Annotated in this window: 46 protein-coding genes (3 of these 46 cut by a window edge); 26 read left to right on the forward strand and 20 right to left on the reverse strand. The window is 50.3% G+C overall.

Going from position 1 to position 57,671, the window contains the following annotated elements; all coding sequences use genetic code 11:
• On the forward strand, positions 1 to 160 hold the 3' end of the coding sequence (locus tag SH449x_RS24620) for a hypothetical protein (protein ID WP_482378728.1). 1,433 nt of this gene lie to the left of the window's left edge; the window shows 160 of its 1,593 coding nt (coding positions 1,434-1,593); its start codon lies off the left edge, out of view; it ends in the stop codon at positions 158 to 160.
• 77 nt (positions 161 to 237) lie between these two features.
• Positions 238 to 1,236 carry a hypothetical protein gene (locus SH449x_RS24625; protein ID WP_482378729.1) on the forward strand — a complete coding sequence of 333 codons (999 nt, stop codon included), beginning with the start codon at positions 238 to 240 and terminating at the stop codon, positions 1,234 to 1,236.
• A 185-nt stretch (positions 1,237 to 1,421) separates the two neighbouring features.
• Here SH449x_RS24625 and SH449x_RS24630 read toward each other — a convergent pair whose 3' ends face one another.
• Both SH449x_RS24630 and SH449x_RS24635 read right to left on the reverse strand, forming a co-directional pair.
• Positions 1,422 to 2,093 carry a response regulator transcription factor gene (locus tag SH449x_RS24630; RefSeq protein ID WP_482378730.1) on the reverse strand — a complete coding sequence of 224 codons (672 nt, stop codon included), beginning with the start codon at positions 2,091 to 2,093 and terminating at the stop codon, positions 1,422 to 1,424.
• A complete protein-coding gene (locus SH449x_RS24635) occupies positions 2,080 to 3,633 on the reverse strand; it encodes a PAS domain-containing sensor histidine kinase (RefSeq protein WP_482378731.1) in 1,554 nt (517 codons plus the stop codon). The genes SH449x_RS24630 and SH449x_RS24635 overlap by 14 nt, the downstream gene beginning before the upstream one ends.
• A gap of 211 nt (positions 3,634 to 3,844) precedes the next feature.
• Between SH449x_RS24635 and SH449x_RS24640 the strand changes: the two genes are divergently transcribed.
• A complete protein-coding gene (locus SH449x_RS24640) occupies positions 3,845 to 5,341 on the forward strand; it encodes an ISKra4 family transposase (RefSeq protein WP_482376812.1) in 1,497 nt (498 codons plus the stop codon).
• A gap of 16 nt (positions 5,342 to 5,357) precedes the next feature.
• Here the strand turns inward: SH449x_RS24640 and SH449x_RS24645 are convergent, their stop codons facing one another.
• Entirely contained in the window at positions 5,358 to 6,161 is an 804-nt protein-coding gene (locus SH449x_RS24645) for a PAS domain-containing protein (protein ID WP_482378732.1), read from the reverse strand.
• A 25-nt stretch (positions 6,162 to 6,186) separates the two neighbouring features.
• Positions 6,187 to 8,460 carry an ATP-binding protein gene (locus tag SH449x_RS24650; protein WP_482378733.1) on the reverse strand — a complete coding sequence of 758 codons (2,274 nt, stop codon included), beginning with the start codon at positions 8,458 to 8,460 and terminating at the stop codon, positions 6,187 to 6,189.
• A 197-nt stretch (positions 8,461 to 8,657) separates the two neighbouring features.
• On the opposite strand from SH449x_RS24650, the gene SH449x_RS24655 reads away from it, so the two are divergent.
• The 10 genes from SH449x_RS24655 (at position 8,658) to SH449x_RS24700 (ending at position 19,619) form a co-directional block, all read left to right on the forward strand.
• The gene (locus tag SH449x_RS24655; protein WP_482378734.1) at positions 8,658 to 9,824 is read left to right on the forward strand and encodes a response regulator; all 1,167 of its coding nucleotides are present in this window, start codon (positions 8,658 to 8,660) and stop codon (positions 9,822 to 9,824) included.
• Positions 9,825 to 9,888: 64 nt separating this feature from the next.
• A complete protein-coding gene (locus SH449x_RS24660; protein ID WP_482378735.1) occupies positions 9,889 to 12,660 on the forward strand; it encodes a chemotaxis protein CheW in 2,772 nt (923 codons plus the stop codon).
• 28 nt (positions 12,661 to 12,688) lie between these two features.
• Complete coding sequence (locus tag SH449x_RS24665; RefSeq protein WP_482378736.1) at positions 12,689 to 13,129, forward strand: chemotaxis protein CheW; 441 nt, start codon at positions 12,689 to 12,691, stop codon at positions 13,127 to 13,129.
• 129 nt (positions 13,130 to 13,258) lie between these two features.
• Positions 13,259 to 15,055: a methyl-accepting chemotaxis protein gene (locus SH449x_RS24670; protein ID WP_482378737.1), complete on the forward strand. Its 1,797-nt coding sequence runs from the start codon at positions 13,259 to 13,261 to the stop codon at positions 15,053 to 15,055.
• A gap of 82 nt (positions 15,056 to 15,137) precedes the next feature.
• Entirely contained in the window at positions 15,138 to 16,397 is a 1,260-nt protein-coding gene (gene hemA, locus SH449x_RS24675; protein WP_482378738.1) for a glutamyl-tRNA reductase, read from the forward strand.
• A gap of 123 nt (positions 16,398 to 16,520) precedes the next feature.
• The gene (locus SH449x_RS24680) at positions 16,521 to 16,883 is read left to right on the forward strand and encodes a YbaN family protein (RefSeq protein ID WP_482381853.1); all 363 of its coding nucleotides are present in this window, start codon (positions 16,521 to 16,523) and stop codon (positions 16,881 to 16,883) included.
• Positions 16,884 to 17,047: 164 nt separating this feature from the next.
• A complete protein-coding gene (locus SH449x_RS24685; protein ID WP_482378739.1) occupies positions 17,048 to 17,416 on the forward strand; it encodes a response regulator in 369 nt (122 codons plus the stop codon).
• Between the two features lie 2 nt (positions 17,417 to 17,418).
• A complete protein-coding gene (locus SH449x_RS24690; protein WP_482378740.1) occupies positions 17,419 to 18,528 on the forward strand; it encodes a protein-glutamate methylesterase/protein-glutamine glutaminase in 1,110 nt (369 codons plus the stop codon).
• A 2-nt stretch (positions 18,529 to 18,530) separates the two neighbouring features.
• Positions 18,531 to 19,364, forward strand: coding sequence for a CheR family methyltransferase (locus SH449x_RS24695; protein ID WP_482378741.1), 834 nt, complete (start codon positions 18,531 to 18,533; stop codon positions 19,362 to 19,364).
• A 24-nt stretch (positions 19,365 to 19,388) separates the two neighbouring features.
• Positions 19,389 to 19,619 carry a hypothetical protein gene (locus tag SH449x_RS24700; RefSeq protein WP_482378742.1) on the forward strand — a complete coding sequence of 77 codons (231 nt, stop codon included), beginning with the start codon at positions 19,389 to 19,391 and terminating at the stop codon, positions 19,617 to 19,619.
• Positions 19,620 to 19,720: 101 nt separating this feature from the next.
• Here the strand turns inward: SH449x_RS24700 and SH449x_RS24705 are convergent, their stop codons facing one another.
• The 11 genes from SH449x_RS24705 to SH449x_RS24755 form a co-directional block, all read right to left on the reverse strand.
• Complete coding sequence (locus SH449x_RS24705) at positions 19,721 to 20,143, reverse strand: peptidase associated/transthyretin-like domain-containing protein (protein ID WP_482378743.1); 423 nt, start codon at positions 20,141 to 20,143, stop codon at positions 19,721 to 19,723.
• A gap of 101 nt (positions 20,144 to 20,244) precedes the next feature.
• A complete protein-coding gene (locus tag SH449x_RS24710) occupies positions 20,245 to 21,213 on the reverse strand; it encodes a DUF1559 family PulG-like putative transporter (protein WP_482378744.1) in 969 nt (322 codons plus the stop codon).
• A 781-nt stretch (positions 21,214 to 21,994) separates the two neighbouring features.
• Positions 21,995 to 22,738, reverse strand: coding sequence for an isoprenyl transferase (locus SH449x_RS24715; protein WP_482378745.1), 744 nt, complete (start codon positions 22,736 to 22,738; stop codon positions 21,995 to 21,997).
• Between the two features lie 13 nt (positions 22,739 to 22,751).
• The gene (locus tag SH449x_RS24720; RefSeq protein WP_482378746.1) at positions 22,752 to 23,984 is read right to left on the reverse strand and encodes an endonuclease/exonuclease/phosphatase family protein; all 1,233 of its coding nucleotides are present in this window, start codon (positions 23,982 to 23,984) and stop codon (positions 22,752 to 22,754) included.
• A gap of 212 nt (positions 23,985 to 24,196) precedes the next feature.
• Positions 24,197 to 25,306, reverse strand: a complete 1,110-nt coding sequence (locus SH449x_RS24725) for an RluA family pseudouridine synthase (RefSeq protein WP_482378747.1) — start codon at positions 25,304 to 25,306, stop codon at positions 24,197 to 24,199.
• A gap of 12 nt (positions 25,307 to 25,318) precedes the next feature.
• Entirely contained in the window at positions 25,319 to 25,828 is a 510-nt protein-coding gene (locus SH449x_RS24730; protein ID WP_482378748.1) for a hypothetical protein, read from the reverse strand.
• A 137-nt stretch (positions 25,829 to 25,965) separates the two neighbouring features.
• Positions 25,966 to 27,615 carry an FkbM family methyltransferase gene (locus tag SH449x_RS24735; RefSeq protein WP_482378749.1) on the reverse strand — a complete coding sequence of 550 codons (1,650 nt, stop codon included), beginning with the start codon at positions 27,613 to 27,615 and terminating at the stop codon, positions 25,966 to 25,968.
• 134 nt (positions 27,616 to 27,749) lie between these two features.
• On the reverse strand, positions 27,750 to 30,047 hold the full coding sequence (locus SH449x_RS24740; protein WP_482378750.1) for a hypothetical protein: 2,298 nt from the start codon (positions 30,045 to 30,047) through the stop codon (positions 27,750 to 27,752).
• Positions 30,047 to 32,533 (reverse strand): vWA domain-containing protein, encoded by a 2,487-nt coding sequence (locus SH449x_RS24745; RefSeq protein WP_482378751.1) that lies wholly within the window; start codon positions 32,531 to 32,533, stop codon positions 30,047 to 30,049. The genes SH449x_RS24740 and SH449x_RS24745 overlap by 1 nt, the downstream gene beginning before the upstream one ends.
• A gap of 118 nt (positions 32,534 to 32,651) precedes the next feature.
• On the reverse strand, positions 32,652 to 33,254 hold the full coding sequence (locus SH449x_RS24750; protein ID WP_482378752.1) for a Maf family protein: 603 nt from the start codon (positions 33,252 to 33,254) through the stop codon (positions 32,652 to 32,654).
• A 155-nt stretch (positions 33,255 to 33,409) separates the two neighbouring features.
• Entirely contained in the window at positions 33,410 to 34,951 is a 1,542-nt protein-coding gene (locus SH449x_RS24755; RefSeq protein ID WP_482378753.1) for an SHD1 domain-containing protein, read from the reverse strand.
• Between the two features lie 315 nt (positions 34,952 to 35,266).
• Here SH449x_RS24755 and SH449x_RS24760 point away from each other — a divergent pair, with 315 nt between their 5' ends.
• Positions 35,267 to 37,069: a sensor histidine kinase gene (locus SH449x_RS24760; RefSeq protein WP_482378754.1), complete on the forward strand. Its 1,803-nt coding sequence runs from the start codon at positions 35,267 to 35,269 to the stop codon at positions 37,067 to 37,069.
• Positions 37,070 to 37,095: 26 nt separating this feature from the next.
• Here the strand turns inward: SH449x_RS24760 and SH449x_RS24765 are convergent, their stop codons facing one another.
• Positions 37,096 to 37,506, reverse strand: a complete 411-nt coding sequence (locus SH449x_RS24765; protein ID WP_482378755.1) for a hypothetical protein — start codon at positions 37,504 to 37,506, stop codon at positions 37,096 to 37,098.
• Between the two features lie 204 nt (positions 37,507 to 37,710).
• Here SH449x_RS24765 and SH449x_RS24770 point away from each other — a divergent pair, with 204 nt between their 5' ends.
• Together SH449x_RS24770 and queG are read left to right on the forward strand one after the other, a co-directional pair.
• On the forward strand, positions 37,711 to 38,115 hold the full coding sequence (locus SH449x_RS24770) for a thiol-disulfide oxidoreductase DCC family protein (RefSeq protein ID WP_482378756.1): 405 nt from the start codon (positions 37,711 to 37,713) through the stop codon (positions 38,113 to 38,115).
• Between the two features lie 11 nt (positions 38,116 to 38,126).
• A complete protein-coding gene (gene queG / locus SH449x_RS24775) occupies positions 38,127 to 39,206 on the forward strand; it encodes a tRNA epoxyqueuosine(34) reductase QueG (protein ID WP_482378757.1) in 1,080 nt (359 codons plus the stop codon).
• A 172-nt stretch (positions 39,207 to 39,378) separates the two neighbouring features.
• Here the strand turns inward: queG and SH449x_RS24780 are convergent, their stop codons facing one another.
• On the reverse strand, positions 39,379 to 39,525 hold the full coding sequence (locus tag SH449x_RS24780) for a hypothetical protein (RefSeq protein ID WP_482378758.1): 147 nt from the start codon (positions 39,523 to 39,525) through the stop codon (positions 39,379 to 39,381).
• 54 nt (positions 39,526 to 39,579) lie between these two features.
• Here SH449x_RS24780 and SH449x_RS24785 point away from each other — a divergent pair, with 54 nt between their 5' ends.
• Positions 39,580 to 40,743 carry a hypothetical protein gene (locus SH449x_RS24785; RefSeq protein WP_482378759.1) on the forward strand — a complete coding sequence of 388 codons (1,164 nt, stop codon included), beginning with the start codon at positions 39,580 to 39,582 and terminating at the stop codon, positions 40,741 to 40,743.
• Between the two features lie 110 nt (positions 40,744 to 40,853).
• On the opposite strand, the gene SH449x_RS24790 is transcribed toward SH449x_RS24785, so the two are convergent.
• Complete coding sequence (locus SH449x_RS24790) at positions 40,854 to 41,606, reverse strand: DUF4058 family protein (protein ID WP_482378760.1); 753 nt, start codon at positions 41,604 to 41,606, stop codon at positions 40,854 to 40,856.
• A 213-nt stretch (positions 41,607 to 41,819) separates the two neighbouring features.
• Positions 41,820 to 43,991, reverse strand: coding sequence for a TolC family protein (locus tag SH449x_RS24795; RefSeq protein ID WP_482378761.1), 2,172 nt, complete (start codon positions 43,989 to 43,991; stop codon positions 41,820 to 41,822).
• A gap of 274 nt (positions 43,992 to 44,265) precedes the next feature.
• On the opposite strand from SH449x_RS24795, the gene SH449x_RS24800 reads away from it, so the two are divergent.
• Positions 44,266 to 47,994, forward strand: coding sequence for a mechanosensitive ion channel domain-containing protein (locus SH449x_RS24800; RefSeq protein WP_482378762.1), 3,729 nt, complete (start codon positions 44,266 to 44,268; stop codon positions 47,992 to 47,994).
• 32 nt (positions 47,995 to 48,026) lie between these two features.
• Here the strand turns inward: SH449x_RS24800 and SH449x_RS24805 are convergent, their stop codons facing one another.
• Positions 48,027 to 49,448: a bifunctional folylpolyglutamate synthase/dihydrofolate synthase gene (locus SH449x_RS24805; RefSeq protein WP_482378763.1), complete on the reverse strand. Its 1,422-nt coding sequence runs from the start codon at positions 49,446 to 49,448 to the stop codon at positions 48,027 to 48,029.
• A gap of 295 nt (positions 49,449 to 49,743) precedes the next feature.
• On the opposite strand from SH449x_RS24805, the gene SH449x_RS24810 reads away from it, so the two are divergent.
• The gene (locus SH449x_RS24810; protein WP_482378764.1) at positions 49,744 to 50,667 is read left to right on the forward strand and encodes an ABC transporter ATP-binding protein; all 924 of its coding nucleotides are present in this window, start codon (positions 49,744 to 49,746) and stop codon (positions 50,665 to 50,667) included.
• 55 nt (positions 50,668 to 50,722) lie between these two features.
• Positions 50,723 to 52,489 (forward strand): ABC transporter permease, encoded by a 1,767-nt coding sequence (locus SH449x_RS24815; RefSeq protein ID WP_482378765.1) that lies wholly within the window; start codon positions 50,723 to 50,725, stop codon positions 52,487 to 52,489.
• A 5-nt stretch (positions 52,490 to 52,494) separates the two neighbouring features.
• Positions 52,495 to 54,399, forward strand: a complete 1,905-nt coding sequence (locus tag SH449x_RS24820) for a hypothetical protein (protein ID WP_482378766.1) — start codon at positions 52,495 to 52,497, stop codon at positions 54,397 to 54,399.
• A gap of 62 nt (positions 54,400 to 54,461) precedes the next feature.
• Positions 54,462 to 55,331, forward strand: a complete 870-nt coding sequence (locus SH449x_RS24825) for a rhomboid family intramembrane serine protease (RefSeq protein ID WP_482378767.1) — start codon at positions 54,462 to 54,464, stop codon at positions 55,329 to 55,331.
• A 176-nt stretch (positions 55,332 to 55,507) separates the two neighbouring features.
• On the forward strand, positions 55,508 to 56,182 hold the full coding sequence (gene secG, locus SH449x_RS24830) for a preprotein translocase subunit SecG (protein WP_482378768.1): 675 nt from the start codon (positions 55,508 to 55,510) through the stop codon (positions 56,180 to 56,182).
• 20 nt (positions 56,183 to 56,202) lie between these two features.
• Positions 56,203 to 57,081: a YicC/YloC family endoribonuclease gene (locus tag SH449x_RS24835; RefSeq protein ID WP_482378769.1), complete on the forward strand. Its 879-nt coding sequence runs from the start codon at positions 56,203 to 56,205 to the stop codon at positions 57,079 to 57,081.
• Positions 57,082 to 57,083: 2 nt separating this feature from the next.
• On the forward strand, positions 57,084 to 57,671 hold the 5' portion of the coding sequence (gene gmk / locus SH449x_RS24840) for a guanylate kinase (protein WP_482378770.1). Its footprint extends 9 nt past the window's final position; the window shows 588 of its 597 coding nt (coding positions 1-588); its start codon is at positions 57,084 to 57,086; its stop codon lies beyond the right edge, outside the window.
• A protein-coding gene (locus SH449x_RS24845) for a DNA-directed RNA polymerase subunit omega (RefSeq protein WP_482378771.1) crosses the window boundary here: on the forward strand, positions 57,665 to 57,671 show its start. 257 nt of this gene lie beyond the right edge of the window; the window shows 7 of its 264 coding nt (coding positions 1-7); its start codon is at positions 57,665 to 57,667; the stop codon falls past the right edge of the window. Before gmk ends, SH449x_RS24845 begins: the two co-directional genes overlap by 16 nt.

The following is a 57,671-nucleotide window of genomic DNA, read 5'->3' on the forward strand; positions in this document are numbered from 1 at the left end:
TGACATCTGCCAGAACGTTCGGAGAGATTACTACATGGTGTACCGAATCTTTATGCCGCAGCAAATTTCACCAGGAAATTACAAACTGCGGTTGACCATCGAGGATCTCAAGGCACGAAAGTACGGCCAGTCTACTTTGGACTTGCAAATCAAGAAGTAAAGTGTGACAACAGCGGGTTGCTGGTGACCGATCGAATCGGACTGAGCCGGCTGTTTTTACTCACTTGCATAGACTTCATGGCCATTACACAAGATTACGCAGCCGTCGGCTGGCTTCAGGCATTTCTCGGTGCCAACGATCCTCTTCTCCAAAAGACCCGGTTGGACACCAAAAAGCTCGTCGACTGCATCGAGGTGATATGCAGCCTAACGACGATTCGTGAAAAGAGAGACCAAATCGAGTCCTCGCTAGCAAGTTTGTGGGATTATTGCCACAACCATCAGATGACTTGGGCTCTCGAACAAGTGCCCAGTCTTCAGAGCGAATGGATTCTGCCGTCAAACGACGATTTTACTATCAGCCGAACCAGCCCGGTGAAACTGGATTCGCCGCAGGAGCTCGGAGCTGCATTGGGAATCTACGACTGGTCGACTCCTGTCACCATGAGGATCCGAAGCGCTGAGTTTACCACTTGGCAGCGTCGTGTGGCGCGAGTTGGAAGCGGGGCACCGGTAGGCTTCACCATGGCCACCTCAAAGACCGACACCATGGACCTCAACTGCATTGCAAGCTGGAAGGCCAATGATTGGGTCGATGGCAGTTGGACCTTTCAGATCGAAAACCAGCCCAATATGTCTGCTTTGGTTGAAGAGCCGATTTCGGTGACACGCCCCGATCTGAGCGTCGGTTTGAGCCCGATATTAAACGCTATCGATTGGGCCGACAGAACTTTGCGAGTTACCAAAAATGATAAGCCCGCTGCTGTTACGACGATTCCCATTTGGTTACCGCTAGGAGATCGATTGGTTCCCATTCACGAATCGGTCTACGGTGGCAAGAATGATTTGAGCGTTACACAAGTCTTCTCGAACGTTTGGGATTCCGTTTGGCCAGTCATCTACTGTCGTCGCCGCAAACTAGGGCGAGGGCACTGTGAGCTCAAGCATATTAAGGACAAAGTGGATCAATCCCTTTCCACCGAGCCGCGATTGTTTACCTGGATGGTAGTCTTCTCGGAGATGCTTTCGCAGATCTACACATCGGACGGCCTTGGGATTTGTGCCAAGTATGCGTAGTTAGTTTTTTGGCGAAGCACATCGTTTCGAGTAGACGTTTGCAAATCGTTCTAATCGTGACTGCCGTTTGTTCGATGCCCTAGGGCGATCTGTTCCCCCTAACTGCGAAGCAGTACATCACCATAGCCCGGGTCGCGGAGCGCACCCTGGGGTAAACGGGCACCCGTACCCAATGCCTTGTGTGTTCACTGAGATTCTGAGTTTGGCAATACGTTAGAGATCTGATTGCGTAAGTGATGACGTTGGTATAGGTACAGGAAGGAAGACAACTGCGCGATCGACGAGATTTTGAGTTTTTGGAGGATATTTGAACGATGGACGTCCACTGTTCTAGTGCTGATGCCCAGTTGCTTCGCGATCTGTTTTGTTACCATTCCCTGTGAGACACATTCCAGAATTTGCAACTCGCGTGCGGAAAGTGTCTTGATTCGATCTATAATTCTCTTCTCTTCAAGCTGTTCGTGATACAACTCTTGAGCTTTCTCTTTAGCACGATTGACTGCATTTAATAGTGTTTCACGTGTGAACGGCTTTTCGAGAAAATCAATTACACCCATCTTCATCGACTCAACCACAGTCGATACATCACCGTGTGCACTGATCATGATGACCGCACAAGTTTGCTGTTTCTTGAATAGCTCTCTGCAGAACTGCAAACCAGTCAAACCAGGCATCAAAAGATCAACGATTATGCAGCATGGGTCATCGAACTTCATCGATTCGAGACACTCTTTTGCTTGTTCAAAGACCGTAACCTGGTATCCAAAAGACGTAAGTATCCATTCGATCGACTCCCTCATATCAATGTCATCATCGATCACGAAAACAGGTAACTTATCGACATCAATACTGCTCATGGAGTCCCCCCTCTTTAGCAACTGGCAAGGTGATTCGAAATGTTGTTCCACAGTTAGGCTGCAACTGGCAAGTTATGTCGCCACCATGGGCTCGAACGATCGACCGACTCACCTTCAAACCCATCCCCATTCCATTCGATTTCGTGGTAAAGAATGGTTCGTACAACCTATCTAGAACGTCCTTTGAGATCCCCTGACCAAAATCCTGAATCGTGATCTCAATTTCATATCTGTTGTTTAAGGTTGAAGCGACTAGTATGCGTCGAAATTCTAAGTTGCTATCTTGAATTGCCTCAATTGCATTACGAATTAGGTTAAGAAGCACTTGCTGGATTTGTACAGGGTCTCCCATCATTGGAAGCGGATTAGGAGAGACTTGCATATCGCAGCGCACTCTTGCGAATTTAAATTCGTGCTGGGTGAGTGCTAGTACTGCTTGGAAACAATCCCTTACATCAAATCGAATTAAAGTTTTTGTAGTTCTTGTGACAAACGTACGCAATCCAAGAATAATCTGCCCACATCGCTTCGCAAGAGTCATTATCGATTCCAGCTTCTCCTTGAGGATTTCAGGGGGTAGCGAATTCTGATTGTGTTTTTCAAGGCAGCCTCCTGAATAAAGAGCGATCGCTGTTAAAGGTTGATTAAGTTCGTGGGCAATTCCGGCTGCCATTTCCCCCATTGTCGCTACGCGTGAAGCGTGCGCTAATTGGCAACGTAACTCTTCAAGCTGAAGTTCGGCTTGCTCAAGCACCGTTATGTCTGTGTGCACCAAAATAATACGTTCGCTACCTTGATCTCCATAGCCCCGTCCCCGGCATAAAAACCATCTTGTGCTACCGTCTGAGACACACTCGTACTTAACCATAAATTCAGCACACTCTCCGGAGATCACTTGGCGAATTCCCCTAGCAATGTCTCGAGCTTCTGTTGCACTAAGCCCCTCAGCATGTTCGCAGGCTAATAGATAATTCGCCCCTTCCGCGACCTGTCGCCATGTAAGATTTGCCGTGATTGCGAAATCCTTCCAAGCTTGATTTGTTAAATTGATCACTCCGTCTTTATTTAGGACTGCGATTTGAGCAGGAACTGCGTCTAGAGCATGTCTCAATGACCGCTTATTCTGCCAGAGAAGTGTCTCCATGTTCTTACGATCGGTTATATCACTCGCAAACCCAATGACTTCATAAATCTCACCCTTTGCGTTGCGCAATGGTTCGAACGATACATCGATAATGATTAATTCGTCTCCTTTCGCGCGTACGGGTACCTCATATCGAACTTTATCTCCTGCGGCAGCTCGTCGAATCGCAGCGCGGAGTTGATCTTGTACTTCAGTGGAATAGGACCACCAGTGTGTTTCCCAAAATGGTTTTCCAATAACTTGTTCACGCGACAATCCTGCAATTTCAAGTGGAGCTCTATTCGCCTCAAGCAAAATTGCTTCGAGCGATAATACTCCTACGAATCCGTATATGGAATCTAAGATATTCCGAAGTCGGCTATGCGAGGCCTGCAACGCTTGCTCGGAAAGCGTCATTTTGGTGACATCTTGAATTGTACCGAAGGATCGAACCGGATGGGTGTGACCGGCTCATCGTTGCTTAGTCGGTAGTGAGTCGCGATTTGCTAGCACAAGATATTGTGGCATCATTTCCGGCGACAACCAATTGGTTTCGTTTTCAGTATTGAGAGAGATAATAAGGGTAACGGCGAGCTTTTTCGTCGGTTCTCAATCACGGAGTCAAATCATGAACGAATCGTTGGATTTCCAGAATGTAGATTGTATTGTCGCACAGCTTAAAGAGCTGGCTAACACAGCTTTTCGTACGGGGCAAGCGATCGACCAAACGGAGCTTGATTTACACAAGCGACTAATGGCTCTCGGACATGCATTGATTGGAACAATCATCGAGCAAGCAGGCCAGGGAGATGTTGGACCTACCATCGAGAAGAAAGGGCGAGTCTATAATCGAATGCCCAAACGGACTCGGAGGTATCGCTCCATCTTTGGCGATTTCAGAATCGAACGCTACGTCTATGGAACAACACCCGATCAAGCGATCCAAGCCATTCCTTTGGACGAGCATTTAGGGCTCCCGCAGAATGATTATTCCTTGGTCTTCGAGTCGTGGGTCGGAACTCATGCGACCGAATCTTCCTTCCATAAAGCGGTTGGGTTACTGGAACGAATCACGTCACTCCACGTCCCAGTCGACAGCGCCGAACGGATCGGAAGCCGATTGGGAAAATCAGCGGCCTTGGTACTCGATAATCCGCCATCGATCGATCGAGCTACCGAGGCAGAACTCTTGGTCCAAACCAGTGACAACAAAGGCATCCCGATGGTACGCAAGCAAACGGAAAAAACACCTGTGGGTGCTTCTGTCGAACGCATGGGCCCCAAGCCGGGGCAGAAACAAATGGCGTGCATGGCCGGAGTGTATACCGTAGATCGCGATGTTCGAACGGCTACAGAAATCATTGATGCTTTATTCCATGAGCCTGAGTCAGGCGAGACAAGTAGATCAGAAGCTAAGCCGAAGAATCCTCGGTACTTTGGGGCGTTGACCAAGCATGATTCTAACGGAAACGTGATCGGTAAGTCCGCTGAAGAGCAAGCTCAGCAATGGCTAACTGCCAATACGCTCCGACGCCACCGAGAGGGTCAAGAGATTTTGGTTATGCACGACGGGCAACCATCACTTTGGAACTTAGCGCATGAGTACCAGGAGGGATGGAACACGATTGAAATACTGGACCTGATGCATGTACTTCCGCGAATCTGGGCAGCCGCGAAGATCATCCAACCAGATTCGCAAAGCTCGTATGTTCGCGAACAGCTGCTGCTACTGCTTAAGGGAACCGAAGGTCTAATGATCATAGGAATCAAGACTGCGATGAGACGCAAGGGCATAAAAAAAGCACAACGCGAAGAGCTTGGCAAGATCGTGAAGTATTTGGAAAACAACCGCTCACGAATCAAGTACGGTGAGTATTTGGCAAAAGGCTATCCGATATGCACTGGGTATATTGAAGGAGCCTGTCGGCATGTGCCCAAGGATCGAATGGAAAAGAGTGGGATGAGATGGAAGGAAAAAGGAGCCCAGACCATGCTGAACCTTCGCTGCATCGAAGCGAGTGAGCTTTGGGATGTCTTAGCCACAACGCACCGAACGGTAAACCTCTCGATCTACGGTAAGAAACGAGTGAACTATAGCGATCAGTTCTTGGCAATGGCGTCGTAACTAACAGAACAACCGGTCACACCCGAACCGGATTACCGTCGATATTAAATTGTGTGCTACACCTCTCTTCCACCCATTTGATCCGTCCATCTTTCATCAGTAACCGATGGACCAAATGGTAATCTTGGCGAGTTGCCAAGGAATTCCAATAGGTTTCTTCAAGCAAATCACGGTCAGCGGGATGAACAACGGCTAGAAAACTCTCGAATGAGAGATCGATTTCTTTCTCGTCGAGTTCGCAAATGCGAAAAACTTCGTTCGACCAGCTTAATACTTTCGATTCACAATTCAGTTCCCAACTGCCAATTTGAGCAATTTTCTGAGACTCTTCGAATCGCCGCTCGTTGTGACACAGACTCGCGATTGCTTCCTCCAAGTGGCATAGGCAATTAGAATCATTCAAGCTGGAATTCGATTTCCCTGAACTCTTACCGTTCTTCCATTCGACAGGAGTGGACTCAAGGAAGCAAACGGCAACGACCTTGTTGGGATCTCCTGCATCTAGTCCCCCGCGAATCCTAAGGAATTGGACCATTGGTTTTGATTTGTCAAGGGTAACAATTAGGTCGATGGAGGTACCGGCTGTTCGGGTGTCGTTAATCGCGGAGATTAATCTAGACCGCTCGCTGGGCAGGAGGTATTCGATTAATCCACGTGCCCCATGCAGCAGCCCGATCAGAATCGCATCGCAGTATTCTTCCTCAGTGGTAATGTCCAACGACCAAGTACCCATTCCCGCCGCAATGAAAGCAGCGCCTGACAATCTGTTTGTCGTAGCTGTGGTGGTTGAGCTTTGGCGTTTCGGTTGATCGTGTTCCATCTCGGTTAAACTTTAAACCTCAAACTTACAGACTACGAGCTCGTATTGACTCGATTAGAGGTGGGTAGGAAGGGGAACTGAAAGGGGGGACGGGGGATGGTGTTGCCATTGATCCAAGTTTCGTGACAATTTCTCGAACACGTTCGAGTATATCCGTGCTAATTGATGTTTCGCTAGTAGGGGGAATGATTTCGATTGGATTTTTATGATTGAGACGAATGATCGGAATCTCGCTGTGCGTTCTTCGGATAGCTCGCGCGACTGTCTGGCCCTCGCAACTGGGATAATTAAAACCGAGAACAACCAATTCAAGTTTGTTTGCATGAGAACGAAACTTGCCAATCGCATCTTCACTATCCCTCGCGATCATTACGCAGTAACCTTCGGCAGTGAGAAGTTTGGCTAGCTGATGGCTCTCGGATGTTTCATCGATTGCGATCAATATGTTGATTGATTCTTGGGTATTTGAGGTGGTAGAAAGAGTCGGACTCTCGGGGGGGGGGGCGGTCATCTCTCCTTTAGATGGGTTATCTGCAACAGGAAAATACAAGTGAAAGCTTGTTCCTTTCTTTAGCTCACTATCGATTTCGATCGCTCCTGCATGGTCGCTAATGATGCCATGCACTACCGATAGGCCTAAACCGGTCCCTTTGCCAATAGGTTTGGTTGTGAAGAATGGGTCAAATACCTTTGCACAAACTTCAGGAGACATTCCACAACCTGAGTCAGATACTGAGATGCATACCGCTAGTTCACCGGTCACACGTCCCATAACATGCGCTTTGCGTTTGTCGAGCGCAGCCATCTGACTGCGGATAGATATGAATCCAGCCCCATCGATTGCATCGCGGGCATTAAGACAGAGATTTACCAGAACTTGTTGAAGTTGACTTGGGTCCGCGAGGATTGGTTGGTTTTCTTGGCTGCACTCAATGTTCAATTCGATCCTAGCATCCAAGAGGGGACGTAGAAACTTTCCTACCTGATGAACTAGATTGCGAACTTCAAGAATGGATTTTGATGTTTCTTGGTGACGGCTGAACGTGAGAATCTGGCGAGTCAAATCGCGTGCTTGTTCGCCTGCGGTACGAACTGTTTCCAGATCCCCAAAACTAGGATGCTCTGCAGGTATGTCGTCTATGACGCAGCTTGTGTAGCCAAGAATGACTTGCAATAGATTATTGAATTCATGCGCGATTCCACCAGCGAGAGTTCCGATAGCATCAAGTTTTTGCGACTGGCGTAATTGTTCTTCCTTTTCAAGGAATTCTTTGGTGCGCAGATCTCGATTGATAGCGATTCCGGCCAAATGGGCGGCGGTTGCTACAAATTCTAATTCCGCTTCTGTCGGTTGGTGTGGTTTGTCGTGGTAAACAACAAAACTTCCCAGAACGACTCCTCTGGCATCGCGGATCGGTTCTGACCAACAGGCACCGAGATGATGCTGCAGTGCCAGCTCCCTCAATGTGGTCCATTCTGGGGCTGTGTCAATCTCGCAGGTAATCACTCGTTCATTGCTATGAACGGAAAGACTGCGGGGGCCGCATTTTATGTCAGACAATTTATCGATCGTATCGGAGATACATCTTGGGAGTCGCGGTGCCAGCATAGTGTAGAATCTTTGTTGGTTCGAATCCAACCGCATAACCGAACATCGGACACCAGGAGTCCAGTCCTCGATGCTCTTAACCAATTCCATCAGGACTTCAGAAGTCGGTTGCCCTGTCGCGATCTGCTCCAGCAACTGTCTACTCTTCTTGCAAATTGTACTGTAAAAGCGTATTTCGGTCACGTCGCGAATTGCGGCCACAATTAAGGATCTTTGTGCAGACTTGAAGGGGCGTAGACGAATTTCCAGACATATTTCACGACCATCTTTTCTAAGGCCTACGACCTCGCGGCAGTTTCCCATGAGCCGCAATTGAGGGTCAGTTGCATATGCAATTCTGTGTTCGATATGACAATCACGCGATCTATCGGGAATAAGCACTTCAATTGACTTACCAATCAACATCTGCTCGCTATAGTCAAACATCCGGCAAAGCTGATCGTTCGCGAGAACAATACGTCCACCCTCGTCACAGATCACTATAGCGTCAGGAGACGCTAAAAATAGTTCTGCAAGATCGATGTCGTCGTAGAGAGTCGAGGCACTTTTTGATTCAGTCGTGGCGGAGGTTACTAGCTGTTCTTCAATCATGCCTTGCTGCATAGCGAGCCTCACTCTAGTTCGAACCTTTAGGACATGCGCGTTGGGATGAGTGTATCTACATTGCGATTCGTAAACAATCAACGTCATTGAGTTTGAATCTGTTCCATTTCCACACAAAAACGTTGGTGTCGATCGACGTCTAAAGGAACTACCTAGTCTCACTGCGGAAAAGAGATCTTTGACGGAGGCGATATTGAGAGGCATATAGTTGGGCGAATTAATGGCTTCCTTGATGGACTCGACGGCTTGTAGCCTGAGACGAATCTAAGTGAAGGAGTAGACTGATGAGTAAAATTACCAACTTATGCGAAGAGAACGCTCGAAATGCTTGCATTTTGGTGGTCGATGACGAACCGTTTGTAAGACGGTTAGTTAGTAGATGGCTTAACGCTGCAGGACACAGTTGCTTCCTTGCAGCTAGTGTCGAAGAGGCTACAGCAATTCTTGATGCTGAATTCATTGATGTAATCACATCTGATATCAACATGCCAGGAATGTCTGGTGTCGAATGGCTGCCGCGTCTACGAGCGACACATCCAGATATTGCTGTGTTAATGCTGACGGGTTGTGACGACATTCAACATGCTATTTCGACGCTTACAGCAGGAGCTTCCGGATACCTTATCAAACCCGTTGATAGGAGGGAATTGTTATTTCAAGTCGACCGTGCGTTAGAACGACAGCGAATAATTATTGCTGATCGTAACCGATCGATTGAGTTGGAGGAGAAGGTTCGTGAGCAAACCCTTCAGATTCGACAATCACACGAGGAGACCATTGAACGCCTGATTGTAGCATCGAAACTACGTGATGACGAAACGGGCGAACATATCCGTCGGATTGGCGAGTTAAGCGCGATTATAGCTGGTAAGATAGGGTGGTCGAACGCACAAGTCGACATGATACGACTCGCTGCCAGTATGCATGATGTAGGAAAGGTCGGTATTTCCGATGCTATCCTAAAGAAGCCAGGAAAGCTCACCCCTGAAGAATACAGGATCATGCAAGCCCATACAAAAATTGGGGCAAAGATCATGTCGGGATCAAATGTACCCATGCTGCAAATGGCAGAACAAATTGCCCGTTGGCATCATGAAAGGTGGGACGGAACTGGATACCCGGATGGACTTGTCGGTGAGCAGATTCCTATTGCCGCTCGAATTGTCGCAATCGTAGATTTCTACGATGCGGTTTCGCATGATCGCGTATATCGTAAAGCAATACCTCAACCGGAAGTCCTTAAAATGCTCAGCGATGGTAGAGGGACTCAATTCGATCCAACCCTCTTAGATGTCTTCTTCGATTCGCTAAATGATGTACAACGAATATTAAACAACGGAACTAAAAAGCAGTCTTTGCTTTACAACCAGGAACCTTTATTCGAGTCGACTGTTATTGTTAGTTCGTCCTGTCACCCAACAAATCTAACGCAACTTTTTAATTATAATTGATAAAAAAGAAGTAAGGTTTCCTGTTCTCCTTCATCCCACGTCTGAGTGTATAGAAAGCTAACGAATGAGTATCGAAGATAAAGAATTACTGGCTGAGTTTGTCGTCGAATCTCAGGAGCATTTGGAAAACGTTGAATCCCATTTGCTTACATTAGAAGCCCAACCAGATAGCATTGATATTGCTTTAGTTAACAATGTTTTTCGTGCAGTGCACTCTATAAAAGGTGCTGCGGGATTTCTAGGACTTCAAACTCTAGAGTCCTTGGCGCACCGGGAAGAAGAAGTGCTGAACCGATTGAGAAATCAGGAAATGCGCCCAACAAGTATCGTGGTGAGTACCTTGTTAGCGGCGACCGACCGACTCAAGGGGTTAATCAATGCAATCGAGACATCGAACGAGGAGGATGTTTCTGCTCACATCGCGGCACTTGAGAGTCTCCTAAATGAAAGGGCAGTAACCGTTTCAGTCCCACCTGTTAAGGACACCGGAAAATCACAGACTGGGGGGGCCGAAAATCATGAAGGGGACCGGAGTAGTCCTGCAATGTCAACAACGGCAGCTGCGGAAACCTGTAAGGATCAGGGGTCGGAAACAGGAAGGGAACCTAACAAAGAGTTCGTTATTGAAAGCTACGACAATCTCGAACAGATCGAAAGAGACCTCGTTAGTATCGAACGTGATCCGTCAAGTAGTGATTTAGTTCATGCAATTTTTCGAAACCTCCACACGATCAAGGGAAGCTCAGGTTTCTTCGGCTATGCAAATGTCGAGAAACTTGCCCATTCAGCGGAAAACTTGCTTGGAAAATTACGGACGGGTAACCTAGAGATGAGCGGGGCGATCAGTGATCTCATGTTTTCGACCGTCGACACCCTACGGAGGTATTTGCAAAAAATCGATCGTGAAGGAACGGACGGAGCGAACATCGCCGAGGAGCTGATTGATGCGATTAATTCTGCAAGCGGCCTAGATCTTTCTAGTTTGGATTCCAAGGACGAACCGTCGAACGACAACAACGCATCAGCTTCAGATTCACCCGCTACGAAGAATTGCTTAGATACTGATGCGTCCTCTTCTCAGAGACAAACGAATCCATCAGAGATTTGTATACAACAAGAAAGCAAGGCTCCTTCATCTAGCCCAGCGATAAATGAAACTCCCGTTGCCTCTGCGGCTGAATCTACTATCCGCGTAGATGTCTCTATGTTAGATAAGCTGATGACTTGTGTTGGCGAACTCGTTCTGGCCCGAAACCAGATCATTCAGTTCACCGGAGTTCTGGGCGATAGTGACCTGCTAAGCGCAAGTCAAAGATTGAATCTCATAACGGCTGAGTTGCAGGAGGGCGTAATGAAAACCCGCATGCAACCGATCGGAAATGTTTGGAGCAAGTTTCCGAGAATCGTTCGCGATCTAGCAAATACTTGCGGCAAGGAGGTTCGAATCGAGATGGAAGGCAAAGAAACGGAACTCGACAAGACAATCATCGAAGCAATCAAGGATCCACTTACGCACCTTGTGAGAAACTCCGTCGATCACGGTATCGAATCCCCACAAACACGAGTTCAAAGTGGGAAGAATCCGGAGGGCTGTCTCCTCCTTCGAGCATACCATGAAGGGGGGCAGGTCAATATCGAGATTTCCGACGACGGAGCTGGACTGAATCCAAAGCGAATCAAGGCGAAAGCGTTGGAGAAGGGGCTCATCAGTAAAGATCAGGCCGAGAATATGCCAGATCATGACGCGGCACAACTGATCTTTTTACCAGGATTCTCAACGGCCGAGAAGATATCCAATGTCTCTGGACGCGGGGTTGGCATGGATGTCGTTAAGACGAATATCGAAAAAATCGGTGGTGCTGTCGACGTCAAAAGTCAGGTTGGCCTGGGGACGGTTATCAAAATTAAAATACCTCTTACTCTGGCAATAATTCCTGCATTGGTGATTACTAATGATAATAGTCGTTTCGCGATTCCACAGGTTAACCTACTTGAATTGGTGCGGCTTGAAAGTGATAACGCCGCTGACAGTATTGAGTGGATACAGGGATCCCCGGTTTATCGATTACGTGGTAAACTTCTTCCGCTCGTCTTTATGAATACTGTACTTCAGTCAAATTCTCTTCGGAGCGAACAATCCAATCGTGCTATAAATATCGTGGTTCTGAGGGCGGATGAACGTCAGTTTGGGCTAGTCGTCGATCAAATAAACGACACCGAAGAGATCGTAGTAAAGCCATTGACAAAGCAACTAAAGTCCATCCCTGTCTTCTCTGGAGCTACGATTATGGGAGATGGGCAAGTTGCTCTCATCCTTGATGTAATGGGTTTAGCCTTTACATCCAATGTGATCTCTAAAGAACGAGATCGTAAACTAGTTGATTCAGCCACACTATCCCAAAGCTCCGAGGGAACTCCGCAGACACTTCTGATACTCGAAACAGTTCGGAATCATCGATTGGCGTTACCGATATCACAGGTTGCCCGACTCGAAAAAATCGAAAAGACAAAAATTGAATTTGCGGATAATCAAGAGGTTGTTCAATATCGTAATGAAATACTCCCTCTCATCCGTTTAGCGAGAGTGCTTGGAATGGAGACACACGAGGAATGTGAATCTCCATGCTTAAATGTGATTGTCTACAATGAAGGAACAGCCAGTGTTGGTTTTGTTGTTCACAGGATAGTAGATATTGTGGAAACTCATTTAGAAGTTTCTCGACAATCTACAAGAACAGGGCTACTCGCCACCAGCGTTATAAAGGAGCGAGTCACAAATGTAGTAGATCTACCAGCCGTGATTAGGCAATCAGGAGTGCTAAGCCAATATGAATAACCAGAACCATTCTAAGGAGGAATTTACTATGAATCTTTCCAGAAGTCGCCAGCTTTGCACGTTTTTCGTTGATAATCAAATGTATGGCGTTGATGTTCAGATCGTGCAAGAAGTGATTCGATACCAGCAGATGACGCATGTTCCGCTTGCGCCCGACGCAGTATGCGGTCTTATCAACCTACGGGGGCAAATCGTAACCGCTATTGATCTGCGTAGGCGACTAGGGGTTTCTCCGCGTTCTGAAGACTGTTTGCCAATGAATGTAGTCGTGCGTGGAGACGACGGAGCAATAAGCCTGTTAGTCGATCAGATAGGTGAGGTACAGAACATCGAGGTTGATCATCTTGAACCTCCCCCGGAAACATTGCGGGGGCCCTCACGATGCATGATTCAGGGAGCCTATAAACTTAAGGATCGGCTTTTGTTGATCCTAGATACTGAGCAAGCTGTAAACATAGCAAGAAACTGATCAAAAGACAACTTCTACAAAACCTTACTTCTTTCTTAATTATCCAACTCTTTGCGTTTTTGTAAGGAGCATTAGTCACGAAAGATTTTTTACCTTTCCGTTTCAATTCTAAAAACAAGAGATTTTAAAATGTCATCAAATAACGTGCAGCGTAAGCCAGCTTACCAAAAAAAATTGAGTACTTCTCATTCCGTTGGGGTACAGACCGATGAATATCGCGAACAAGTCGAGGTAATACACAATGTTTTTGCCGCGATTGAGTACGATATGGACGGAACGATTCGAGCGGCAAATGAAAAGTACCTCGCCATGTTGGATTACAACTTGGCAGATCTTGAAGGAGAGAACCATAGTATTCTTATGGATGGTGCGTACTACAATAGTTCCGCCTTTCGAAAATGTTGGGCGGATGTTGCAAAAGGAATTCCTCACTCTGGCGAATACAAACTTATCAACAAGGCTGGAAAGGATGTCTGGGTACAATCGCAATACTATGCGGTTTTTGATAGTAACGATGAACCCGTGAAGATTGTACAGCTTTCGGTAGATATTACTGATCAAAAATTGCAGTCGATCGACAACGCAAAGATCCGATCCATGATGGATAGTATGGCTGCTGCTGTTACTTATGCAGACAGCAACTTTGTTATTACTTACGCCAACCCTGCTGCCATTCGACTACTAAAGAAAGTAGAGCAATTCCTACCGATTCCCGCCGAACAACTTGTCGGCCAGTCGATTGACGTTTTTCATAAGCGGCCAGAACATCAACGCCGACTATTGAATGACCCAAAGAATCTACCGTTTACGGGACAGATTCAAATTGGTCCCGAACATTTTAGCTTGCAGGCAAATAGCATTTTTGATCCTGAAGGCAAGGTAACTGGAACCTTGGTGGTTTGGTCACTCGTGACTGAGAAAGTCGAGAATGCGAGGAAAATACAAGAGAACCATGAACGAGATCAGAAGGCCTCAGAAGAACTCCGAGAGAAGGTAAACAAGATTCTCGAAGTTGTAAACGCAGCAGCACAGGGCGATCTCACGAAGGAGGTTTCTGTCATCGGCGAAGACGCGATTGGTCAAATGGGAATCGGACTCTCTCAGTTCCTTGCTGACCTGCGACGAAGCGTTTCGGCAATCTCAGACAATGTTACAGCTTTGGCGGGTGCATCCGAAGAGCTTTCTTCGGTTAGTACGCAGATGTCCGGTAACGCGGAAGAGACATCGAGCCAGGCAAATCTTGTATCCTCAGCATCTGAGCAGGTTAGTCAGAATGTCAACGTTGCGGCCACTGGTATTGAGGAGATGAATTCAGCGATACGGGAAATCGCAAAAAGCGCGGCTGATTCAGCACGTGTAACCCAGCAAGCTGTGGTGATTGCTGAGACTACCAATCAAACAATCGGTAAACTTGGTGAAAGTAGCACGGAAATCGGTAAGGTTGTAAAGGTGATTACATCTATCGCCGAGCAAACAAACCTGCTGGCACTGAATGCGACGATTGAAGCAGCGCGTGCGGGAGAAGCGGGGAAAGGCTTCGCGGTCGTCGCCAATGAGGTCAAAGAACTAGCCAAGGAGACAGCGAAGGCGACGGAAGATATAAGCCTTAAGATTGAAACGATACAGTCGGATTCGCGAGGTGCGGTTGAGGCAATCAAGAAAATAAGCGATGTGATAAACCAGATCAATGACATCTCCAATACAATTGCCAGTGCGGTTGAGGAACAGACGGCCACCGCGAATGAGATGGGACGCAACGTTGCGGAAGCGGCGAAAAAATCTGGTGAAATAGCGCAAAACATTACGACGGTCGCGTCGGCTGCTGATAGCACATCCCAAGGTGCCTCAAACACGCAGCAGGCAGCCAGTGAACTGTCTCGAATGTCCGCCGAGCTTCAACAACTGATCTCCCGGTTTAAGTTTTAGGCACAGAGTTGAGTTTTTGATTAAGGGGCTGCGCCTCGGTGAAGCCCCGACTGATAATAGTATTACAAAATCAAGAATAGTCATGATACAGAAAAATGATCGCTCAACAAAAGAACTCTTCCTCATGGGAACGAGTTTTCGCAACGCGGCAGCTTGTGAGCGTAAGCACCTCGCATTCTCCAAAGAGTTTGCTCAATCCATTCATCAGGATATTTCGAAAGAAATTGGGGACGTGGAATTCTGCATGATATCAACTTGCAATCGTGTGGAGTTTATCCTTTTCGGCCCCAGAGATCCATCTGTTTATCGTAGATTGGGTAATATCATAAATAGGTACTGTCCGCATTTTAAAGAAATGCAGGAAAAGGGGATGATTCGGAAGCTTCAGGGCACGGCTGCCTACGAGCACGTACTAAGCGTTACTTGCGGACTTGAATCCTTGATTCTTGGAGATACGCAGATTGTGCAGCAGGTTCGGCAGGCACTCCAGTTTGCAAGATACTCGGGAACGTCAGGGGCTTATTTAGAACAAGCCATAGGAAGAGCCCTGAGTCTTGGAAGCTTTGTTAGATCAGAAACAACTATAAGTTCCGGATCATCGGGTGTAGCGGCAGCAATATGTGATACGATCGATGAATGGAATGATAAGTCTGGCATAGCAACGCGGATTCTACTAATTGGCGCGGGTTCGATCAACTCAGGCGTTGCTAGACTAATCAAAAATAGGGGAATCTATGAGATTTCAATCGCAAACCGAACCGTTGAGCGAGCACAGCATCTTGCATCAAAACATTCTGGCAAAGTAATACCATGGAGCGAGCTGAATCATGCTATTGAATGCTCTCATGTCGTTGTAGCAGCGACTGGTTCGAATGAGCCTATCATCCGCCGAGCGTTGCTTAACAGGCTACCTAAGAATAGCCTCCACCACACAGCAAAACTAATTATCGACGCTGGTATGCCTCCCAACGTCGAATTCGATGATTCCTTACCGATCAAACAGATTGGGATCGATAACATCAGGGAAAAGCAGGATCAGAATCTTGCTCGCCGTCTCGAAGCGGTACCCGATGTGGAGCGACTCATTGAAATTGAAAAGCGAAGTTGGCAGGATTGGTTAGATTGCCGACCGCTCGAAGACGTTTTAAAATCCTTGTATCTTGACCTAGCAGCTGCCCCCAGCCGAATCACAGAACGCCTGACCGGTACCGATGAAAGATCGGTGGAGGATATACATTATGTGATTCATCGTGAACTCAAAAAGCTACTTCATCCACACGTCAATGTTTTGCGTTCCGTTGTAAGTTCAGTTGCCAAAAACGCAACTTGTGGTAAATCGTAATTATTACACAGATGATATCGTAAGGATTAAATGACAATGACAATCAAAATACAGGCCATTCACGAGATTCGTCCAGATGGTCTAAAACTAAGTATCCCAAGTCTGTCAAGCACCCAACGAATTATGTTTACAGGTGTTGGTGTTTTATTTGTCGCGGTTGGATTTGTCGGGGTGTTTCTTCCTGGCATTCCGACTACCGGTCCTCTTATAGTAGCTTCGTATTTTCTTACCAGGAGCAATCCACGACTTCAGCAAAGACTCTTTGGCAGCAAGGTTTTTAGAAACTACACGTGCTATTTAGACGGTTCGACGCCAATGCCACTTCGGGCACGTATTAGTGCGTTAGTATGTATGTGGGTAAGTATTTTTGTTAGTTGTTTTGTCATGAAAAGCGCTTCGAATATAGGTCCGATCTTTTTGACAACGATTGTATTTTTAGGAATGCTTGGATCTGTCATGATACTCTTCTATCGCAGGGGAGTATGATGATGATGATATTCGTATCGCGTATCGAGCGAATGTTAGTGGCTGAGTGGTAGTGTTTTTTTCTGAGTATACGACCATTCAATAATCAGTTAGGTACAGGAACTTCGTTTCAGACCGTAGGGCATGTTGAAGGTTGTATGTGTTTTTTGAGTAGGGGTAATCGCATGAATGCTTTAGTTATCGATGATTCGCGAACGATGCGAACCGTCATTGGGAATATGTTAGAGAGTTTGGGTTTTGAGGTTGCCGAGGCTGGGAATGGGCTCGAAGCCATGGAACATCTACGACAATTTGGTCCACCGAATGTGGTCCTTGTTGACTGGAACATGCCAGTGATGGACGGACTCTCTTTCATCAAGGAGGTTCGTGCTGTAGAAGAATTCTCTGAATTGCCTGTGATGATGGTTACGACCGAAATCGAAATGCAGCGAATTGCTCTCGCCTATCTCGCTGGAGTTAGCGAATACGTAATGAAGCCGTTCGACCAGCCTACGATTCATGACAAACTGCGCTTGCTCGGAGTTATCAATTGAACATGTCGCGCAGGATAAAAGTTCTTATCGTCGATGACTCAGCGGTAATGCGAAGGTTGCTCTCTGAGTCGCTTTCCATCGATAGCGAAATCGAGATTGTTGGCTGGGCTGCCAATGGAAAAATAGCTTTGGCTAAGATTCCCATTGCCCGACCCGATGTTGTCACATTGGATCTTGAGATGCCGGTGATGGACGGTTTGCAAACTATCGTGGAAATTCGTAAGCTTTATGACAGGCTCCCGGTTATCATGTTTAGCTCACTTACAGAGCGTGGTGCGGATGCGACCTTCGAAGCCTTGGCAAAGGGGGCGAACGATTATGTAACCAAGCCGTCTCAAGTCGGTAGTGTGACTGAAGCCATCCATAATGTCCAGAGGGAATTGCTTCCCAAAGTACGAGGGTTGTTTCGTGCGAACGAAGACTCGCTTTCAGGTAGGGCGGGGGCACAAGCGCCCATTGATAACAAGCGGAGCTCGAATGTAACTTCCAAGGTATCCGACGTTCGCTTTGACGTCTTAGCAATTGGTGTATCAACTGGAGGGCCTAACGCGTTGGCGACATTGCTGCCGCAGTTGCCTGAGAATTTTCCAATACCGATCTTGATTGTGCAGCATATGCCGCCAGTATTCACAAAGCAGCTGGCCGACCGACTGAACCAGTCCTGTTGTATTTCCGTCCGAGAGGCAACTGATGGTGATTTGGTTCGCCCTGGAACCGCGTTAATTGCTCCAGGTGGACAGCATATGTTTGTTCAGAGAGAAGGAGCTGTTTGTCGAGTCCATCTCGATCAGTCGCCGATGGAGAATTTTTGCCGTCCTTCAGTCGATGTGCTGTTCCGCTCCATCGATACAGTTTTCGGGCCCCATGTTTTGGCTACTATACTAACAGGGATGGGAAGAGATGGATTGGAAGGGTGTCGAGGTATCCATCAAAGTGGTGGCTATATTATCGCACAAGATAAGCCCAGCTCAACTGTCTGGGGAATGCCCGGGGCAGTCGCGGAGGCGAAATTAGCTGATCGTATCCTACCTTTGGACCGGATAGCGGATGAAATCATTCGGCACGCTTTTCGTCATCGAAAACATGGTGTCCTTGCGAATTTGAGAGGGTAAAAATGTCTGCAACTATACCTATATTGAATGCTGAGACCTTTGGTTTCATTAGTTTGATGGTGAGAAATAAGTCGGCGATTGTGCTCGATGATCAAAAAGCTTACCTCGTACAATCACGCTTGTCACCAATTCTACGTGCCCATGGATTTGAATCTTTCGAGGATCTCGTGGTAGAGCTTAAAAAACCAAGGTCATCATTCCTCGTCCAAGAGGTTGTTGAGGCAATGACTACGAATGAAACAAGTTTCTTTCGCGATTTACATCCTTTCAATGCGCTTAGAAGTCAAGTTTTGCCAGATTTAATAAGGCGGCGTCATAACGAGCGAAGTTTGACGATTTGGTCCAATGCTTGTTCTAGTGGGCAAGAGCCTTACACAATTGCGATGTTACTGCGTGAGTATTTTCCAGAGATTACGGGGTGGTCCTTGCGAATACTTGCATCGGATATTTGTTCGAAGGTACTTGAGAAGGCAAAAGCTGCTGAGTTCAATCAAACCGAAGTCAACCGCGGCCTCCCTACGCAATTTCTACTTAAGTATTTCAAACGATCTGGAATGAAATGGATAATTAATGAAGATATTCGACAAATGGTTGATTTTCGCCTGATTAATCTTGTTGAGCCGTGGCCAGATATTCCCGTGGCTGATATTGCGTTTCTAAGAAATGTACTAATCTATTTCGATATTGCAACAAAACAGAGAATATTAAGTAAGGTTCACAAGTGCCTACGGAGTGATGGTTATTTATTTCTAGGCGGTTCGGAATCAACTATGGGATTCGAGACGGCGTATTCCAGAGAAAAGATTGGCGATGCAGTTTGCTATCGACCTTTATGAGTTTCCTACGGTGGCAAGAATGATTTGAGCGTTACACAAGTCTTCTCGAACGTTTGGGATTCCGTTTGGCCAGTCATCTACTGTCGTCGCCGCAAACTAGGGCGAGGGCACTGTGAGCTCAAGCATATTAAGGACAAAGTGGATCAATCCCTTTCCACCGAGCCGCGATTGTTTACCTGGATGGTAGTCTTCTCGGAGATGCTTTCGCAGATCTACACATCGGACGGCCTTGGGATTTGTGCCAAGTATGCGTAGATGTTGGTGCAAGGCATTCGTTATTCTCGATCAACGACGCATTCGAGATGCGGATGGCGGCATCGTAAGCGACTAATCCCAGTCGGATTAACCCTGTCCCATTATTTTTTGAAACGGACAACCAAATCTTCGATGGTTTCCGTAACAGTTACAACAATGTCGGAGTCGAAGTCTTCGCTTTGCTGATACATCTCGGGGATCGCACTACGAAGTGCAGTGTGATTCGGATTAGGAAACGTTACAAACACTTGGTACTTTCCGGGAACAACAGAAGGAATGTTTGCAGAGTCTTGAAGGGTGAATGTACCATCGGGCTGTATCAACGCGGATACCGCGAATAGTCCATCCTCAGGACGAAAAATGAGCGTGCCTCCCGTTAGGGGAGAACCATTTGGAAGGAACGCTTTTCCACTGACCTTGACGCCGTCCGGCCTCGCCACAGGCCCTTTTCCGCATCCGGATGACAACAGCGAAAGCATGATGGTGGTGAAAACCAAAGCACAAAAGATGGCGGGTTTTTTCATATCGGTAGCGGTGAGCCTCTATCGCGGATTCCTAACAAACAAGCGTGGGTTGCCGTCGCAAACTCACGCTTGAAAAAACTGACATTCGACACAGTTGCTGACTAGAAGTCTCCAGAGACGACTTCGCCACCTCGTGCCGTCATGAGGGCAGCAAATACATCTGCCGCAACACTTTCGGTGAGAAAACGTACGGAACCATCTGCTAAACCGACGTTCATACCACCGGTGTGAAAGCTGAACGGTTCACTATCATTGTTGCAGTTCATGATGCATGTTCCAGGCTCACCGCCAACTAAACCGCTACCATTGTTGATGCCTCCATTTAGTCGATGGGTGCCATCCATCGAGCCAGCTCCACCATCCGGGTCAGTCCAGCCAAAGCCTTCAGGTCGCGGTAACGCAGAACCCATACTGCGAATGATCCCTCCGTCTCGAATATACCAATTCGGACGCGCGGCATTTTCTAAGATCAGCAAAGTGTTCGATGTACCATCTGTAATTTCGCCAATTCGGGTCTTTTTGTTTTGGACAAGAACACCATCCTGGTCAGCAGTGCCTCCGGGATTGACAATGCCCTGCGCCAAATAAAATCGATTTCTCAAGCGGTGCATCACGATATAGTCAGAGGGGCCCATGACGCGGCCGTCTACATCTGTTCCGGTTCCAAAAGCTGGAAATCGCTGCGATCCCACTGGAGCGGAAGGACAAATGAACAAGGACAAAACATTTTGGCCAGCAGCAACGTTGGTTCCCATATTCCAACGAATATTCTTATCGTAAATATTGGACAAATTTCCTTGTTCCACGAAATCGAGAACCACAACGCACCAACTCAGGCGACCGCCAGCCAAATCACGCGGTCTGGATTCTGGGAATGCTTTGTATGCGCTTTCAAAATTGTGCATAGCCAACCCGAATTGCTTCAGGTTGTTGCTGCATTGCATGCGACGTGCCGCCTCGCGAGCAGCCTGAACGGCGGGTAACAACAACCCGACCAGAATTCCGATAATTGCGATGACTACCAACAATTCGACGAGCGTGAATCCTCTTTGGCGTCTAGAAATCTTCATCTAATGTCCTCTTCCTTATAAGGTGACGGCTCTGTAACAATTAAAAAATCACACAGGTGAAACTATCTCCAACTTTTGTTGCCAGCCCACCTAGTCGAAAATTCTACGTCGAATCTCCGACTCTCCCGATCGCACGAGAAGACGTGCTGTCTAGCACGACATCTGCTCGATGCGACGGGCGAGAAACATACCCGAAGCTATCCATTTTTAGATGAAGAAATTATGAATTGTTCTTTAAGTTTCCACTCTTCCACGTTCGCCATTGCTTCTGGTGCAAACTGATGCAATTCCACGGGTAAAAGAAAAGCGGACGCTAAAAGATAACGGGAAGGGGACAATAAATCTTGAACAACTGCCCCCCTCAGGCTGGCCTGTCGAAACGGTAAGAGCTTAGATAACTCGGGAGGTTTATCAACCGAGACAGTTATTTCTTTCGCAGGCATCAGTCCCGGGTGGCACGCTCTGAGGAACGAAGGGCGTTAAGGACAAGGTGGATCAATCCCTTTCCACCGAGCCGCGATTGTTTACCTGGATGGTGGTCTTCTCGGAGTTGCTTTCGCAGATCTACGCATCGGACGGGCTTAGGATTTGTGCAAAGTATGCGTAGGAGTTCATGCGTCCTTAGCGTAGAGGAGTGGTTCGATCCAAGCGCTGGTGCGAATTGGTTGGTATCAGGGGAGGCGGTCTTCCATGCAAATGGCCTCGTTGCCTCGTCCACTACAAAAGAATCCAGAATTCTTCGGGAGGGTGAAAGGTAAGGCTCTATGGGGGAATTAGCATATCAAAGACCGCCGAAACGTCGGTGGCGTTTGCTGTAGTCCTCAATCGCTAGAAGCATGTCGTCGCGACCGAACTCAGGCCATGGCCGCTTGGTGATGTAGAGTTCGCTGTAGCTGATCTGCCACAACAAATAATTACTGATTCGCATTTCGCCGCTGGTGCGAATCAACAAATCCGGATCGGGCATATCCGATGTGTAGAGCGAAGTTGAGATTGTTGTTTCGTCGATGTCGTCAACTCTCAGGGCACCCGATTGCACTTGCTGTGCGATCTTTTGTACGCCGTCGACAATCTCTTGTCTGCTGCCGTAGTTGATCGCCAGACATAGATGCAAACCGGTACAGTCCTTGCTCTGTTCGATCACCGAATCCATTTCCGTTAAAACATCTTCTGGTAAGCCTTGCCGACGACCGATCACTGTCAGCTTCATGTTCTTCTCAAGAAGCGTTTTGCACTCCTGGACCAAGAATTTTTTCAAGAGCCCCATCAGGAAATCAAGTTCGTCTTTAGGGCGTTTCCAGTTCTCGTTTGAGAAACAATAAAGGGTCAAATGCTTGATCCCAAGCTCAACGCAGGCTTCGCAAGCGGCCCGGACTGAATCCGCTCCTTTTCGATGCCCCTCGACACGCGGCAGCCCGCGAGATTGAGCCCAACGCCCGTTTCCGTCCATGATAATGGCCACGTGGGGCGGGATGACGAGATCCTGCGTCGGTGCGGGCTTTGGTTTTTTGCGAAAGAATGACATCGATAATAGGTGACTAGGGAAACTGGATGTCGATCCAAACCAAATGATGGTCCGAAGCATCCGAAACGTCGATCGGTAACGACTGGCTTTCCTCTTTTGTTAACCAGTAAACTCCCCCGCCTACAATCTTTAGATCTGCTGAAGGGAGCACGTAATCGATACGCAGATTGCCTGGATTTCGGTCATTAAAGTCTCCTGTATCATGGGCAGAGTCACCACGGTGTTTCAAATTGGCTTGCCCAGAAATCTTCGATGCTTCGACCGCTCCAGGGCTTCTAGGCGTAAAGCTGTTGTTCACTCTCTTGGATTCTAGCAGCCGGTTGATTCCAGCCTGGATGCCGTCCCCGTCATAGGGATCGGCATTGAGATCTCCCATCACCACAAACGATGCCGTTTGAGAAAGTCCGCCCCGCACTCCCGAGTCGTCCATCATATAATTAGCTCCCTCGATGTAATCAGCGAAGAGGCGAATCTCGTCGTGGTTGCGACATCCGTTTCGATCCTCGGGGCCGTCGAAGACGGGAGGGGTTGGATGGCTGGCGAGGAGGTGCAATTGCTTTCCATCGATTTTCACCGGAATGTCCCAGTGGGATTTCGAACTGAGTCGCAGTTGCTTCCAAATCTCGTCGGGGTAATAGGCTTTCCAGGTTCCTGCCTCGCGATCTCCCGTTCCTGGAACGAGTGGGTTTGGCATGTCGCTCCATAGAAACCTTTGAAACGTCCTAATCTGGTCCGTTTGCAATGGAAATCGGCTGTAAACCACCATTCCGTACTGGCCGGGAAAGGCCCCGTAACCCCAGGCATCTTCGGGCTTTCCGGTTTTTCCCGTCCCTGTCAAATTCAATCCCGACTGAATGCCGGTATTGACCTCGGCAGTAAACCAATGCTGGTAATCCATCGGTTTTGTTTGGGCTTCTGAGATCTCAGTGTTGAGATAGCCTTCGGCGAGCAGCTTGGCCGTTTTTCCACCGTCATAGTCGACTTCGTTGGCCAAAAGCACGTCAGGTCGGACGATCTGCACGATGGTAGCAATCTTTTTGGCTTGCTCGTCTCCCTGTTCCAGATCTCTGGCCAAATCGCCATTGTTCTTGCGATTCAACGCCATGTTGAATGTTGCGACTCGGTAGGTCCCGGGGGCGGGGGGAGCGACCTGCTGAGCATAAACGGTTTGCTGGAATGCCCAGGAACCAGAGGAAACTAGAAAGCCAAGGTTCAGCAGGAATAGAAGTGTTGGTTGCGTCTTCATGGAAGTTTTGGAAGTAACTTTGCGTTCAAAGGATCGTTTGGCCATCACAGGTAGGCTAGCTCCAATCGCCGCAGAAACGACGAGACTGGTGGGCACCCCACTCGTTCCCAACCGGTGACCAACATTTCGTCCGGCCTGTGTTAGGCTGTGTTCCCAGAGCTTAATGGATCACGCTCCTCCATGGGGGCAAACCTTGCCAACATCGCTCCCTTTTAAGCGTTTCTTAACACGGTCAGTACACGCTCGAAATCCTCAGGGATGGGAGCGACAAACTGCATCGACTCACCTGATTTGGGATGTTTGAATTCCAGCTTATATGCATGCAAGGCTTGACGTTCGAGCTCGACAGTATCGTCTCCCGGCTTGGGGGGGAGTCCCGAAGCGTGCCGTCGTAGAAGCTGTCCGCGGGTGACCTGTGCATGTCCACCATACAATCGGTCACAAAGGATAGGACATCCGATGTGGGCGAGATGCAAACGGATTTGGTGCGTTCGCCCCGTCTTGGGCAAGACGTTGAGCAGAGCATAGCCCTCATACCGTTCGACGACTTCAAAATAAGTCGACGCATCGCGGCTCGAATGATGCCCTGAGCGAATCGCCATTTTTTCGCGTTGGTAAGGATGATGCCCGATCGGTTGGTTGATCCAGTCGCGATCACGGTCCAGCTTGCCGAGCACTAGTGCCATGTATGTCTTGTTGACTTCTCTGGCTTCAAACTGGGCACATAGTTTAAAGTGCACTTCGTTGGTTTTGGCGATCGCAATCACACCGCTCGTATCACGATCCAGGCGGTGTACGATGCCGGGGCGAGTTGCTCCGCCGGCGTCACTGAGTTGCTGGAAATGGTGAGCGAGTGCAGCGGTCAAGGTTCCTGACCAATGACCTTTGGCCGGATGCACAACCATGCCTGGCGGCTTGTTGATAACGGCTAGATACTCATCTTCGAACAAGACATTCAGAGGGATCTTTTCCGGGATGGGACCATCCGTCGGAGGTGGTGGCAGAACCCCGATTCGGATTCGTTGCCCCTCGAAGACTTTAAACGCAGGCTTGACCGGCCGACCGTCCACGAAGACCTGATCCTCAGCGATCACTCGTCGTAGGAAAACGCGGCTATAGCCGTCAAGCATGAGAGTTAGAAAGAGATCGATCCTCTTTCCTTCATGCTCGGAGGGTACCACGAATTCCACATTCTCGAGCGATTCGGCTGAATCGTCAGGCGACTCAATGACAGTCGATTCGGGGGCTAGCAATTCAGCAGCCACCGATTCGGTAGACTCAGGCGATTCGGGCGATGCTGTTTCATCAATCGGAAGTGTCACTGGCTGTCCGTACTATCGCTTTTCTTCGGATTCTTCCTCGTCTGACTCTTCGTCATCTTCATCGTCGAATTCCTCATCAAAGTCGTCGTCGAACTCTTCGTCGTCGAGATCATCTTCATCTTCATCGTCTTCCTCGCCATCTTCCATTTCGAGCCCGACGAGATCAGGGTGAACCATGATCATGTCTTCTTCCTCGGGATTGAGCACGATGCCGATTTCGAAGTTGAGCGGATCGAGCAGTGTCGCTCCATCAACTGATAGCAACTCCACGACTTCGCCATCGAGTTGTTCCGCGATGGTCTTGGAGAAAGTGTTGGCTCGCTCTTCGTCCAGAAAAACCACGACGGCGGGAAAGTCTTCACCCTCGACGATCAAGGCCGAGTAAGCTTCTTCGTCTTCTTCTGACGCGAGCACTAAGAGGAAAAACTCGCGGTTGAGGAACCACGACTGCACAGCACCGCTGTCCTCTTGGGAGATCGCGGCTGTGAGTTCTGCGAATGTGTTGCTGTCAGATTGAGACATAACCTTAGAAACCATAAAAAGAAATCGTTTTGTTCCGAGCAGCCAACCGAGCCCGGGATGGCCACCCCATTGCGGGTAGTGTCGCAGAGTTTCGACCGATTGACTACGCCCGAACTTTGTTGCCCGCTGGAAAATCCTCAAAAAGGCTTGAGGGTTCCACTACAAATGGGGGAGTTTGACTTCATAAACCGTTCTACTACTTGCTTCTGGGCATAGAGTTTGTCAGATTTGCCCCCCAAAAAATCGTAACCCTTTTGGGCTAGCAGATCCGCAGCCCTCCGGCCTGACTTTCGGTCGTCCTCGCAAATCACAAACTCGGGAGGCATGTCCCAATCGATACCCTGGAGCACTTCTAGCTCGAATCCTTGAGCGTCGATCAGCAGTAGCTTCAAATCGCCTGAAGCGGCGGTCTGAAACATATCCGACACGGGAACGACAGGGACGTGGTCTTCGCGAATGGATGCCAGGAACTCAGGAATACGACGCCGATAAGATTCTCCCCGAAAGCTATTCCGTTGAATCCATTCCTCGACGATCGACTTCTCAAACGAGCCTTGTCCGTGCGCCCAGCGGTTTGCCGGTCCCTCACCATCCATCTGATCGGCCATGTCAGGCGGGATGGAAAAGAAGCTCAAGCTTCCCGGGGTTTTGCTGCATGCACATTGTCGGATCTCAATGTCGTCTCGGTTCGTATAAAGAGCCTCAAGCTTTTTCACATAAAACCATAGTGGTTCTACTAGCACGGCTCGGTAATTATCGGAGTTGCCGGGCGTTCGAAGAAATGGGCGGAGCGGATCGCACATTTCGCCGTCGTTCGCTCCGACTTGGACCAGGAACTTCGGCTCCGGTTGACGAAAATACCATCGCAGGAACTGAGCTACCACGGCATCTTTGTCGCTAATGAGGTGGCGTGATCGACCGGTTAGAGCTGCCAAAGAGCGGTGGGCTAGGTCGAACATGATATGCGTTGCGATTTGTAACGGTCGCTCAATCGTTCGTTTACTTTCCCAGCTTTCGAAACTCACAAACTCATAGGGGAGCCGTTTTACAAAGCTTGGTTCGCTGCCGAGGGCTAACTGGCTCGGGCTAGAGAACAGCTTGTTCCCTTTGCGATACCATTTTGATGGAAGTCGCTCGACGATCTGAGGATTGGTCCACAACAGAAAATTACCGAGCGTTTCGTATTCGCTAAATCCAGCTTCGGTGCTGCGGTCTGTATGTTCTATGATCGCATCCCACCAAGGTTTATTGTGTTTCTGTTCGACTCCCTGGCAAAAATATTGTGCAGCCGAGCAAGGGTAGGGAAAACACTGAGCGATGAAACTCTTCTCAGCAAGTTTCGGTATTCCGAGAAGGGACTGCATGGAGAGAAAGTAAGGCTCGTGCATCTCATCCGATTCACGGAAGAGCAATCGGTCACCGTGAAAGAATTCGAGTGGCTTCAAAGGAATCGTGTCAGCATCCCAGATGAGTGATACGCTGCCGGCGTCTCCTGCCCGCAACGCTTCGATCTTGATCAATTGCTGAAGAATCCAGCCGGCACGATGGGCAAGGCTCGGTCCCAGCCGGTCCTTTATCTCGGCAAGACTAGGCAGATTCAAGCTGGATTCTGCAACGATCTCGAATTCGCTGTCGGTTTCTCTGCGAAACAATTCCAGATCGTAATCGGGTACGTAGACCACGTAACGCTGAGCAGAAACCGAACGAACAAGCCGTTGCGATGCGACCCGCCAAGTAGCTATGTCTCTAGCAATGCACGTCGAAATGGATTGATAAAACGAATGCATCGAGTTGCCTGTTCCGTCTGATTGATCCCTCACCACGCCTCGCTTCCATCCCCTCGCTTCGCTCGACCCTCCCAAAGGGAGGTTGAGGTGAAAAAGAAGGGAGGGTGAGGTGCTCTGTTTCCTACCGAACGATTCTAAGGCAAATTCCAGCGCTTTCTAAGTCCCCATTGCGAAATCATGAGGGCCCCTAACAATAGAAAGGTAATCCAACTATCAACGATTCCGTCCCCGAGACGCTGGTTTTCTACGATGGTTTCAGTCGCCATTTTTCGACGTTCTCTGAGCAAGCTGACAATCTCGTCAGCTTGGTCGGGCGTGAAAAGCTTGCCCCCCGCATCACGGTTCAAACGGACCATCTGTTCCATCAGCCCCCAATCTGGAATAGGTTGCAGATTCTCAAGTGACAGATCTTCCACAATAAAAGGGAGCTTAGCTTCTACCCTCTGGCCTTGAGAACCGACCGTTGAGGCCCGCCATTCATAGCGGCCGGGATTGGCGGTGCCAGGAAAATTCGCTCGAAGCGACTTGTTGTCACGCTTTGACATGATGACCTCTCCCAAGTCGACAGGCTGAGAAGCTGAGTCGGTATCCGAAATCTTCCATAGGTGCAACGATATGTTCGATGGCATTTCTAAATTGTCCGTTCCACCATTCCAGTCCAAGATGACTTCAGCGGACTCGCTCAAGGTAAGTCGTCTTCGACTCATCCGAAGATTCATTCCCTCCTCAACGACTTCTCTACGCATGCACCAATAGATCAATTGACGCCAAAAGGCTTTGTGTTCCTCTTGTCGGCCCTGTCTTACCCAAACGTAGGTCGAGTCGAACGCGAGGCAGAGGACTCGCCCCATACCCGCTTGGCCTGCCACCATCAAAGGCTCGTTTCGGTCGCTTTTCGCCAAGAGCACCGTTCCTGGAGTGTTCTTGATTCCTTCCCAGCGGTTTGCACCAAGCAAAGGATTCAGCTCGTTCCAAATCGCTAGCCCTCCCGTTTCATCGATTCTTAGCATCTCAGGGTTACCAACGACGTTGAGCTTTACAGGTCCCGCGATTTGAGAGCGAGTATCAACCGTTCCGTCCAACGGTTGTCGGGGAGCAGTGCCGAGCACGACTGGGAGCAGGTCACGAAAGGGTTGCGATTCCCCCCAGCCACCAGGTGCATAGGTGTGATATCCACCGAGGGTGATCAAGCCCGTTCCGTTTCTCACTTGCTCGGCGATCAATTGCGCTCCAGCGGCATCGATCGCTCGATAATCCACATCCCCCAGAATGATGCAGTCATAAGCGGAACCGGAAAGTTGTTCGGTTAGATCGATGGGCCAATTCTGTACCGGTGGTTTCCTGATAGGGCGTGTCGACAAGGTAAAGTCTTTGCTTTCCGCGATCGAATTCCGCATGAACTTCATCTCAAAGCGGGCTTCTCCCTCGAGAAATAGAATGCGAGAGCCGCCGTCACGTACGTTGAGATACGTCGTCTGCTGATTGTTCTGTTCGGTGATCTCTCCGGCTACCGGATCGGCTCGAACGAGGAGTTCGTATGCCCCTGGCTCGGGCGCTATGAGTCCCAATTGAAACGGAATGGTTTCATCGTCGCGAGTTGGGTTAAGAATGACTCGCGTTAGTTCGGTCGACTCGTTCGTTTCCGTTTTGAGATAGAGTCGGACTGCTACGGAGCGATTTGCGACTCCGCGAGCACGCAAACTGCCGACCAGATTGAATTGATTCTTGGTAAAGACATCGATCTGCTCTGGGATACCTGTAACGCTAAGGTCCCGAGAATTTTCGCTTTGTGCTCGAGGCCCGATCCCAACCATGTAGAGTGGCACATCGATCTGCAAAAGTTTGCGAGACATAAGCATCGGGTCGATGCTGGCCGGGTTTAGCGTCTGCGCGCCGTCACCCATCCAGATGACAGCCGAGAGGGGGGATTCCAGATTCATGGACATCAATTGGCTCAGCGGGCCTCCAATATCGGTTACAGGCTCGTTGGCTTTTTCTGGAGCTGCAACGGTGGGGCTGCTACTGCCACCTGCACTAAGGGGTCGCAAATTTTTCCCGTACAAGAACGACTGCCAAATGCTATTGCTGCCAATGGTGTCCCGCTGCTTCCAAATGCGATCGATCGTCTCTAATTGGACTTGCCAACGGCTTCTCTCTCCATCACCAAAGGCCAGTTGCATGCTGGCAGATTCGTCGAGAACCACGGCGATCGTGCCCGGCGGTGTCGATTGGCGAGTAAACGTAATGCCCGGCTTGAGTAGTACCAGGAGCAAGACTAAACAAGTGAGTAGACGCAGACTCCACAAACAAATCGATTGCCATCGCGTGATCCTGCCAGTTTCATTGAGCAGGATCAAGAGGAGCAGGAATGCCAGGGAAAACAACAAGACGAGCGTAAAGCTCCCGAAGATGGGACTGAGAGACCAATCCATCACGCCCTCCCGCTCAGAGAAGCGGATGCGGAAGCCGGCCGCTTCGGTCGCTGAGGCGACGATAGGCGACTTGACATGCTGGGCTGCAATGAAGAAGAATTCGTAGCGTAAAAGCGACTCGCCATCGCTTGCTCCGACAAAAACAACAGCACTACAACCACCAGGATATAGGGTGTCAGCTCTCGCCCACTGCGTCCCTCGCCGAGCGAGAATTCGATTCCTTCACGATCTCGTGCGAGCCGAAAGTTCGACTCTCCCAGGCCTGTCGTCAGGATATCCTCGGAGACACGATCTAAGCTAATCTCTGATCGATCAACGTTCACGCTAAAGCCTCGCAGAATGATTCCTTGGGGGCGCAAGCCCTTGAGGCGATAGAATCCGGCGTGCTTAGTGAAGCTGACTTCTATGGCGGACTCGCTAGCTTCGACGACCGATTGTTCTCCTTTGGGATCGAACAATACATACTTCGAGGGGTGAGTCGTGTTGTCGTTTTGAAGCAGAACTCGCTGGTCGACAAAGTAGTTGGTCTGTTGGCTGTTGGGAGCTGCGAGGTAACGCAGTGAGCCTTCGAACAAACCGAACGGCCATTCGGGAGACGAGGTAGTGCGAAACAACTCGCTCCAGGGTTGATCCGCGGAATCAGGATAAGGTAACGCCCAAGTAAGAATTCGGCCTTGTCCGCGATACTCCTCGATGATGGCGGGGAGCTCGTTTTGCGTGAACCTCATCAGTGGAAAGGAGCTGTCCGTTAAGTCCTCGATATCCCAATGTCGAAATACGGGATAGTTGGCCCAGGGAACTTCATCGACCGGCATCTCAAAGACGCTCCAAATGGGATGATTCGGATTGGTCGGATAGAGAACAATACCACGGTCCGTGTCGGCCCTTCTAGTCTGACGTTTGATCGTGCCGGGAAGAAGCTTTCGAACCGGGCTGGCATTCCACTCCTCGGCGGTGCGATAGCCAGGTCCCAGAATAATCATAAGTCCGCCCCCTCCGTTGACCCACTGGTCGAGTCGGTCGCACGTATCGGCGTCAATCGAGGCTGGATCGTAGAGTACAACCATCGACAAGTCGTTTAGTCGAGCTGAGGCTAGCCCCGCATACGATTCTTGGCGGACCGATCGGTAGGCGATGTCGGATGAAGCGGAATCCGGATCAATGGCTATGGAAATTAGATCGGCAGCGTTTTGGTCGCTGGCCGCAACGATTGATTGCCCCACGGCGATCGTCTCGAGGGAAAGAAAAAGTTTGTTGTCAGCCATTAAAGGGTCGGGGCGAGCGATTCGAATCTCAGCGTTGTTGAGACCTTCGAGCAGATCGCGCCATTCGAATTTGAGCTTCATCGATGATGCATTCGATACGCTTACGAGCTGTCGGTCTCGCACGATCAGCTCGGCGGGAGTAAGTGAGTTACCGCTAACTGCCGATTCGCGGTTCGGTCCCTCGACTGCGAACTCGACCGTCATCTGTTCGGGAGTTGCAGTCACCTCGCCGTCGGAAGCGAAGATCTCGACTTCTAGCGAAACATTGCCACCTGTCGTGGCCGATTTTTGACTCATGTCGACGGTGCTGATACCCCAGTTGCGGATCTCCTTGCTAGGTACGCTCAGGTCGACAATTTGCATAAGAATGGGCGGGGATTTGTCGGATTCGGGCTCGGTCGAGAGCAAGCGAGAAATCGTCGGCGTCTCGACTCCCTTCCAAGACGAAGTGTTCAGGTCGGATAAGATATAGATCTCTCTGCGATCCAATTCCGACTTCTTTAGGGCTTCGATGGAGGCGGCGATCCTTTGGACCATCGAGGAGGCTCGGCCCTCGACCTCCGTCTTGTCAAGCAAGCGATTGGCTGAGGTACGATCGTTGAGTAAGCGAACGGCCCCATCGCTGTTGCAGATGGCGATCTGGCTGCCAATGGGTAGCTTGTTCATAAGCCAAGTGGCGGTTTCTTTGGCAACTTCCAAACGAGATTGGTTTTGGTACAGATAATCCATTGAGGGGGAGGTGTCCAACACGATAGCAGCCGCGATCGGGCCGCTGAGATTCGGAATCGCTGCGCCGGCTCCTCCAAAGCTAGCGAGCGTAAACCAAGCCCCTCCCATGAGCCAGAGCACCAACGAAGCTATCGAAGCAATGGTGACGATCCATCGGGAACGTTGCGAGAGAACCGCAGTGACCGCAATAGCCGTTGCGATCACGGCTAAGAGGCAGACCAACCCGATCAGAACTGCCGTTGCCCATTGGGCACTGGGAACGCGGGGAGACGCGAACGCAATCGCGGCTAGCAGAACCAGTAAAGCTCTCAGGAACAACAAAAGCCATCGGCGGATCGACCAACCTTTTTGCGACTCGACAGCTGTTTGCCTGACGAAGCGAACCGCTGGAAAAATAATCACCTTTGGTTGCTTCTTGCCTAGCAGATGCAGCAGAATGGGAGCTGCCGCTAACAATCCACCAGCTAGCAGTGATAGATGGAGAAAACTCATCGATAGGCCCGCAGTCGATGAATCGATTTGAATTTGCTGGTTAAAAGCGCACCGATTGCGTGCACGCTCAAACTTTTGTTGATCATTTGGCACTCCCTTCTCCAACGATCGTAACGAATTAGATGAGAAACTTCGATAGCATACTATCCAGAAGCTCCATCGGCAGGCCCACTACGTTGGTTGGCGACCCGGATTTCAAGTGAACCCAAGGGGGGCCGTCTTGAAAGCCAAAGGCACCCGCTTTGCCAACCCATTGATCGGTATCGAGATAGTCCTCTACTTCTTGGTCTGAGATAGGGTCCATGACCAACCGGGAAACATCGACGCAGACCGATCTCGACGCCGACGCCTTGTCCCATAGGCACACTCCGCTGTAGACGGAGTGTTCGCGTCCTCGCAATCGGCAGAGCATTTCTCGGGCGTGCTCACGAGATTCCGGCTTGCCGAGAATAATGCCGACACATTCGGCGACCGTGTCAGCGGCCAGCACGATCCCGCTTTCGATCTTGTCGACGACATTGGATCCCTTTTGGTAAGCCAACCGTGCGACGAGTTCCGGTGGCGTTTCGCGCGAGCAGACACCGCATTCGGCTGTTGGATCAGGCTCGACGACGCGAAATCGATAGCCGTAACTGGCCAGGAGTTCGGACCTGCGGGGGGAGGAGCTAGCCAGAATTAGTTCTCTGGAGTCTGGAGTAAAGTTGGAACGTGGTTTGAACATCCGTGCCTTGGTACAAAAATGCGGGGGACAAAAGTGTAGGGAATGAAAAACCCACGCGGTCGGTCCGAAAACAGCACTCGCGTGGGTCGCTCAGAAATGATCGTTCGTATCGGTCGCTCCAAAAACTCCACTGAGCTGAGCAATCCGATCTCCAACTATCTTATGTTCTCCGAGTTGGTGCTCTCGCCGTCCTTCTTGACGAACTTGGTGTTCGACTCGGAAGAAAGATTGCCAGCAACCCATTGAACGTACGCAAAGTCGCGGTCACTGAGTCGGCTTAGTGGAACGGTTGTGTACTTGCCATTCTCTTTGAGCAATTTGACGCGATCAGTATAGATGACTGCCAAGCGAGCTTTAACGCTGTAGGTTCCGGTGTTATCCACCCAGGTTTGGTATTCGGCACCACGGAACTCTTCGGGAGGGGTAAACTCGCCTAGACCGAACAGGATATCGAGTGGATCCACATCCTTTTTGGGTTCAGCTTTTGGCTCAGGCTTTGGTTCTGCCTTTTCCTTTGGCTCAGCAACAGGGGACTCGGACTTGATGGCTGGAGTTGTAGGGAACAAGGAATCCAGATATTTGTCATCATCGTTCTTTGAATCCGCAGACTCGGTGCTGACCGGCTTTCCGAATAAATCGTCAAGTGCATCAGCGGCTTCCTCGGCTGCCTTGTTGCCGCTTTCGGTGGCTGGGGTTCCGAACAAATCTTCAATCGATTCGTTTACTGCGGGAGCAGGTTCCTTCTTGGCTGGTGGCGGCTCGGTGGCCTCTGTTCCAAACAAGTCATCGAGTTCGTTTCCGCTGGTCGCTTTGGGAGGCGTTGCGGAGGTGTCAGTCGCGTCGGAACCGAACAGATCGTCGAGAGCGTCCTTGGTGTCGGTCGCTGGCTTATCCGCAGGAGGTGTTGTGGATTCGATACCAAAAATATCGTCGATCGATTCTTTAGGTGGAGTCTCAACAGCATCCTTGACGGGTGGGGTGGCTTCTTCTGTTCCGAACAGATCATCAATACCTGTATCCTTGACGGGATCGGCTTCCATGACTGGGTCAGTTGTTTCGGCCGCGTCACCGAACAAATCGCCGATCGGATCTTCCTTTACTGGATCTTCGGTAACGGGAGCTTCTTTAGCTGGGGCCTCACCCTCTGCTTCCGTGGGAGCTATCACGGCCGGTGTAGGATCAGCGGTGACCGCAGGCTCGGTGGCTTTAACGGGCTCATCATTGAACAAGGCGTCCACGGGATCAGCCGCCTTGGGGGCTGATTCTTCGGGTGCTGACTCTTCTGGGCCGAGGAGAGGGATGAGTGGAATAGCTGGGGTGGCGGCCGCAGGGGGCTCAGCAGCTGGGGCAGCCGGCTCGATCGGAGTCAAGGGAACAGACGGCGCAACTGCGGGAGCCTCTGGTTCCGCTTTCGGTGTAGCTGGAGGAGCCGATTCGGCAGGTGCCGTGGATTCCGATGTGGACTCAGGTGCGACTTGAGGAGTTGTCGGTAGTTCGTCACAAGCTGTTATGGGCTGGCAAGGCGACACGACGATGCAGCACTCGTATGCTGGAACATCGAGGCAAGCTGGCACGCAATGATTTCGTTTTAGCAGCCTTTCGATGCACCGACCTGCGAGAACAGGATTGAAGGTGGTGAGTGTGCACAAGGTTGCGACTGTTGCCAAACGAACCCAGTACGTGAACGGCTTAGACATGGAAACTGACTCCTGATTGCGAATTAACTCTTATGTGCACGGTGCTAGCTGTGTTCGGTAAAGCTTGCACAACCCCGACAATTACCCTAAATGGTACTTAATGGATCTCAGAGCCGCAACAAATTTGTAGCGATCAGCGACTCTGATCCGTTTACGCAAAGTCTGTGTTCGGCTATTAAATGGACGGAATACTTTAGTACTTTGAGGAAAAGCCTCAAATCCCGGGGGGAGTTCACGATAGAATCCGATTTTGTCGGTTTTGCGTCGATTCGCCTCCCTTTCCACTGAGATTTCCAAGGTCTAGCACCCCTGAAAATGTTTCGCTCACTCGTCAAGTCATTCGTTGGTAGTTGGTCGGTGGAGCGGAAAAGCTTGGTTTTTCTGGGGCTGGCAATTGTGGTCTCCATGGTTTTGGCTCTTTTCGCTATCCAGTTTGTGGCTCAGCACTTGGTGCTCGAGACGGCTCGCCAGTCGGCCCGGGATTATGCGAACTCCTATATCGGTTGGAAACACCTATATGCGATCGGAAAGCTTGACCCGATCTCCGATCAAGGTGGTTTGGAATCGAGTCTTGCTCAAACGGACAAGACAAAATTGCTCGAACATTTGCGGGCTTCGATGCTTCAGTCGCAATTTGAGGCGTATTTACTACGGTTGGATGACGATCTCGAGCATGAGTCTTTGAAAGGCGAGATTGCGACAGGTACAGATTTGCCGAGGCTGGAGAATATTCACGCAAAATTGGCCGAAAGGGACCGGATCGCTCTCGAGCAACTCACGGACCCGGCATCTGCCACGGATGCACCTCCCCTCGCCCCCGTCAATAGTGACAATCCTGCGGTGGCGTCTGCTATGACGTTTTCGAGTCCCGCTCAAGCGTTCGTGTTCGAAGAAGCGGGACCTTATGACGGTTTCTACTATTACTACCACCCGCTTACGTTTCGGAGCGAGTGTCGCGAATGCCATGTCCGACTCAGGCCCTCAGTCGAAGAAAGCAGCTCCTCTGTGGACCCGTTTCGTGTGTTGCGAGTCCAAATGCCGGACAGCTACGCTCGATTCTGGAGCATCTGGAGCTACTCGATCCTGACATCGATTGCGATTGGAACCGTCGCCATTTCGCTGTTCTTCATTCATTATATTCTGAAACGACTTGTGATCCGACCGCTTCTCCACATGAAGAAGGTGAGCGAACGAATTACCGAGGGGGATACGGCGTTACGATTCCAGCTAGACACCGATGATGAGTTCAATGATCTTGCAGAGTCCTTTAACGCGATGCTTCGCCACTTGACCAATATTCAGAACGAACTGCAAGATGTAAACGGTCGGATGAATTTTCAAGTGGACGAACTCGCTCGGATCAACTTGGAACTTTTCGAAGCCAACCGACTGAAAGGTGAGTTTCTCGCCAACATGAGTCACGAATTGCGAACACCGCTGAACAGTATCTTGGGGTTCAGCGAGGTATTGCAAGGCTTTGAGACACTCACCGACAAACAGCGTCGTTTCGTCAATAATATCCAGCTCAGCGGTCGCAAGCTTTTGGAAATGATCAACGACATTTTGGATCTGGCCAAGGTCGAGGCAGGCAAGATGCAAGTGCGCCTGACCGAGTTCGATCTCATTGGGCTCATTCATTCTCAGTGCGACTTAGTCCGGCCGCTCGCGGAACAAAAAAACATTGACGTCCGAGTCGATGCAGACTCCGAGTCTATCTTGGTCTACCAGGATCAAAGCAAAGTTCAGCAAATCCTGACCAATCTTCTGTCCAATGCGATCAAATTCACTCCGGAGGGAGGGCTGATCACGGTCCATTGCTTGAACAAAGATATGGACGTCCTCATTTCTGTCTCGGATACGGGAGTTGGAATCGCCATTGAAGATCACGACATCATCTTTGAGAAGTTTCGTCAAGCACGGCGGGTAACAGGTACCGATGGCTTGACCCGAGAACATTCCGGCACGGGACTTGGTTTATCTATTGTTCGCGAGCTATGCCGATTGCTTGGCGGAGACATCGGGTTGTCTAGCCAAGTGGGATTCGGTAGCACATTTCGCGTAAAGCTGCCGCTCCGATATAACCAGGTCGAGGAGATGAGTCCGTCGCCGTCTACCTAGGGAAGGAATATCATTGCACCTGATTATTACGGGACTCTATGTATCAATCTTCGGATTCCAATCATAGCCAATGCCACGCCGAGGGCTTCGGGAAGAAGCCATAGATTGCCTCCAAAAAAGGCAGTAAAGCAGAGCCCTACAAAAAACACGGCCCCGCATACCTGGATGAACCACTCTGGCATAGTGGTTTGGCCATTAACCGATTTTGCATCTCTAGCTAAACGGATGAAAATCCAACCACTGGCTAGCATCAACAATCCGAAAATTACAACGCATACTATCGTTGCCCCCAGCAGCTTCCTGTCGGGGGCAACGATGGCTACACCGATTACCAAAAAAAGGAGTGCAGCGGAGATGACGGTCGCGATTGCCATACCGAGCATGGCGACCGATTGAGAGGGTTTTCCAACTTCGGTGACGTACTCTTGCTGTTTCATTCAGAGGGCCTTGAAGATCGATCGATGTTGCGGACTCCTCGTAGGATATTCTGGAAAAATGCGATCGTAGGTGGTTGTACTGGTTCGTTGGTCTGCGGTGGGGTATAGTTGGGGCGTCATGTTCGCGGAACATAGCAAGTTTCGATGTGCAACAAACAGAATCGGTTTTTTTCCGGTTTTTAGCAATCAATTGGGAATCTTTTCGTGTCAGCTCCAGTAACCGCCAAGCGAATTGTAGTTCTTTACGATGGGCAGTGCAAATTTTGCACGCAAGGGGTAAAGAACCTACAACGCATGGATGGCAAGGATCGGTTACAACTGGTTTCGTTGCACGACCCTTCGGTTGCAGAACTCTACCCAGATTTGAGTTTTGACCAACTCATGGAACAAATGTGGGTCGTTTCCTACGAAGGAAAAAAATATGGCGGTGCGGATGCGGTGAGGTATCTGTCCCGTCACTTGCCCATGCTTTGGCCTCTTGCACCCATGTTGCATTTTCCTGGCAGCATGCCACTCTGGCGGTTTCTCTACAGGCAGATTGCCAAGCGACGGTACAAGATCGCGGGGCGTCATTGCGACGATGGTGGCACCTGCTCCCTCCATAAGTAGACTCGCTACCCATGTTTGACTCTGCGTGGCTCAGATCGATTTGCTTGGAGCATGGGTTTCCCTTGTTCGGAATCACCCAAGCCACCGAGGCACCCCGTTACCAGAAATTTCTTGATTGGCTTGAGCGAGGGCGACACGGAAGCATGACTTACCTGGAGAAGCGACGCGATGCCTACCGACATCCCTCAGGCGTTCTGGACGGCTGTCGTTCGCTGATCATGCTCGGTATGCCGTACGACTCTCACCCAGAAACGCTACCAGCCAAGCGCAAGCGGCATGCAGAAGCATCGGGCGCAACTGCTTGTTCGGAATCGCTCCAGAGAGAGACTCGCATCGGTCATTACGCGAGCGGCTCGGTTGATTATCACGATTTGATTCGCGATCGGCTAAATGGGATTTGTGCCATCTTGGAAAAAGAATGGGGCGGGAGTTATCGAGGAGTTGTCGATACCGCCCCGTTATTAGAGAGAGAGTTTGCCGAACTTGCGGGGCTGGGTTGGGTGGGAAAGAACACGCTTTTGCTCAATCGAGAATGGGGCAGCTATTTTTTCTTGGCCGCGATCTTGACCGATCAAGAGTTAAAGTCGACCGACACGATCGAGAGTGATCATTGCGGAAGTTGTACGGCATGCCTGGACGCTTGTCCGACCGATGCGTTCCCGGAGCCTCGCGTTTTGGATGCAACGCGATGCATAAGCTATTTGACGATCGAGCATCGAGGCGAGAGTGATTTGGAATTGCGATCGCAGATGCAAGACTGGATCTTTGGCTGCGATGTATGCCAGATCGTGTGTCCCTGGAATCGCAAACGTCCCGATCAAGGGATGCCTTGGTTCGCACCCGTGGATATCGACATGAAAACCAACCTGGAGCATTGGCTTACATTGGATGAGGAATCATTCCGGCGGCTGTATCGCAAAACTCCTTTCTACCGGACCAAGCTAGTCGGCATGCAGCGGAATGCTATCGTGGCAGCGGTCAATCGCGGGCGATCTGATTTGTTACAGACAATCAAAAAACTGTGCGAGAGCGAGGATCCGGTATTGAGCAGCACCGCCAAGTGGGCAGTCGAAAGATTGACATCTGAGTGAGCTCGTAAGGCACCCCGTTCGAATGCCAAAGCGGAACTGGCGGATGCCTCGCGTGGGACCGGGAGAATTCAAGGGGAATTGCAATTAATTGGCTGGTAATTCATGCGATCCATTGAGGCAAGCTCAATTGGGGGCGAAGAACGTGGGGGGGCATCGTCGCGGTACTAGCTGATTAGTCATCGGTCCACTGACTCAAGCGGACCTTTGAGTCAGTGGAGCCGTAGAGCTTGATCGCTAGATTCATTTGCCAACCTACAATAAAGAGCCGGACTTCTATGGGGCAACAAGATGGCTGGAACAAATCTTCTTTTTGTGCCATGATGCTGAGTGGACCAACAGGTACTTGGGCATTACTTGCGAGAAACATTCCCAAATGAGCGAATTCCAATTTGTCAAGTTTCGTGCCATCGATCGCCCATTGTCAGATAAACAATTGGAGTTCATGGATCGACAGTCCTCGCGCGCGGAGGCTACCAAGTGGGAGTTTGAGGTGGAATACAATTACGCCTCGTTTCGTGGAGATGTCGATGGCATGCTGCGTAACGGATACGACGTCTATTTGATGTATTCCAACTATGGATGCCGCGAGATTCGAATACGGTTGCCAAGTGGCTTGCCGTTCGCGAAGAGCGTTTACTCCAAATACATCGGAGCCAATGGCCTAAAGTGGACCGCAGACAAGAAGGGCAAAGCAGGCATCCTCACGATAGCCCCCTTTCTTGAAGAGGCTTTCGATCCGGTCTGGGAATTTGATGACTATCTCGATGCTGCTACGTCGCTCAGAGAAATGTTGATAGCCGGTGATCTTCGGGCTCTTTACATTCTTTGGCTTTGTTGTGCCAGCTCTCTATGTGACGAGGATGAGGCTTTGATGGAGCCACCTGTGCCCCATGGCATGAACGCTGTCCCCATAGTCGCAGCAGATATCTTGGCGTTCTTCGAAACCGACCCCATGCTCGTTGATGCTGCAGCCGTAGGCATCCCAACGCTTAATAGTAAAGCCTTGCAAGTTGATTTAGCAGGTGCTTGGCTCTCCACAATTTCTGAATCGCGTCGGAATGAGATCCTGCAGCGACTGATTTCCGAAGATCCTGTCGCGTTGAAAGCCGAATTGCTTTCCGAAATGCGTGAAAGCCAGGAAACCCCAGTTTGGCCCGTTGAACCTCCCACACGCACCGTGGCGCAATTGTTCGAAAGTTGCGCATTACTCCGCGAGAAAGCAGACCTTAAGGAGAAGCAAAAAGCTGCTGCCAAGGCAAAACGGGAAGCGGAAAAAGCAGAAAAGCTGCGTCAAGCTAGAATGGTCGAGATGCAGTCTGATCCCGAAAAATGGCTGACGCAGGCTTCAAAGTTGGTGGAAGAACGTGGCACACCCAATTACCGTGAAGCGGCCAGTATTCTCGCCGATCTGCGCGACGCCGTAGGTGGCGAGCAAGGCAATCAGATCGCTCGCAGGCATGCGGCTCATCTTGCTATGAAATACCCCACCCTGAACGTTCTTAAGTCTTCGTTGCGAAAAAAAGAGCTCTTGGACTAGTGTCTTCGAGTCTTAATCCGCAACATTTGCGGCGTCACCACTTTTACGGTGGTGTCTTCGATCTGAGAAATCCAATTAGGCGGAGGATTAGTGGAGCGTGAACAGTTTCACTACGGCTTGCTTATGCCTCGCTCAACAAGGTCGCGAAGGAGTTTGGGAAGAACGTTCCAAGTCTCCATGTAGGTCGCTTCCAATGGGACGTTGATGTAAAAGTGATCGTGCAGGAAGAGTGGCATATCGGGGATCGGTTCATCAACAGCGTATGGCTCGACATACGCTGTTTTCGTTGGAGATGCCTGATAAGACGCCAAAGTCAGTAGACGATCTGAAGGTAGCGCAAATGGCTCATCGGAAATTTCGTCCCATATGGCTTTGTGAATTCCTTGAGGATCACGCGGCCCGGGAGGGAATGGATCGATCACTAGCAAGTTGACGTTGTCGTAGAGCAAGTCTACCGTCTTCTCGACAAAGGATCGCAAAGCATGGCGAGAATCTTTGTTTCCCGGCGATAGGAGTTCGATGATTGCTACCACTTTCCCTAGTCCGTGTCGCACGACAACTCGGTTTGCTTTTGCGGCGTACCGCTCGCTCTCGGCGGGAATGACGAATCGAGTCTTCGGCTGCGGTGGGGCTTCGGACAATGTCATTACATTACTAGAACCCGAAACCAGGGGAAATTCGTTGTTTCCGGTCTGCAAAGTTACGACGTCAGGGGCAGGGCCGCCTACAACTTGCTCTGCCATGGCTATCATGCCTTCCGGTAGTAGACCGGCGTTTAACCTGTTTGTTATCGCCGAAATCCAATGATAATGAAAGTTATGATAGGTTCCGGGAGTTACGCGCGACCAGTCGTGCATCGGCATGAGACCTACTCCTTTTCTGTCCATTAGGCTGGAGGCTATTGTGTTCAGGCAAAGATTCTTCCCACGGGGATTTTAACCTTGAGTTTGCCGGTAGCCAAACTTAGAACCAAAAAATGCCTCAAGGGATGGTCTGCCTTATCGGCAAACCATCCCTTTGAGAGCGCCCCCTAACTCGTTCACAGCTTTCGCTGTTCGCTTGAAAATCCGATTGTCTTATTGGCGTCTTCCGGAACCGATCGCTTGAGTGCGGCGATCGGGTGGGATGACTTCTGTTTCTGGTACCGCAGGGATAACTTCTCGCGGTTCGGTGTTCCGATCTACAGCAGGCTGTTGGATCGGTCTGGACTGCGGTTGAGCGTTGCCAGTGAACTGTTCGTATTCTCCTTGGCTCACCACTCTTGGACGGCTAGCACCGGGTGACATGAACCGAGCAGCATCTCGTTCGCGTGCTCGTTCGTGAGCATCCCAGTAGGCTTTTTCTGGCCAGAGATCTTCCTCGAGGAGGATGTTGTTGTATTCGAGCAACGACCCCTTGAGGACGTGCATATCGACCAGAGCCTTGTTGTATTCCGCGACAGCTCGGAAGTATTGCTGTCCAGCTTGTGCACGAGTTTGTTGAGCTCGTAGCGTTTCGTCGACCGGGTTGCCTTGGGTACCAGCACTACCAGCTCGGAATTGTTCGTCTGAGACGTTCACCCAATCTTCTCCACCGTCGAAGGCGAGAAAGGCGTAGGTCATCTGTGTATGCAATCCTTCGATTTCCTGCCACTTCTTGGTGATCTGAGCAAGCAGAGCCATCTCTTTTTCTTCGAGAGTGCGATTGGCAACCGACAGAGCCAAGCGTCGTCCTGCGACATCAGTCATCGCTCGACGTGCACCAAGAGCTTGTGGTACAAAGTCCACTCGAATGCCACCTTCTTGGTAGTTGCCTTCCAACAGCTCTTCCCAGGCACTGGCGTTGGGACCAATCGGGAACGGTGGGTTCGATCCATCGTTATCGAGCCATCGTCCACCAACGCCCACCGCACGAGCGAGAAGTGTTAGGTTTACTTCAGGCAAAAGTTGATTCTTGGCCGAGATCAATTCCAACTCGCGTTGCTTTACGACCCACTTGGCAGATCTAAGATCTACGTTTCGGGTTAGTGCCTCACCTCGGACCGAGTCCCAGTCGAAGTAAGCGCGAGCAACGGCTGGTTTGTCGCTGGGACGAATCAAGCGACCGTCGGTGGCAGCCCAGCCCATGAGATAGCGTAGATTTTGTTCTCGTCCTAACAAGCCAGGATCATTAGCACCGTTGCCGATCAAGGAGCCGTAGACTTGTGTTTCTGCTTGATTCAAAGTCAATCGAGCTTGGGCTTCGGCGTTGGCTGCAGCACCCTGACGGAACTTTTCGTTCGCGATCTTGTAGGAGTTGGCCGCAGCATCGCGAGCCGTCTTGGCGGTGTCAAAGGTCCAGTAGGCAGCGTAGAGATCCCAGTAGGCGTACTCGACATCGCGGACTAAGTTGCGGACTCGTTCTTCGTATTGCGTGAGGGAGATGTCTTCATTGATACGGGCCAGAACGACTGGGATACGGTTTACCAGAGTTCCACGACCTCGCATGAGAGGATGTTGGACTTGGAGTTCGACGGTTTGAGTGTAGTCGCTTGGTACAGCACGTCCAAAGTTACCTAGCCCATCGAGCTGAGTTGGAATATTGTTGAACGAGTAGATCGTTTGCGACCTCAGGGTAACCACGCCACCGGTTGCCATACGCTTGGACAGAGCCATTTGGCCGGTGCCATCTCGACCTTGGAAGAACTGTGGGTTGAACACGTTGCCTGCACCGACGTTTCTCGGGCGGTCGGTTGTGTTGTACGACATGAAAGCGCTGTATTGAGCATCGAACTCGGAGAGAACATCTTCGACGCCACCAACTTGATTGGCGCGAGCGGCACCACGAGCGAGTACTCGGTTGCCGTTTCCATCGATGACCAATGGTTGCGAGTTGGTTGTAGTCGCTACGAGCGCTGGATCGTAGATCGAGGCCAATTGCTGGCTTGGAGTAGCCAGGACGACAGCCGACATGTCTGCGTTTTGGCGTTGTGTGCCGGGGAGCGTACGAACGATATGCGTGTTGTTTAGTGCGTACTGGATACAATCTTCGAGCGTCAGGTCGGAGAACTCGAAGTTGAGGTTGTCCAGGCTGATAGGTGGCAGAGATTGCGTGACCTCGGGAATCGGTTCTCGCTGAAGATCGGGGTATTCGATTTTTTGCACGCGATCGATGTAATGCGCGAGCTGGCCCCGTTCACCGATAAAGAATGGTTGGGTTGGTGCACATCCGGTCAGCAAGGTGCTGCCGATTTGCAAACCAACAATCCATTTAATAAGGTTACGTTTCATGGAGGTACCGTCTTTCGCCGTTCAAACCTCATCACGTAAGTCTATACGTGAACACACGTTTCGATCCACCACCACGGTGAGCCGAAGGTATGCAAGAGATCTGGTGCTTTGGTTAGGTGCCCCCCTAACATGTCCATCTCGTCTGCCGGAGCAGATTTTGGTGGCCACACTTGGGTTATCGGCGGCTCCTTTGGTAAACTTTGACGATTGTGCAGAATTTTCCGAAAAGGCGGTTAGGGTTGATTGATTCAGCAGATTGGTTTAGTTTCGCAGCATGCAATCTCAAAATTCAAAAACGCTAGCAATGCGATTGGCGTGGGGCGCTGCGATATTCGTTGTATTCGCGGCAGTACCGCGATTGATTCACGGTCAAATCGAGTTTCCGCCTGGAAATCAACCACCTGTTCCATCGCAGGGGGCGCCGCAGCAATCGGAAGGGCAGCCAGCCAACACGCTTAGGGCACCTGCGCAGCAGACTCTCGAATCCCAACAGCCACCCCAGCAAACAGCGGGACAGCAGACCGGTGTACCACAGGTTAACGCCAATGCTGCTCAGACTCCCGCTATGAATCAAGGGGCAAGTCAGGGTGGGGGAAGCACCGGACCATTTGAGGAAAGACCGGTAACGGAAGAGGCGACGATTACGGCTGAGGCGGTTCAAGCGGCCATCACTCAGTTAAATGCATCGACAGAAATCGAGGCCACACTACGTCAGCAGTTGATTTCGGCGTATGAGAGTTTGCTAACAGAGATAAAGGATCGAACGGAAATCGAGCGGTTCTACCGAGAGTTGTTGGCGGCATTTGAAGCAGCGCCGAATGCCACCGTGGAGGCTAGACGGCGAAAAGAGAGTCCAAGTTATACTCCGGTGTTCGATTCCGCTTACTTGCCACGTGCAACGATAGAGGATTTGCAAGCATATCAGACGGAACTGCAAACATTGTTGCAAGCGGCTTCGGACAGGAAAGCCAATGTCGAGACAGCGATCGTATCGCGTGACGCAAAGAAGAAGGAGATTCCCAAGCTGGTTTCGGATGCTAGAGCTGCGATTGCGAAATTAACAGAAGACATCAACACGGCGGTGCCTGAAGGGACCGACCCTCGACTTCGCGAGGTGACTCGATTAGCTCAAAGAACCAGGCTTTCGAAACTCAATGAGAGAGTCCGGCGGCTTGAGCAGGAGCAGAGAACGTATGATGCAGAGAATGAGTTGCTTAATCTACGGCGAGAAAATTCTACGGCCGATCAGAATCACTATCAAGGCAGGCTAAGAGAGGTTGTTGCCGAGTTGGGGCAACGGCGCGAAAGTCGCGTGATCGATCAAAAGCGTATGGCGATGATTTTTGCCGAGCGTGCGGATCCCACACTGCGTGCCGATGCAGAGAAAGTTTTGGAACGCTGTGAGAACTGGTTGAATCTGATTCGAAGCTCAGCTAGCGTTCAATTAGCAACGGATTCCGTGCAAGCCGACTCAAAGAAGTGGGACGAGCGATTCCGCATCATGAGCAACAAGATTTCTTCGCAGAATACGCAGCAATTCAATTTCAGCAGTATTGTTGGCTTTATGCTTCGAAAGCAGCGAGCAGAGTTGCCTGATCCGGCCAAGTTAAGGTATCGATTATCGGAGTACCAGCAGCAGATGCTAGCAGCTGAGACGCTGATCTTGGAGTTGGACGATTGGAAAGCAGCCATGCTGGTGGACAATAAGCTTGCGATACCAGAGTATGAACAGCAACTCTCCGATCGACTGCTCGACATGACTGTTGAGGAGCAGAGGCAATTGTTGGCAGCGATGGAGAAACAGGTCGTTGATGGTTATCGCGCAGACGTCAATTCGCATCTTGACAATGTCCTGACGTTAGCCGAATCGACCGAGAGCCACTTAAGGCAAGTTAAGGAGTATCAAGAATTTATTGATGAGCACGTTCTCTGGATTCGCTCGTGTGATCAGTTTGGACGAGCAGATGCCTTGCAAGTCTGGCCATCGATCACATGGCTTCTAGGAATTCCGCACTGGCAAGACGTACTGAATAGCCTTCGGGAAGACGTTCAGAAGCGAAGCTGGCTCTACTTGTTCGTGGCGATAGTTGCGACGGTTGTGGTTTTTAATTTAGTCAGGCTCAAGCGAGAGTACCATAAACAAGGGGACCTAGCAACAAAGCCTAATGTGACAACATTTGTCCCTACGCTGCGAGCGATCGTTTGCGTGTTACTACTGGCGAGCGTGTTTCCGTTAGCATTGTTGTTTCTCGGATATCGGCTTTATCAAGCCGATGAGGCTGACCCGTTTTCCTATGCCGTGGGCATGGGGTTGATGGTCGCGGCGCGCTATTACTTTCCACTGGAGTTGCTGCGGCGCATTTGTGCTACGAATGGATTAGCGGAAGCCCATTTTCGCTGGCCCTCTCAGGCAACGTTATTATTGCGTAGAAACGCTAGGTGGCTGATTCAAATTGCGATACCAGCGATAGGTGTTGTGGCCATGACAACCGAGTTTGGTGAGGCTAAGTACGACACTTCGTTAGGGCGGCTCGCTTACTGCGTAGCGATGATTGCCTATAGTGTGTTCCTGTTGGTCGTACTGAACCCTAGTAAAGGTGTCTTTAGCGAATACCTCAGTGCTCATGCCGGAGGGTGGCTGGATCGATTTCGGTACTTTTGGTACTTGGTTCTAATATCTGCCCCTCTGGCTCTGACTCTACTTAGCCTGGTCGGATATCACTATACGGCGGAACGATTGTCGGTTCATCTCCACACCACATTCACGGCATTGATCGGAATCTTGTTGGCCTACAGCATTATTCGTCGCTGGCTCTTATTGCGAAGGCGTCAGATTTTGTTGGTCCAAGCAAGGCAACGGATTGAGGATGCGACAAGGAAGGAAACTAGCGACTCCGGTGATGAAGCCATTACCATCGACCAAGAGCTTAATCTGGCTGAGATCAATGCGCAGACCATGCGATTGGTGGGAAGCACGCTTGTATTTGCCGCAGTGGCGGCAGTCGCGATTATTTGGACATCGGTGTTACCGGCAGTGGGGGTTTTGAACTCGGTTCCTTTGGGATGGTCCATCGAGGGAGCGAACCCGGGAGAACGAATTCCGATAACGCTCGCAAATCTAGTCATTGCTATACCGATCGCGCTCATGGCTGCCGTGGCAGCCAAGAATCTTCCGGGGTTGTTAGAGATTGCGTTGCTTCAACACCTTCCGATCGAAAACGCCGTGCGTTATGCCATTTCAACCATCTCTCGATACGCCATATTGATTCTGGGTATCGTGCTAACCTTTTCCAATCTGGGCGTCCGTTGGAACAGCATCCAGTGGCTGGTGGCCGCGTTGGGGGTAGGATTAGGTTTCGGCCTTCAAGAGATCTTCGCCAACTTTGTTTCCGGTCTGATTCTGCTATTCGAGCAACCCGTGCGGGTCGGGGATATCATCACAGTGGACAACACGACTGGTACGGTTGCCAAGATTCGGATTCGTGCCACGACGGTGGTCAACTTTGATCGGCAAGAGTTTATTATCCCCAACAAGGATCTGATAACAGGGAGACTGCTAAACTGGACTTTGACCGACAGAAGTAGTCGCTTGGTGATCACTGTCGGGATTTCCTACAAATCTGATCCGGTCAAGGCATGTAAGGCCATTCAGGAGATATGCAATGATCATCCTAATGTACTCAAGGATCCGGCTCCCAGCGCGTTCTTTGAGCTCATGGGGGACAGTAGTCTGACCATCACAGCTCGAATGTTCGTCGGTGATTTGAGTTCACGACTAACGACGCAGCACGATGTGCTCGTTGCAATCTTTGAGAGATTCAATCGAGAAGGAATCGAGATACCATTTCCTCAGCGAGATTTACACATACGATCCGTCGATCACGAGATTTTGGATCTATTTGAGGGACGTCATCGGAACAGCCAATTAGCAGCGAGCGACGAACAGCAAACCGCCTCTCCTAAAATTGGACAGTCTGGCACACCATCAGACAGAGCCTTTTAGATGACCGGACGATGAAAAATGGTTAACACCTTTCATCTTGTCGAAATCATCGACAGTTCCGCATAGTACTCGGCTGCTAAGAAGAATGATCCCGTGCAAACGATCAAGTCCTCGGGAGATGCCTTGGACATCGCGTAATCCAAGGCGTCGCGAGGATTCGCAGACGACACAATTTTGGTTTTGGGAAATCGCGGGCTCATCGATTGGGCTACCGACTCCAAAAGCTCCAAGGGCACATAGCGAGGGTTAGTCGTGTACTGGGTCAGAACCAGCTCATCAGCCGCTCCCATCAAGAGTTCCAACATGGCCTCGTACTCTTTGTCCTTGGAGCAAGAAAAAACGTAGGTTGTACGAACGGTTCCGAAGGTTTCCTTTAGGGTTGAGGTCAGAGAGCTTATCGAAGCAACATTGTGAGCCGTGTCGAGGATTAGTTTCGGGGAGTCGTTAACTTGTTGAATGCGGCAAGGGACTCTCGTGTGTTCGAGAGCGGTTCGCATAGCTGACTCGGGGATACTCCAGCCCAATTGATTCAGTTTTTGGCAGCAGGCGATGGCGATGGCCCCATTGTCTGCTTGATGCCGTCCCAGCATACCAACGTTAATTTTTGATAAAGACTGAATCCCAGCGGTATGGAACAAGGAAAGGTATTCCATTTGCCACGACTCGATGGGAGCTGTTTTGGTTTCTTTGCCAGTTTCCTCCATCTTCGATTCTTGCGGGGAAATGCTTAGGCAATCAAAATCGCGTCCCAGTTCCCAAATTTGGCTCTGGTTCTCGATTGCTTTGGCTCGAATGACTTGCCTTGCGTCCGGGTGGCGAGCACCCGCGATGGTATGTTGGTTGGGTTTGATAATCCCAGCTTTTTCGCCGGCAATTTCCGCGATCGTCCGTCCCAGTTGGGCTTGGTGATCAAAACTGATCGACGTAATCACTGAGACTAGGCTTTGGCAGACGTTTGTCGAATCGAGGCGTCCGCCGAGTCCGACCTCGATTACATTCAGATCCGTTTTGGCATCTCGGAAAAGCAGCCATGCGATGGCGGTGGTGAGTTCGAAAAAAGTTGGACCTTCCAAATCCGGGAAATTTGTGGGGGCTGCCGCGGCACGCACCGCTTCGACAGCCGAGCAGAGAGATTCAGGGGAGATAGCGCTGCCGTTGATAACGAATCGCTCTTCCAAGTGGACTAAATGCGGAGAAGTGTAGAGTCCAACCTTGTAGCCTGCTGCACGGGCGGATTCGGCCACCAGCCAGGAGACGGAGCCTTTTCCTTTGGAACCGGCGACATGCACTATCGGTGCTGTATTTTGCGGATTTCCTAGTAACTCCAGCAGTCTTTCCATCCGAGCCAACCGGTAGGTCCGTTGGTTGTAAGGCTGGTTTGTCGTTTTTTCATAGTTGACGCGATCCAGAAGAAAACGAACGGCTTCAACGTATTTTGGGTCAGTGTGATCCATATAGCTTGTGAGTTTGTGGGAACCTAAATTGGCACGGGATGTCAGGTTGGCTGACCCAGGCCGCATAATTGCCAAGTTAGGATCAATCCTAGATTATTTCTGCCGCGGCATCTTCTTCAATAGGCTGGTAGCTTGTAGGACCTAAGGAACCCATTTATAGTTCTGTTCTTGGTGGGATTGTTGGTTAGTGTTCACGGATGAACCGGAAAGAAGAGAGTAACGTACGTCGCTCTATTCCGGCCAGATCCGCCGCCTGTGCTCGTACAGCCGCCCTTTTCCCTGCAAAAGCCAATTCATGTCAACTGAAACTCCAACACCCGTCTCAACTGCCGTTAGTTCTGATGTGATCGTGGAAACTCGAAATCTGGGCAAGATTTATCGGGATTTCTGGGGTCGAAAAAAGGTGCAAGCCTTGAAAAGCTTGGACATCGAGATTCGTCGAGGAGAGATTTTCGGCCTGCTGGGGCCAAACGGATCGGGAAAATCCACCACGATCAAGCTGATGTTGGGCTTGCTATTTCCGACGTCGGGCCGAGCGTTTGTGTTTGGAAAAGAAGCCACGGATGTAGCCAAGAACGAAAGAATCGGCTATCTCCCAGAAGAATCGTATCTTTACAAATTCTTGAACGCGGAAGAAACCCTCGATTTTTATGGCCGCCTGTTTGATATGCCCGCCAGCGTACGCAAGCAGAGAGCTTCCGATTTGATTCAGCGAGTCGGGTTGCAACGGCACCGAAGACGCCAGTTGCGAGAATATTCCAAGGGGATGACCCGTCGGATTGGGTTGGCGCAGGCTTTGATCAACGAACCCGAGTTCTTGGTGCTAGACGAACCAACCACGGGGCTCGACCCGATTGGCACCAAGGAAATGAAGGATCTGATTCTCAAGCTGCGAGACGAAGGGAAAACCATTCTTCTCTGCTCTCACCAGTTGGCAGATGTGCAGGACGTTTGCGATCGGGTCGCAATTTTGCACCAAGGAGAGCTCAAGGAGGCAGGTCGGGTCGACGCGTTGCTGAAGGTGCAGGATGTCACGCAGATTCATGCCAAGGGACTTTCGGAAGACGCAAAGGCGAGGATTCGGGAAATCATTCAGCAGTCCAACTCGGAGCTGATCAAGATGGATAACCCAACTACAACTATGGAAGAGTTGTTCCTAGATATTGTTCAACAAAGCGAGCAACGACCCGGGGCGCGGTCGGCTGGGGCAGCGAATTAACCTCAGGTCGCCAATACCGATTGAGCACACGGAATCACCATAGAATCGAATCAAAATGCGTTTAGAGCCTAATCAATTTTGGACATACTGGGAGTGGGCCTTTGAGAGGAGTGGATTCCTATACGGAGGAATTCTGGCTCTCATTTTGGCCGTCCTCGGATTTTTGGTCGGATATATAGTTTCGACCATCAAGCATGGACCGGCCGAAGGTTTTTTGGTTGTCGCCAAAATCATTGGTCAGCTTTTTACGGTCGACATTCCCAAGATGTCACCGAGCCGCATCTTCGCGATCGCAAAACTCTCTTTTAAAGAGGCGATCCGGAGCCGGGTTTTGGTTGTCGTTGCGGTTTTCGTTGTGGCGATTATGTTTGCGGGCTGGTTTATAGACCCGAAATCGGATAATCCCGCACAGCTTTACATCTCAACGGTTTTGTTTTTGACCAACATGCTGGTTTTGCTGATGGGGCTTTTTCTTAGCACCTTTAGTATCCCTCGTGATATTACCAGCAAGATCATTTACACCATCGTGACGAAACCGGTCAGGCCCACCGAGATTTTTCTTGGTCGCGTCTTGGGGATGGTCGCGGTTGGGACGTTGACGGTAGCTATCTTTGGTGTAATCAGCTATGTGTTTATCACACGGGGGCTTCGCCACACTCACGAGGTGGAGATTGTGCCCACCGAAAGCGTGGTCGGGCAAACCACCAATTACCGTCTTCACTCACATACCTTTACTCTGGACGAGCAAGGGCAGGGGGTAACTGACCTGGTGAAAGGGCACCGGCACATCGTTGAAAAGGTGGGAGACAAGCTGATCGTCTCTGAGCAGATCGGGGATTTGGAGGCGAGGAATCCCATTTACGGTAGGCTTCGTTTCACGGGCCGTGACGGAGAGGACAGTGATGGTATCAACGTTGGCAGCATTTCCGAGTATCTCAAATATGTCGAAGGAGACACGCTGTCGAGCGCGATTTTCACATTTGCAAACGTGCCGCGAGATTTGTTCGCGAATTCCGTGACTTTCGAAATGACCCTGGATGCGTTTCGAACGTTTAAAGGGGATATCGTAACGCCGGTTGGAGGGCTTTTCTTCTTCAGGTCGATGGACGGTGCCGTCGAGACAGAGCGGTTTCCGTTCAAGGTCAAGGAAGGTTTGCTTGACCAAAAGAGTGTCTCGCTCAATTTGAAGTCGGTAGATGGAAAAGAGCTAAATTTCTTTGATGATATCGCACCTGAGGGTAGTTTTGAGCTGGTGATTCGCTGTACTGACCGCGGGCAATACCTTGGTATGGCGCAGGCAGATCTTTACTTGCGTGCCAAAGAGAAGTCTTTTGAGTGGAACTTTACCAAGGGCTTTATCAGCATTTGGTTGCAAATGTGCATCGTCATTTGTTTTGGGGTTATGTTCTCGACGTTCCTATCTGGTCCTGTTGCAATCGTAGCGACGCTTTCGGTGATCGTATTGGGAATGTTCGGTTGGTTCCTGGACGATTTGACCACGGGCGAGATTCCTGGAGGAGGGCCGGTGGAGTCATTGATTCGATTGCCGTTGCAGAGTGGCGCGGTAACCGAGTTGGACTTGGGTAGTCCATTGGTAGAGAATGTGGTGCGTGGGATCGATAAGGGGATTTTGGTCTCGGTCGGCCTGCTCAAGAATGCTTTGCCTAATTTGTACGATCTCGGAACGACGGAATTCATCACCTATGGTGTCAATTTGTTTGAGGGGCTGCTTGCCCGACATTTGACGATCGCATTTGGTTACTTCGTTATGACATCGCTTATTGCATACTTTTTCCTTAAGACTCGCGAGATGGCAGGCTAATTTCTATGAACAAGAGTCTGAGACGCAAAGTCGTTTATGTTTGCTGCATCGTTGGGTTGCTCCTGCCGCTTTACGCTTTGGGGCAACCAAAAAACGGATCCATTTCGCAGATGCGGAACAAGTATCGGATCGGGCAGACTTATCTGGGGCAACCAGATCCTGCCAGCGAAGGCATGCGGCTCGCAACGCTCGGTATGCGCGGGATTGCAGCGTCGATCCTTTGGCTCAAGGCCGATTATTACAAAGAGAACAAGTACTATGATCGGTTCGCGGCATCATTGAAGCAGATTGCACTTTTGCAACCGCACTTCATCAGCGTATGGCAGCATCAAGCGCATAATCTTAGCTACAACGTTGCTCCGACATTTGATGACTATCGACTGAGATATGCCTGGATCAAGAAAGGTATCGACTATCTCGTCACGGGAACCAAATACAACGAGAAGAAGCCAATCCTGTTGTACGACCTCGGGCATTATGTCGGTCACAAGATTGGCAAAGCGGACGAGCATTTGCAGTATCGCTCCATGTTCCGAAAGGACAAAGAATTTCATGATTTCTTTGTCAAAGAAGGTCTAGAGGGGTTTGAAACGAAGGGGCTTGGATACGATCAGACTCCGGATAATTGGCGTGTTGGTAGACTATGGTTCGACGGTGCTGTCAGCTCATTCCAGCGAGGGAATCGGATCGCCAAGACACCGCACCTTCTTTACAGTTACGGGCCACTCTGGATCATGTACTACGGTGAGGCCATGCAGGAGGAAGGGATTTTGAACGATAGTACGCAACTCGCTTGGGATGAGGCCGGTCGTCTTTGGAGAGAGTATGGAATGACCGACATTCCTTGGACTGGCGAGGGGTACATACGACTGGGTGAGATGGCGAGTAGTGCCGAGATCGCGCGAGGGATCAAGGCAAATTTTGACGAGGCATCTGCCGAACCGCAAAGGCTGCTCCGGGAATCAAAGCTTAACCGACTGCCGGATGAACTTAAGGAAGCGTTTGCTTGGACCGATGCGGATATTAAGACGCGGGAGCAGTACGACCGACGAACTCAAGCGCAGTCGCTTGCAAATCCGTCGCTTCAGGAAATCGTAGCCGAGTGCCCCAGAGCCATTCAGCCTGACTTGCTCCGAATGGTCAATGAGATCAATATGTTGGAGGAGAAGCTTCGGATTACAAACATCTATCGTTCCACAGTGAACTACGACTACTGGGAGGAGCGAGCTCAGGCCGAGCAGATGCCTCGAACAGTCGAGGCACGACGGACGATGTTTGAGGCAACGAAGATGATCAATGCGGGGGACCCCGAAGCTGCTATCCAAAATTTTGAGACTTCTTTTGAGCTTTGGAATAAAACCTTGAGGCGTTTCCCTCGGTTTGCCAAGGAAGAGGTCGGGGATGATGTTTTCAAGGCGGTTAATCGATACAAGAGGCTGCTTGAAACCGAGCTGGACCAAGGCTTTCCTTTGGGCTGGTTTATCGAATATCGAAACTCCATCGATGTGGAGTTGGTAGGAGATGACACCAATCCCGAGATGGAAGAGATGTTCAAAGAGTGGGCAATCGAGCAAAAGCGTCGAGACGAACTAGAAGAGGCTGGGGAGTTGGATCATCCGGCTGACGAACCTGAGACCACTAAGCTTGAGGGTGAGACGGCGACAGAGACGGTTCCGACGACAGAAGCGACTCCTCCCGAGGGGGCAGCAGAGCCACCAGTCGAATCGACCACACCACCAGCTCAGGACGATCCACCTAAGCAGACGGAGCCACCAGCTCAGGACGACCCACCTAAGCAGACGGAGCCACCAGCTCAGGACGATCCACCTAAGCAGACGGAGCCGCCAGCTCAGGACGATCCACCTAAGCAGACGGAGCCGCCAGCCCAGACCGATCCTGGCAAGCAGTAGAGATCGCAGCTTTCTGGAGGATCGCGATTTTCTTTTTACGGAAAGTTGTGTAGCTTGGTGAAATGGGAATTCACGACAGAGAATATTATCGCGAAGATTCGATCAACTTGCAGCCCGACTGGAACAGTCGCTCGGCAGTCAGTTTGCTAATCATTGCGAACGTAGCGGTTTTTGTAGCGAACATTCTCTTCAGTGATATTCGAAGCAGGGGCGATCTGGGTGTTATAAATAGATTGTTCCAGTTGACGCCGGAGGCGGCGTGGCAGCCGTGGCAATGGTGGAGGTGCTTGTCCTATGCTTTTGCTCACGACGGGCCGTTTCACCTTTTGTTCAATATGCTCGGGCTCTATTTTCTTGGGCGTAGTGTTGAGAACAGATACGGCAAGAGTGAGTTTCTGAGGGTGTACTTGCTTTGTGCGACGGTTTGTGGCTCTCTCTGGTTGCTCAAGCACGTCATGTTGGGGACGACTGCTGACTCGATTGGCTTGGTCGGGGCGTCGGGTGCCGTCATTTGCATGGAAATGCTGTTTGTTTTCAACTTTCCTACCAGTACTGTGATGCTGTTCGTATTCCCCATGCCTGCGTGGGTGCTAGGTATTTTGTTGGTGCTGATGAATTTCGTCAGTCAACCGGGGAACGTGGCAGTCGACGTTCACTTGATTGGGATACTCTTTGCGGCCGGGTATTTTTTTCTCGGGGTGAATTTTGGGGCCATCGGCGATCTCGGAGGGGTGTTGAAACGACAGAAGCGGAAGTGGTTTGGTCCTCGGTTAAAGGTTCATTCTGAATCGAGTAGGCAAATCAACGAGTCCCAGGAAGCGGATCGGATTCTCGCAAAAATACACGAGCAGGGCAAAGATTCGCTGACTGGCAAGGAGCGGAAGTTCTTGGAACGCTATTCTCGTTCTGTGAGAGAAAAAAAGAATACCTAGCTAGGTTCGCCGTTTTTTACTGCTATTAGGTTGGTATCGCTACTCCGTTCCGTAGTCGCAATAGATTCGCGTCTCGCGAGGAAAACAGGTCTCAACAGTTGGCCCTTGTTTTGCTACAATTTCGCACTTACGGAAATCGACCACTACAAAATACAGGGCACAGGAGACCAGTTTTCGTGCTACTTCCATTCGCTTTTAACTTCGACCAATATGTTTTTGGGCCTCTGCTTTTTTTGCTGTCCCTATTCATCATCCTGATCGTGCTTTTACAGCGTGGTCGAGGTGGCGGGTTGGCCGGGGCACTTGGAGGGGCTGGCGGATCCAGCGCGCTGGGCGTCAAGGCTGGCGACATCTTCACGAGAATCACGGCAGTCTCGGTGATCCTCTGGATTTTCCTATGCGCATTCGTTTGCTGGTTCTATTTGGAGCCATTGCCTGATATATCAGCTGGACCTTCAAGCGATACCCCTTCGCTCTCGATCGGTCCTCGCGATGGTGCCGCAGGAGCTGGAATTTCCTCAGACGAAGCGAGTTCGGAGGTGGTAAGCCCCGCACAGACCGTTTTGCCAACTCCGTCACAGCCAAGTCCGTCATCGCAGCCAACTCCGTCAGTTCCTGCTGAGGGGGATGCTCCGAAGTCAACTGACCCGAACTCCGACGCAGCGACGAGTGAGACGAAACCAACCGAGACCGAGGGGGCTGAAGTCAAAAAGGATGCAGAATCTGCGGAGGTTGCGACCGAATCCGCTGAGGCGGCCCAAACCACAGAGGCCGCCAAGACTGACGATCCACCTGCGAATACTGGTGATGGTGGTGGGGCAACAGGTAGTTCGGCTGGCGACGGGAATTAGAAGTTTCTGAGGTTAATTCGTTGCTATACAGCATGACCGGGCATGGTCAGTCTTCGAGAAAGGCTGGCCAATTCACAATCGATGTCGAAGTGCGGACCGTCAACAACCGCTACTTAAAAATCTTGGCGCGTGCACCGGAATTACCCCCCGCTTTTGAAGGCGAAATCGAGAGCCTCGTTCGCGAGCACCTAAAGCGAGGCAGTGTGTCGGTATCCGTAAAGCTCGGGAACTGCGCTGGGGGGGCAACGAGTACGATATCGAGAGACACATTGCGAACCTATTTGCAAGAAGCGAAGAGCTTGGCGGCGGAATGCGGAATTTCGCATCAGGTTGAGCTCGGCAGCTTTCTACAACTGCCCGGGGTGCTGGATACGAGGGGATCCGTCGATGATCCGGACGTACACGAAGCCGTCAGGCAGGGCTTGCGGGCTGCGTTAAAGGACCTGCAGATCATGCGGCAGGCCGAGGGGCAATCCATGGCTCAAAAACTCAAGGAAAGTCTCTCCGAAATCGGCGAGTGTATTTCGGCAATTTCGAAACGGGCCCCCATGGTTCTGAGTGATTATCAAGCCCGGCTGGAACAAAAGGTCCGACTCGCTGTCGAGGAAAAAGGGCTGGATTTAAGTAGTGCGGACTTGGTTCGAGAAATCGTCTTGTTCAGCGACAAATCCGATATTTCTGAAGAAATTACGAGGCTGGAAAGCCACCTGAAGCAGTTTAGTACCTTGTTCGACCAAAACGGGAGTCAAGGGAGGCGGCTCGATTTTCTGTTGCAGGAGATGGGGCGAGAAACCAACACGATCGGTTCCAAAGCGAACGATTCGGAAATTTCGAAACATGTGGTTTCCATCAAGGTTATCATCGAGCAAATTCGAGAATTGGTTCAAAACATCGAGTAAAAATGCCAATCCCAGGAAAACTAGTCATTATATCAGGACCGTCTGGAGCGGGAAAATCGACCGTGGTCAGCCGACTTATCACTGAGAGCAGCTTGCCCCTGCTGCTGAGCGTTTCTGCCACCACCCGCCCCCCGCGAACGGGAGAAGAGAACGGTAAAAATTACTGGTTTCTGTCAGATGATGAGTTTGAGCAGAAGCGACGGCGGGGGGAATTTCTCGAGTGCAAAGAGGTTTTTGGCCGCGGTTTCTGGTACGGAACGTTGAAGGAGACAGTTAAGGCTGGCCTAGAATCGGGAAAGTGGGTAATCTTAGAGATTGATGTACAGGGTGCCCTCACTGTTCAGCAGCAATTTCCCTCGGCGATCACCATCTTTGTTCATCCCGGGTCGATGGAGGAATTGGAACGTCGCCTCCGGGCTCGGAAAACCGATCCCGAGGAAGCAATTCGACGACGCCTGGATGTAGCATTCGACGAGATGAGCCTGAGGCACAATTACACGCACGAAGTTATAAACGACAGCATTGACACCACCGTTGAGCGAATTGATAGTTTGCTTCAACAATACCAAGGAGAAGAGACCCCATGCTCG

Source organism: Brakhagea baltica, from assembly GCF_052161605.1.
In the GTDB taxonomy this organism is placed as follows: Bacteria; Planctomycetota; Planctomycetia; order Pirellulales; family Pirellulaceae; genus JBKCUI01.

Coding starts and splice junctions, on each gene's coding strand:
- SH449x_RS24800 (WP_482378762.1), top strand. CDS start 44,266: ATGCAATCTCAAAATTCAAAAACGCTAGCAATGCGATTGGCGTGGGGC.
- SH449x_RS24730 (WP_482378748.1), bottom strand. CDS start 25,828: ATGTCTCAATCTGACAGCAACACATTCGCAGAACTCACAGCCGCGATC.
- SH449x_RS24645 (WP_482378732.1), bottom strand. CDS start 6,161: ATGGAACACGATCAACCGAAACGCCAAAGCTCAACCACCACAGCTACG.
- SH449x_RS24655 (WP_482378734.1), top strand. CDS start 8,658: ATGAGTAAAATTACCAACTTATGCGAAGAGAACGCTCGAAATGCTTGC.
- SH449x_RS24705 (WP_482378743.1), bottom strand. CDS start 20,143: ATGAAAAAACCCGCCATCTTTTGTGCTTTGGTTTTCACCACCATCATG.
- SH449x_RS24720 (WP_482378746.1), bottom strand. CDS start 23,984: ATGAAGACGCAACCAACACTTCTATTCCTGCTGAACCTTGGCTTTCTA.
- SH449x_RS24780 (WP_482378758.1), bottom strand. CDS start 39,525: ATGGCACAAAAAGAAGATTTGTTCCAGCCATCTTGTTGCCCCATAGAA.
- SH449x_RS24630 (WP_482378730.1), bottom strand. CDS start 2,093: ATGAGCAGTATTGATGTCGATAAGTTACCTGTTTTCGTGATCGATGAT.
- SH449x_RS24685 (WP_482378739.1), top strand. CDS start 17,048: ATGAATGCTTTAGTTATCGATGATTCGCGAACGATGCGAACCGTCATT.
- SH449x_RS24815 (WP_482378765.1), top strand. CDS start 50,723: ATGCGTTTAGAGCCTAATCAATTTTGGACATACTGGGAGTGGGCCTTT.
- SH449x_RS24785 (WP_482378759.1), top strand. CDS start 39,580: ATGAGCGAATTCCAATTTGTCAAGTTTCGTGCCATCGATCGCCCATTG.
- SH449x_RS24750 (WP_482378752.1), bottom strand. CDS start 33,254: ATGTTCAAACCACGTTCCAACTTTACTCCAGACTCCAGAGAACTAATT.
- SH449x_RS24690 (WP_482378740.1), top strand. CDS start 17,419: ATGTCGCGCAGGATAAAAGTTCTTATCGTCGATGACTCAGCGGTAATG.
- SH449x_RS24820 (WP_482378766.1), top strand. CDS start 52,495: ATGAACAAGAGTCTGAGACGCAAAGTCGTTTATGTTTGCTGCATCGTT.
- SH449x_RS24665 (WP_482378736.1), top strand. CDS start 12,689: ATGAATCTTTCCAGAAGTCGCCAGCTTTGCACGTTTTTCGTTGATAAT.
- SH449x_RS24695 (WP_482378741.1), top strand. CDS start 18,531: ATGTCTGCAACTATACCTATATTGAATGCTGAGACCTTTGGTTTCATT.
- SH449x_RS24710 (WP_482378744.1), bottom strand. CDS start 21,213: ATGAAGATTTCTAGACGCCAAAGAGGATTCACGCTCGTCGAATTGTTG.
- SH449x_RS24760 (WP_482378754.1), top strand. CDS start 35,267: ATGTTTCGCTCACTCGTCAAGTCATTCGTTGGTAGTTGGTCGGTGGAG.
- SH449x_RS24755 (WP_482378753.1), bottom strand. CDS start 34,951: ATGTCTAAGCCGTTCACGTACTGGGTTCGTTTGGCAACAGTCGCAACC.
- SH449x_RS24640 (WP_482376812.1), top strand. CDS start 3,845: ATGAACGAATCGTTGGATTTCCAGAATGTAGATTGTATTGTCGCACAG.
- SH449x_RS24805 (WP_482378763.1), bottom strand. CDS start 49,448: ATGGATCACACTGACCCAAAATACGTTGAAGCCGTTCGTTTTCTTCTG.
- hemA (WP_482378738.1), top strand. CDS start 15,138: ATGATACAGAAAAATGATCGCTCAACAAAAGAACTCTTCCTCATGGGA.
- SH449x_RS24735 (WP_482378749.1), bottom strand. CDS start 27,615: ATGCATTCGTTTTATCAATCCATTTCGACGTGCATTGCTAGAGACATA.
- queG (WP_482378757.1), top strand. CDS start 38,127: ATGTTTGACTCTGCGTGGCTCAGATCGATTTGCTTGGAGCATGGGTTT.
- SH449x_RS24650 (WP_482378733.1), bottom strand. CDS start 8,460: ATGACGTTGATTGTTTACGAATCGCAATGTAGATACACTCATCCCAAC.
- SH449x_RS24660 (WP_482378735.1), top strand. CDS start 9,889: ATGAGTATCGAAGATAAAGAATTACTGGCTGAGTTTGTCGTCGAATCT.
- SH449x_RS24680 (WP_482381853.1), top strand. CDS start 16,521: ATGTTTACAGGTGTTGGTGTTTTATTTGTCGCGGTTGGATTTGTCGGG.
- SH449x_RS24795 (WP_482378761.1), bottom strand. CDS start 43,991: ATGAAACGTAACCTTATTAAATGGATTGTTGGTTTGCAAATCGGCAGC.
- SH449x_RS24745 (WP_482378751.1), bottom strand. CDS start 32,533: ATGAGTTTTCTCCATCTATCACTGCTAGCTGGTGGATTGTTAGCGGCA.
- SH449x_RS24715 (WP_482378745.1), bottom strand. CDS start 22,738: ATGTCATTCTTTCGCAAAAAACCAAAGCCCGCACCGACGCAGGATCTC.
- SH449x_RS24635 (WP_482378731.1), bottom strand. CDS start 3,633: ATGACGCTTTCCGAGCAAGCGTTGCAGGCCTCGCATAGCCGACTTCGG.
- SH449x_RS24625 (WP_482378729.1), top strand. CDS start 238: ATGGCCATTACACAAGATTACGCAGCCGTCGGCTGGCTTCAGGCATTT.
- SH449x_RS24740 (WP_482378750.1), bottom strand. CDS start 30,047: ATGGATTGGTCTCTCAGTCCCATCTTCGGGAGCTTTACGCTCGTCTTG.
- SH449x_RS24825 (WP_482378767.1), top strand. CDS start 54,462: ATGGGAATTCACGACAGAGAATATTATCGCGAAGATTCGATCAACTTG.
- SH449x_RS24790 (WP_482378760.1), bottom strand. CDS start 41,606: ATGCCGATGCACGACTGGTCGCGCGTAACTCCCGGAACCTATCATAAC.
- SH449x_RS24765 (WP_482378755.1), bottom strand. CDS start 37,506: ATGAAACAGCAAGAGTACGTCACCGAAGTTGGAAAACCCTCTCAATCG.
- SH449x_RS24670 (WP_482378737.1), top strand. CDS start 13,259: ATGTCATCAAATAACGTGCAGCGTAAGCCAGCTTACCAAAAAAAATTG.
- SH449x_RS24810 (WP_482378764.1), top strand. CDS start 49,744: ATGTCAACTGAAACTCCAACACCCGTCTCAACTGCCGTTAGTTCTGAT.